The 48,467-nt window shown below is 70.8% G+C and carries 43 protein-coding genes and 1 pseudogene; 30 read left to right on the top strand and 14 right to left on the bottom strand.

Annotated elements, in window-relative coordinates:
- From CcI49_RS43990 to CcI49_RS38745, 5 genes and pseudogenes are all read left to right on the top strand, one after another.
- A pseudogene (locus CcI49_RS43990) lies at positions 1 to 198 on the top strand (HNH endonuclease signature motif containing protein); the annotation flags it as partial.
- Between the two features lie 35 nt (positions 199 to 233).
- The gene (locus CcI49_RS38760) at positions 234 to 1,667 is read left to right on the top strand and encodes a recombinase family protein (protein ID WP_076834682.1); all 1,434 of its coding nucleotides are present in this window, start codon (positions 234 to 236) and stop codon (positions 1,665 to 1,667) included.
- A 179-nt stretch (positions 1,668 to 1,846) separates the two neighbouring features.
- A complete protein-coding gene (locus CcI49_RS38755; protein ID WP_076834680.1) occupies positions 1,847 to 2,149 on the top strand; it encodes an energy transducer TonB in 303 nt (100 codons plus the stop codon).
- Complete coding sequence (locus tag CcI49_RS38750) at positions 2,149 to 2,508, top strand: recombinase family protein (protein ID WP_076834678.1); 360 nt, start codon at positions 2,149 to 2,151, stop codon at positions 2,506 to 2,508. Before CcI49_RS38755 ends, CcI49_RS38750 begins: the two co-directional genes overlap by 1 nt.
- A gap of 26 nt (positions 2,509 to 2,534) precedes the next feature.
- On the top strand, positions 2,535 to 2,837 hold the full coding sequence (locus tag CcI49_RS38745; protein WP_076834676.1) for a hypothetical protein: 303 nt from the start codon (positions 2,535 to 2,537) through the stop codon (positions 2,835 to 2,837).
- A gap of 678 nt (positions 2,838 to 3,515) precedes the next feature.
- On the opposite strand, the gene CcI49_RS38740 is transcribed toward CcI49_RS38745, so the two are convergent.
- The gene (locus CcI49_RS38740) at positions 3,516 to 4,928 is read right to left on the bottom strand and encodes a hypothetical protein (protein ID WP_131831300.1); all 1,413 of its coding nucleotides are present in this window, start codon (positions 4,926 to 4,928) and stop codon (positions 3,516 to 3,518) included.
- Positions 4,929 to 5,616: 688 nt separating this feature from the next.
- Here CcI49_RS38740 and CcI49_RS38730 point away from each other — a divergent pair.
- The 9 genes from CcI49_RS38730 to CcI49_RS38695 all read left to right on the top strand — a co-directional run bounded on the left by CcI49_RS38730 (position 5,617) and on the right by CcI49_RS38695 (position 14,065).
- Positions 5,617 to 6,087 (top strand): hypothetical protein, encoded by a 471-nt coding sequence (locus tag CcI49_RS38730; protein ID WP_076834671.1) that lies wholly within the window; start codon positions 5,617 to 5,619, stop codon positions 6,085 to 6,087.
- 136 nt (positions 6,088 to 6,223) lie between these two features.
- Positions 6,224 to 6,367 (top strand): albusnodin family lasso peptide, encoded by a 144-nt coding sequence (locus CcI49_RS44340; RefSeq protein ID WP_116437623.1) that lies wholly within the window; start codon positions 6,224 to 6,226, stop codon positions 6,365 to 6,367.
- Between the two features lie 69 nt (positions 6,368 to 6,436).
- Positions 6,437 to 8,266, top strand: a complete 1,830-nt coding sequence (locus CcI49_RS38725) for an albusnodin/ikarugamycin family macrolactam cyclase (RefSeq protein WP_347280177.1) — start codon at positions 6,437 to 6,439, stop codon at positions 8,264 to 8,266.
- Positions 8,266 to 9,027: a lasso peptide biosynthesis B2 protein gene (locus CcI49_RS38720; protein WP_076834669.1), complete on the top strand. Its 762-nt coding sequence runs from the start codon at positions 8,266 to 8,268 to the stop codon at positions 9,025 to 9,027. The genes CcI49_RS38725 and CcI49_RS38720 overlap by 1 nt, the downstream gene beginning before the upstream one ends.
- On the top strand, positions 9,020 to 9,601 hold the full coding sequence (locus tag CcI49_RS38715) for a GNAT family protein (RefSeq protein WP_076834667.1): 582 nt from the start codon (positions 9,020 to 9,022) through the stop codon (positions 9,599 to 9,601). The genes CcI49_RS38720 and CcI49_RS38715 overlap by 8 nt, the downstream gene beginning before the upstream one ends.
- Positions 9,602 to 10,298: 697 nt before the next feature.
- On the top strand, positions 10,299 to 11,738 hold the full coding sequence (locus tag CcI49_RS38710; protein WP_076834666.1) for a replication initiator: 1,440 nt from the start codon (positions 10,299 to 10,301) through the stop codon (positions 11,736 to 11,738).
- A gap of 268 nt (positions 11,739 to 12,006) precedes the next feature.
- On the top strand, positions 12,007 to 12,288 hold the full coding sequence (locus CcI49_RS38705; RefSeq protein WP_241840543.1) for a hypothetical protein: 282 nt from the start codon (positions 12,007 to 12,009) through the stop codon (positions 12,286 to 12,288).
- A gap of 128 nt (positions 12,289 to 12,416) precedes the next feature.
- Positions 12,417 to 13,613 carry an SfnB family sulfur acquisition oxidoreductase gene (locus CcI49_RS38700; RefSeq protein ID WP_054569907.1) on the top strand — a complete coding sequence of 399 codons (1,197 nt, stop codon included), beginning with the start codon at positions 12,417 to 12,419 and terminating at the stop codon, positions 13,611 to 13,613.
- 68 nt (positions 13,614 to 13,681) lie between these two features.
- Positions 13,682 to 14,065: a hypothetical protein gene (locus CcI49_RS38695; protein ID WP_241840541.1), complete on the top strand. Its 384-nt coding sequence runs from the start codon at positions 13,682 to 13,684 to the stop codon at positions 14,063 to 14,065.
- Between the two features lie 52 nt (positions 14,066 to 14,117).
- On the opposite strand, the gene CcI49_RS38690 is transcribed toward CcI49_RS38695, so the two are convergent.
- Together CcI49_RS38690 and CcI49_RS38685 are read right to left on the bottom strand one after the other, a co-directional pair.
- Positions 14,118 to 15,017 (bottom strand): hypothetical protein, encoded by a 900-nt coding sequence (locus tag CcI49_RS38690; protein WP_054569908.1) that lies wholly within the window; start codon positions 15,015 to 15,017, stop codon positions 14,118 to 14,120.
- 159 nt (positions 15,018 to 15,176) lie between these two features.
- A complete protein-coding gene (locus CcI49_RS38685) occupies positions 15,177 to 15,941 on the bottom strand; it encodes a nitroreductase family protein (protein ID WP_241840539.1) in 765 nt (254 codons plus the stop codon).
- A gap of 366 nt (positions 15,942 to 16,307) precedes the next feature.
- Here CcI49_RS38685 and CcI49_RS38680 point away from each other — a divergent pair, with 366 nt between their 5' ends.
- Positions 16,308 to 16,643: a hypothetical protein gene (locus CcI49_RS38680; protein ID WP_054569909.1), complete on the top strand. Its 336-nt coding sequence runs from the start codon at positions 16,308 to 16,310 to the stop codon at positions 16,641 to 16,643.
- A gap of 106 nt (positions 16,644 to 16,749) precedes the next feature.
- Here CcI49_RS38680 and CcI49_RS38675 read toward each other — a convergent pair whose 3' ends face one another.
- Entirely contained in the window at positions 16,750 to 17,388 is a 639-nt protein-coding gene (locus tag CcI49_RS38675) for a TetR/AcrR family transcriptional regulator (RefSeq protein ID WP_054569910.1), read from the bottom strand.
- Between the two features lie 87 nt (positions 17,389 to 17,475).
- On the opposite strand from CcI49_RS38675, the gene CcI49_RS38670 reads away from it, so the two are divergent.
- From CcI49_RS38670 to CcI49_RS38640, 7 genes are all read left to right on the top strand, one after another.
- The gene (locus CcI49_RS38670) at positions 17,476 to 18,381 is read left to right on the top strand and encodes a TIGR03564 family F420-dependent LLM class oxidoreductase (RefSeq protein WP_076834664.1); all 906 of its coding nucleotides are present in this window, start codon (positions 17,476 to 17,478) and stop codon (positions 18,379 to 18,381) included.
- 357 nt (positions 18,382 to 18,738) lie between these two features.
- Positions 18,739 to 20,073, top strand: a complete 1,335-nt coding sequence (locus CcI49_RS38665; RefSeq protein WP_054569912.1) for a cytochrome P450 — start codon at positions 18,739 to 18,741, stop codon at positions 20,071 to 20,073.
- Positions 20,070 to 20,975, top strand: a complete 906-nt coding sequence (locus CcI49_RS38660; RefSeq protein ID WP_076834663.1) for an SDR family NAD(P)-dependent oxidoreductase — start codon at positions 20,070 to 20,072, stop codon at positions 20,973 to 20,975. The genes CcI49_RS38665 and CcI49_RS38660 overlap by 4 nt, the downstream gene beginning before the upstream one ends.
- A gap of 143 nt (positions 20,976 to 21,118) precedes the next feature.
- A complete protein-coding gene (locus tag CcI49_RS38655) occupies positions 21,119 to 22,285 on the top strand; it encodes an SRPBCC family protein (RefSeq protein ID WP_076834661.1) in 1,167 nt (388 codons plus the stop codon).
- Positions 22,282 to 23,415: a hypothetical protein gene (locus CcI49_RS38650; RefSeq protein ID WP_076834659.1), complete on the top strand. Its 1,134-nt coding sequence runs from the start codon at positions 22,282 to 22,284 to the stop codon at positions 23,413 to 23,415. Before CcI49_RS38655 ends, CcI49_RS38650 begins: the two co-directional genes overlap by 4 nt.
- A gap of 47 nt (positions 23,416 to 23,462) precedes the next feature.
- Positions 23,463 to 25,025: an AMP-binding protein gene (locus tag CcI49_RS38645; protein WP_054569916.1), complete on the top strand. Its 1,563-nt coding sequence runs from the start codon at positions 23,463 to 23,465 to the stop codon at positions 25,023 to 25,025.
- Between the two features lie 4 nt (positions 25,026 to 25,029).
- The gene (locus CcI49_RS38640) at positions 25,030 to 26,181 is read left to right on the top strand and encodes an acyl-CoA dehydrogenase family protein (RefSeq protein ID WP_076834657.1); all 1,152 of its coding nucleotides are present in this window, start codon (positions 25,030 to 25,032) and stop codon (positions 26,179 to 26,181) included.
- Positions 26,182 to 26,291: 110 nt separating this feature from the next.
- On the opposite strand, the gene CcI49_RS38635 is transcribed toward CcI49_RS38640, so the two are convergent.
- Genes CcI49_RS38635 through CcI49_RS38620 form a run of 4 tightly spaced genes read right to left on the bottom strand, consistent with a single transcriptional unit; the run spans position 26,292 to position 31,166 of the window.
- Entirely contained in the window at positions 26,292 to 27,017 is a 726-nt protein-coding gene (locus CcI49_RS38635) for an ABC transporter ATP-binding protein (RefSeq protein ID WP_076834654.1), read from the bottom strand.
- Entirely contained in the window at positions 27,014 to 27,838 is an 825-nt protein-coding gene (locus CcI49_RS38630; protein ID WP_076834652.1) for an ATP-binding cassette domain-containing protein, read from the bottom strand. Before CcI49_RS38630 ends, CcI49_RS38635 begins: the two co-directional genes overlap by 4 nt.
- Positions 27,822 to 29,912, bottom strand: a complete 2,091-nt coding sequence (locus CcI49_RS38625) for an ABC transporter permease (RefSeq protein ID WP_076834649.1) — start codon at positions 29,910 to 29,912, stop codon at positions 27,822 to 27,824. The genes CcI49_RS38630 and CcI49_RS38625 overlap by 17 nt, the downstream gene beginning before the upstream one ends.
- Positions 29,913 to 29,948: 36 nt before the next feature.
- Positions 29,949 to 31,166 carry an ABC transporter substrate-binding protein gene (locus tag CcI49_RS38620; RefSeq protein WP_083749982.1) on the bottom strand — a complete coding sequence of 406 codons (1,218 nt, stop codon included), beginning with the start codon at positions 31,164 to 31,166 and terminating at the stop codon, positions 29,949 to 29,951.
- A gap of 657 nt (positions 31,167 to 31,823) precedes the next feature.
- Here CcI49_RS38620 and CcI49_RS38615 point away from each other — a divergent pair.
- The 8 genes from CcI49_RS38615 to CcI49_RS38580 all read left to right on the top strand — a co-directional run bounded on the left by CcI49_RS38615 (position 31,824) and on the right by CcI49_RS38580 (position 39,847).
- On the top strand, positions 31,824 to 32,375 hold the full coding sequence (locus CcI49_RS38615) for a TetR/AcrR family transcriptional regulator (RefSeq protein WP_198955756.1): 552 nt from the start codon (positions 31,824 to 31,826) through the stop codon (positions 32,373 to 32,375).
- Positions 32,376 to 32,610: 235 nt separating this feature from the next.
- The gene (locus tag CcI49_RS38610) at positions 32,611 to 34,041 is read left to right on the top strand and encodes an aldehyde dehydrogenase (protein ID WP_076834690.1); all 1,431 of its coding nucleotides are present in this window, start codon (positions 32,611 to 32,613) and stop codon (positions 34,039 to 34,041) included.
- 141 nt (positions 34,042 to 34,182) lie between these two features.
- Positions 34,183 to 35,379, top strand: coding sequence for a thiolase family protein (locus CcI49_RS38605; protein WP_054569924.1), 1,197 nt, complete (start codon positions 34,183 to 34,185; stop codon positions 35,377 to 35,379).
- Complete coding sequence (locus tag CcI49_RS38600) at positions 35,376 to 35,843, top strand: OB-fold domain-containing protein (RefSeq protein ID WP_076834645.1); 468 nt, start codon at positions 35,376 to 35,378, stop codon at positions 35,841 to 35,843. The genes CcI49_RS38605 and CcI49_RS38600 overlap by 4 nt, the downstream gene beginning before the upstream one ends.
- A 438-nt stretch (positions 35,844 to 36,281) precedes the next feature.
- Positions 36,282 to 37,319, top strand: coding sequence for a PDR/VanB family oxidoreductase (locus CcI49_RS38595; protein ID WP_076834688.1), 1,038 nt, complete (start codon positions 36,282 to 36,284; stop codon positions 37,317 to 37,319).
- A gap of 73 nt (positions 37,320 to 37,392) precedes the next feature.
- The gene (locus CcI49_RS38590; protein ID WP_054569927.1) at positions 37,393 to 38,208 is read left to right on the top strand and encodes an enoyl-CoA hydratase-related protein; all 816 of its coding nucleotides are present in this window, start codon (positions 37,393 to 37,395) and stop codon (positions 38,206 to 38,208) included.
- Between the two features lie 45 nt (positions 38,209 to 38,253).
- Positions 38,254 to 39,330: a CaiB/BaiF CoA-transferase family protein gene (locus CcI49_RS38585; protein WP_076834643.1), complete on the top strand. Its 1,077-nt coding sequence runs from the start codon at positions 38,254 to 38,256 to the stop codon at positions 39,328 to 39,330.
- Between the two features lie 58 nt (positions 39,331 to 39,388).
- On the top strand, positions 39,389 to 39,847 hold the full coding sequence (locus CcI49_RS38580; RefSeq protein ID WP_241840537.1) for a hypothetical protein: 459 nt from the start codon (positions 39,389 to 39,391) through the stop codon (positions 39,845 to 39,847).
- Between the two features lie 63 nt (positions 39,848 to 39,910).
- Here CcI49_RS38580 and CcI49_RS38575 read toward each other — a convergent pair whose 3' ends face one another.
- From CcI49_RS38575 to CcI49_RS38550, 6 genes are all read right to left on the bottom strand, one after another.
- Entirely contained in the window at positions 39,911 to 40,549 is a 639-nt protein-coding gene (locus CcI49_RS38575; protein WP_054569930.1) for a TetR family transcriptional regulator, read from the bottom strand.
- A gap of 231 nt (positions 40,550 to 40,780) precedes the next feature.
- A complete protein-coding gene (locus CcI49_RS38570) occupies positions 40,781 to 43,387 on the bottom strand; it encodes a CoA transferase (protein WP_198955755.1) in 2,607 nt (868 codons plus the stop codon).
- Complete coding sequence (locus CcI49_RS38565) at positions 43,372 to 44,199, bottom strand: crotonase/enoyl-CoA hydratase family protein (protein ID WP_083473747.1); 828 nt, start codon at positions 44,197 to 44,199, stop codon at positions 43,372 to 43,374. Before CcI49_RS38565 ends, CcI49_RS38570 begins: the two co-directional genes overlap by 16 nt.
- 74 nt (positions 44,200 to 44,273) lie before the next feature.
- The gene (locus CcI49_RS38560; protein WP_054569931.1) at positions 44,274 to 45,458 is read right to left on the bottom strand and encodes a hypothetical protein; all 1,185 of its coding nucleotides are present in this window, start codon (positions 45,456 to 45,458) and stop codon (positions 44,274 to 44,276) included.
- Positions 45,455 to 46,192 carry a zinc ribbon domain-containing protein gene (locus tag CcI49_RS38555; RefSeq protein ID WP_054569932.1) on the bottom strand — a complete coding sequence of 246 codons (738 nt, stop codon included), beginning with the start codon at positions 46,190 to 46,192 and terminating at the stop codon, positions 45,455 to 45,457. The genes CcI49_RS38560 and CcI49_RS38555 overlap by 4 nt, the downstream gene beginning before the upstream one ends.
- A gap of 83 nt (positions 46,193 to 46,275) precedes the next feature.
- Positions 46,276 to 47,730, bottom strand: a complete 1,455-nt coding sequence (locus CcI49_RS38550) for an aldehyde dehydrogenase (RefSeq protein WP_076834684.1) — start codon at positions 47,728 to 47,730, stop codon at positions 46,276 to 46,278.
- Between the last annotated feature and the right edge of the window lie 737 nt (positions 47,731 to 48,467).

Genomic DNA, 48,467 nt, shown 5'->3' with positions numbered 1-48,467 from the left:
CTGCTCACCGACCCGCACGGCAACCCGCTCCGCCTCGGCCGGCGACACCGGTTCCCCACCCGCCGTCTCCAGGCCGCCGTACACGCCCGTGACCACGGCACCTGTCAGTACCCGGGCTGCGACCACACCCGATGGCTGAACATCCACCACCTCACCGGCTGGGCCGAAGGCGGCCGCACCGACCTCGACAACCTCACACGTCTAATAAGGGGTTATAGCGGTAAGATCGTCTTATGGCGGACGATCGGAACGACCCTGCTCCTGTCGGTGGCTGGCGGCCGGTGGGATACGCGCGGATCTCGCTGGACAAGGAAGGCGCCGGCCTGGGAGTCGAACGGCAGACGGCGGACATCAACGACCTCGCGGAACGGCTCGGCCTGCCAGCACCGGTGGTCATTCCGGACAACGACGTGTCGGCGTACTCGGGTCGGCGGCGGCCAGGGTATGAGCGGCTGGTCGCGGGGATCCGGGCGGGTCACTGGAACGTGCTGCTGATCTGGCATGTGGACAGGCTGACCCGAAGCATGAAGGAACTGGAAGAGATCGTCGATCTCGCGAACGCCACGGGGCTGCGGATCGAGACGGTCCGTGGCGGGCGGGTGGACCTGTCGACCGGGGAAGGCCGGTTGCAGGCACGGATTCTCGGGACGTTGGCGCGGTACGAGAGTGAACACCGCTCCGACCGGGTGCGGCGCCGGATGTTGCAGAACGCTGAGGCAGGCCGTCCCCACGGGTCGGGAGGCGCACGGCCGTTCGGCTACGAACCGGACAAGGTCACCGTACGTCCGGTGGAAGCGGCGTTCGTCGTGGACATCCTCGACCGGCTGATCACGGGTGAGTCGCTGCGGTCGCTGGTGCGGTATCTGATCGACTCCGGGGTGGCGACGTCGACGGGCGTGCCGTGGCGGACCACGACGCTGCGGACGCTGCTGCTCGGGGGCCGGATCGCGGGCCTGCGTGTCCACCGGGGGGAGATCCTGGGTCCGGCGGTGTGGCCGGCGCTGGTTGACCGGGACAAGTGGGAGATGGGTCGGGCGATCCTGACCGATCCGGCGCGGAAGACGTCTCCGGGGAACAAGCCGACTCGGCTGATGTCCGGGCTTGCCTCGTGCGGGGTCAAGGGCTGCGGGGCACCGGTCCGTTCCGGTGGGGTGCGTGACGGTGTCCTGATGTACCGCTGCACAGAAGTAGATCATCTGCGGCGGCGGATGACGTTGGTCGACGATGTGGTGACCCGCTACGTGGTCGGCTGGCTGGTCCGTGACGGGGTCACCTTCGACGCTCCCCCCACCACGGTGACACCGTCGGGGGATGTGCGGGGTAAGGCGGACGCGGTCCGGTTCCGGATCGGGCAGGTTGAGGACGCGCTCATCGGGGATCCGACGGAAGACCTCGTCAACGTCTCCCGTGACGGTCTGAGCCGTAACCTGGCGCGGCTGCGGGCACAGCTCGAAGACCTCGAACGGCAGGAAGCTCTGTTCACGGTTCCGGCGGAACTGACCGGCGTCACGGCGGAGAACTTCCCAGGTCTGCCGTTTGAACGACGCCGTAACGTGATCCGCTACCTGTGTCAGACGACGATTCTCCCGACGACGAAAGGCGGCCACGCCGGGGAAGAGTCAATCGATATTCGACCGAATCCGAAGAACTTCCCGGAAGCGGCCTGACCGGAAACGGTGAATGTTTCCCGTGAAACGTTCACCGAATGCCGGAAACGGCTGCGGATGAAACCGCAATCCGATACGATGTTCTTGTAGTTCTTCCTAAATAGCGGCCCGGGACGGTGTTACCAGCACCATTCCCGGGCCTTGATCCCAAATCCTGCGTGAACAGGGGAGTGGAACCCATGGCCATGATGCCATACGGGACGGTCGGCGATAGCCGGTCCCATCTACAGGTCGTGTTGCAGGCGCACCCGTCGGAGGATGCTGAGATTCAGCTGCCGAAGCACACCCAGTACGCCGCGTTGCGGCCGGTGCTGCTGCTACCGGGTGGGGTGCGGGTGATGGTGGACCCCAACGCGCCGTTGGACGTAGCAGGCAAGTGGTGGGACACGGTGACCCTGGCGGGCACGATGGCGAGCCTGTGGTACCAGTCGCAGGTCTCAGGGTTCCCGGGTGGTCGCCACCGTCGGGACGGGGGCCAGTGATGGCCGGCACGGTGCGGGCGCTGAGCTTCACCCGACACATCGGCCCTGGGGACAGCGCGGAACAACGGGACGTGTTCACCTCGGCGTGCGAGGCGCGGGGCTGGGCTGCTGGTGGTGCGGTGCGTGAGTTCGGGTCGGGGCTGCGGGCCTGGTGGGCGGCGCTGCGCCTGGTCCGGGCGGGCCGCTATGACGTGGTCGTGGTCGACAGCATCGACCGCCTTGCCGAGACGGAAACAGGCCAGCTGGCCGCGCTGGCGATGGTGCGACGCGCCGGTGTCCGGCTGCTCGTGGCCCGGGACGGCACGGACACGGCTGATCCGATCGGCGCGGAGCTGGTTGCCTCGCTCCTGACCGGCTGATCTACTCCGAAGGGGATAATCGGCACATGGGAACGCTCGATACGACGGACTTCCTTGATGGCGCTGTGCGGCTTAAGGAAGGCCGGATTTATGTCCGCACCGACGCTCATAGGCTTGTCGAATTCGATGGGTTCGTGGCAGCGATAGATACCCCGACGATCGCGGCGACTCGTTCGGCGGCGGGTACGCTGACGATCCGCGCTCAGGCCTCAGGTGTGGTTTCGCTGTCGGTTTGGTACAGCGTGGATGTCCACGAACCTGCGTTGCAGGAAGCGGCGGCAGCGTGGTGCGCGGCGCACGGCGTGACGATCTCCAGCGGTGGCGACTGACAGCATGCCACGGCGCAACGGCCGGTAGCCCGCATCGGGGTTACCGGCCGTTCCCTTGTGCGGCTCACGCCGTGCGACGTCCACGGACCCCACCGCTCCCGCTCCAGTACCAAGCCGCTGTCTTTGTTCTTCACAGACCCCTGCCTGAGCTGATCTCCTCCGTCGGACCGGCGGGCTCTGCCCTATCCCGGGTTCTCCCGCCTGTGCAAGGGCGCCGACGCTCCGTGACCGGGCTGGTGGTGGCGCGCCCTTGCGCGGGTGGGAGGTTCTGGGATAGCCCCTTGGGCGACGGTTTGGCGGAGGCGATCAGCGGTGCCGTGCTGCACCTCCCCCTCCTCCAGAGCGTCCGGCCGGGGTCTGGGGCAGCGCCCCAGAAAACACGGGGCGTAGCCCCAGGATGTGAGCCGCCCGAAGGGCGTCCATATCTATCGCTAACCGCAGATGCCGACCTCACAGGCGTACAGCGGATGGTCTGACGCTCCGACGGGCCGACGCACCGACACACCCGGCAGGCCGACGCACCGGTGGGGAGCCGACCGAAGGGAGGCGGGGCCCCACCGCGTGCGGCGAGCCCGGCCGGGCGTGGCGAGTGCGGCGCGCACGGCGCGCGCGGCAGAGCATCCGCGCGCCCCGTAGGGGCGCCTTGAAACCGTATAGAACATTAGCGAGGATCTTGAACTACTCGGGAATCCGGGTTGTCGGGGTCACCTGGCAGTAGTTCTCGACCTCGGCTGCAATGTCGAGTGCCTGCGGCGATCGTCCGTACCGCTGGTCGGTCAGCGCGCCTTGAATGCGCTGCATGAGGGTGCGGATCCCGTGGTTGCGGCGCTGGGCTGGGATGGCTAGGACGGGCCGGAGGGCGTCTTGGGCACCGTCGACGTCACCCCGGCGGGTGCGAGCCAGAGCGAGGTTGATGTGGGCCCCGGCTCGGCTGCCGTAGCTGGCGTTACCTGCGGCGGCGAAGGCCTCCACGGCGTCCATGGCTGCCTGCTCGGCGCGTGGGTCCTCAGGGAGTCGGGTAAGGGCATCGGATGCGATGAACAGTTGGACGGCTACCGGGGTGGAGAGTTCACCCCCGATCTCGTCCAGGTCGTCGGGACGGGTCCGCTCGCGGAGGTCTACGGCTCGCCTGATGGCGGCGTGGGCCTGTGCGCTGTCGCCGAGTGCCGCGTGGGCACGGGCTGCCTGTACGGCGGTCTCTATCGCTGCTGTGCCGTGAACGAGGTGGACGTCTGCTTCGGCTGCTTCGATGTAGCGCAGTGCCTCGTGTGGTGCCCCTGTCCAGTAGGCGGCGCGGGCCTGTTCGGTGCGTACCCAGATGCGCAGGCCGGGATGATCTGCCCGGTCGGCGCACAGGTAGGCGACGCGGGCGTAGATGTCGGCGGTTGTGTGCTGGCTGAGGTCGACCCCTGCGCGGGCGAGGAGGCCGGAGGTGATTGCTGCGAGAAAGTAGAGGTCCCGGGCCTGGTCTGGCGGAGTTGGGCCGTCCAGGAGTCTGAAGGCGACGCGCTGTGCGTCGAGTAGCGGGCCCACAAGGTTCGTCGCCTCGGTCGGGAACGCGATGGCGAGGCTGCGTACCTGTTGGGTGAGGAAGTCGAGAACTTCCGGTCGAGCTGCGGCCCGTTCGGCGTTGACCAGGAAGTTAAACGCCTCTTCTGATTCGGTCATGATCCGCCTCTCCGGCCCGTCGGTATCGGGCGGGCGTGAAGCGGTGTACCCGCCGATGTCTCCAGAGTAAGGCGGCGGAGAGGACGCGGCCCGGTCACTGGGAGAGTCGGCCTGCTGCGGAGTCGTCTGGGCCTGCTCGGCGGGGAGCCGGTGGCGGAATCCCAGGTCGGCGTCTCCAGTGCCGAAGATGTGCCGGTAGCTGGCGCGGTAGTCGGCGCCGGGGTAGGTCTGTCCGCGTTCGTGCTTGCCGATGACTTCGGCGGTCGCCAGTGGCGGGGTGAAGCTTCGTTCACGGGCGCTGTCGGCGTCGATGTTGCGGATGCGTTCGGCGAGCGTGGGGAGGGTGAGCCCGTACTGAAGCCGGTACCGGCGGAGCACAGAGGGGTTCCATCCGGGGTGCTCGGTCGCGCGATGTGGCGTCACGGGTGCCTCCCAGAACAAGGGGTTGCACGAAGCGTAGCGGTCCATGTTCGGTGGCGGACCGGGCGGCAGGGAAGTCACCGTGGATTCGGCTGGTCGACTGATCATTTGACCTGTGATTCGACTGGTCACGTCAACCGGACAACGGCTCTGATCACCGGACGGGCCGTTGGCGACAGCCGGTTACTTGACCTGGCATCTGTCCTTGGGCACGTGCGGAATCCGCGTTGAACTTCTCGTAGCGGCCCTGGTCGGGCTTGGGGCCCTCCCCCCCGGCCGGTGCCGTTGGGGGCCTGGGGTGCCGTGGCCTGGGAGTGCGCAGCATTCCTGGTCCGGATAGGTACCGGGAGTTCGCGGTCCGACGGATGCGGTCGGTGGAGGTGGGAGCGATGAAGGACGAGGACAGGTACGACGTCGACGATGACGACTGGGGGTGGGATGACGAGAACGGGTATTCCTACGGGGCTCGCGCGAATGGTGAACCTCCGGGACGTAATGACTCCGTCGGGAGCCTTCGCGCTGGTAGTGCCGGGCGCTCAGGTGGTCGCCCCGTTCGCGGATCTGCGGTCGATGGCGAACTATGCCCACCGGCACGGGATCACAATTCTGAGATACCGTGCGCTTCCGTTCCTGGACTTGGGGATGATCGCGAGCCTTTGAGGGATCGGGCTCTTCGTCCGGGGCCCGAGCAATGGTGATTGGGGCGGTCACGGCCACGGGGTGGGAATTTCACACGGGCCAGCTCCCGGAGTTCGTTCCCTGGCACCGCGACGGTTTGATCATCGGCATGCTGCCAGAGCCGTTGCAGGCGGACAGCGAGGCACAGCAGATGCTGCTGTCCGACCAGTTGGCGGTGGACGAGGAAATCATGGTGGGGGCAAGTATAGGGATTGCCCAGCTTGCTCCGGTGGGGCTCGTGCTGATGCACCGCAGGTTCACGTCGCTGATGGAATCCCGGGTGGCGTGGGCGGTCGGTATCCGGCTGCGGCGACAGAGGATCATGGCAGGTGAGCTGCCCCAGATCGTGATGGCGGGATCGAGGCCGAACCCGGATGTGACACCGGACGGAGTGACGTTCAGTTTGCATCGGGTGCGCCTGCGCGACCACGAAGTGGTGTTGCCGATCGACGTGTGGGAGATCCATTTTCCCGCTCTGATTTGAAGGTCGACATTGCGTCATAGTCAAGGATGACGCTCCGGTGAGCCTTCACCCAGATCCCCCGATGCGGAATCGGCCGCTGTCGGGTACCCAGGCGCGGTGTTGGCCGCGCAAACACCAGGGAAGGTAGGGCGGAAAAATGGTGACGGTTGACTTCCAGCCGCACGACGGCCCKGCGGAAAAGGCTCCGGTGCTATTGGTGAGCCTCGGTGAGGCGTCGATGGTGACACTCGGCCAGGGCAAGGGCAGCGCGGAGGACAAGCGGAAGGCGTACAACAGCTAGTCCGCGTCCTGCTGGTGCCTGGTTCTGCATGGGGCCAGGCACCAGCACGTTCAGGAAAGGGCGAAAGGGATGGGAGACATGCGCTGGTTCGGGGGCTTCAGTAGCGCCGCAACGCCACCGCGGATCCCTGTCAACAGTGCGGAGGTGTGGCCGACCATTTCCGGATGCTGGACGGTCGGACGATGGGACGGGCACGAGGTCCGCACGACGTACAGCGACCACCGCATGGTTGCGGTGATCGGCCCCTGCGCCATCACTCGGAATTCTTTGACACGACTCGGAACGCACGGGGTTCCGGACGACGTGGCCTGGCGATGGGCGGGTAGTTACACCACTGTGGAAGTCACCGACGGCCGTACCCGCATCTGGACCGACCTGGGCGGAGCATGGCCCATCTACACAACCTCGCTGGACGGCGGGGTGTACTGGTCTTCCAGCTCACGCGCTTTGGCTGCGCTGACCGGTGCCGGGCCGGATCTGGATCGGTTGGCGATGTGGCTTTTGGCTCCGTCGGTACCTGTCCTGCTTGCGGGGCGGTCCGCATTCAAGGGCGTAGGGCTTGTACCCGCCGGGCATCGCCTGACCCTGATCCGGTCGGGGGCGGTGCGGGCGGAACGGATGTGGTCGCCTCGGCCATGCGCAGATTCACCCGGCAGGCGACTGCGGGCGGAACTGGCAGCGGCGGTGGCGGTACGGGCAGTCAACGCGACAGCGCTGACAGCGGATATGTCAGGCGGGTTCGACTCGACATCTCTTGCTTTGCTGGCCCATGCGTCGTCCGGCACTGCGCGGCCGGTGACCGGTGTGACGGTGCATCCAGTCGGCCGTGCCACGGGTGGGGACGTGGACTATGCGCGGCTCGCGGCCAGGCATTCCGGAATCGTTCATCGCCTCATGCCGCTGGGCGCGGAGCACGCGCCGTATTCCGCGTTGGATGTTGTCCCGGTAACAGACGAACCGGCGCCGTCCACGATCGCGCATGCCCGCTTCTCCGGTCAGCTCACCTGGATGCGGAGCACCTTCGGCACTGATTGTCATTTGACTGGCGATGGTGGGGATAGCCTGCTGTGTTCTCCACCAATCATTCTGGCAGATTTGTTCGCGATGGGGCATAGCCGGCGGGCAGTGGTCGAAACGATCCGATGGGCGCGGTTGCGTAGGCTTCCCGTGTGGCCGCTGCTGCGGTCGGCTCACCGTGTCTCGCGAGAACGTCGCGCGGGCGCGCTGGCGGCGCTGGCCACGGAGTTGGGTGGAGGTTCCTCGCGAAGTACCGCCGATGGCGATATCGGCTGGTGCGGGATCGAACCTCTTCCCTCATGGGCGACCTTGCAAGCACGGGAACGGGCACGGGCTGTCGCCTCGGCGGTGGCTGAATGCACGGATGATCCCACCCCCGGTTCGTTTGCCACGGTCATGACCGGTGAAGGAATGGCGGAGGTGGGGCGCTCCGCGCGCGCCGATATTCAGCTTGCCGAAGCGGCCGGGGTACCGCTGCACAACCCATTCACGGATTCTCGCGTGGTGGATGCCTATCTGTCGGTTTCCTTGGGTGACCGTCCCGGCCCCGCCGATTACAAGCCCGTGTTGCGGGCTGCGATGGCGGACCTGTTCCCTGCCAAGCTGGCAGAGCGCACTACCAAGGGCGATTTAAATCCCGACCACTACCAGGGGATGCGCACGAACCTGGCGTCACTCCATGCCCTGACTGACGGCCGGTTGGCCGCTCTGGGTCTCGTCGAGCCCGGGGAGTTCCGACAGACGTTGACGATGATGGCGGCGGGGCTCCCTGTCCCGTTCGCCACCGTGGAGCCGGCTTTGGCGGCGGAGGTATGGCTACGGGCCTTGGGTGGCACATCCGATGTGGTGTGGATTCCAAGGACTACGGAGAGCGATAGATAATGTCCTGTGAGTACATCATTGTCCCCGAACACGTTCGTGCGCTCGATGTCGGCCCGGCCACGGTGATTGTCAACTACCGCAACGGCCGTGCTGATGTACTGACCGGGCCGGCCGCGCGCTGGTGGGAGGCGGCAACGACCAGCGGGTACGGCGACCCGTCGGGGCTGTTGGACACCCAGTCCGCGCGGGCCCTGCGTGAACAGCTCCTTACGGCGGAACTGATCATGCAGACCCCTCGGCATCGAGCGGGCCAACCGACGGCGGTCGGGCCGTCGTGGGTGCCAAGCTGGGGAACACAGGAGATGCAGGCCGGGCGCACGACGGCCGGATCCGCATCCTGCCGGATGACCCTGCGTGCGGGTGTGGCCCTGCTCGTGGTGCTCGGCGTGCTCGCGGCCGGACAAGGTCGCAGCCGGATGGCGCGGCTACTTCGGCTGCTGACGTGGGCCACGCGACGCACCAGGGTCAATGCCTCAGCTGATCACCTCATGGAGGCGGTCTACGCGGTCCGGCGGGCAGGAACGGTCATGCCGGGTCGTGTTGCCTGCCTGGAAGAATCATCAGCGGCGTTCCTCCTGCTGGCCATGGGCCGGAAGCGGGTGACGTGGTGCCACGGCGCAGCAGCCGACCCTGTTCGGCTCCATGCCTGGGTAGAGACTGACGACGGGCAGCGGGTTGCCGAACCGTCGTCAACCGCACGGTTCGGTGTCCTGCGCGCCATACCCGAACGCGACGACGGAAGCGAGATCAGGCGTGCATGAACCGATCGTGTGGATCCGGGGCGAACGCGCTGGGCTCGGCCCGTTCTCCAGCAACCTCGTCGATCTTTACTGGCAGTGGGAGCAGGATCCTGGCGTCCTGGTCGGCTACGGTCGCCAGACACCGGACTCGTTGGAAAACCGGCGAGAGGGGTTCCAGCATCAGGCGCGCGGCACGGACGATCAACTGAGGTTCACCGTCTACGACGTGACCACGGATCCGCCGACCCCCGCTGGCACCACTGCCGTTCTCATCGACCATCACGTGCGAACCGGGGAGTTTGTAATCCAGCTCGGCCCGGCCAGCCGTGGCAACGGTATCGGTACCGAAGCGACGCGGCTCACGCTCGACTATGCCTTTCACGTGACGAACCTGCGATGCGTCCACCTAGCGGTACTCTCTCCGAACCTCGCTGCGATCCGGGCCTACGAGAAAGCTGGTTTCCGCAGGATCGGGGAGCGTCGAAACTCCGGATATTGGCTGGGTGAGCTTGCCAACGAGACGCTGATGGACGCGATACCCGCCGACTTCCCGGGGCCGTCCGCGGTACGACAGGCCGTCGAGCCGGACCGGTAGAGCAACGATTCTCGCGGAACTATCCCTACCGTTCCACCCCCGCCAGACGACCCCGCGGCCTTCCCGCCCCTTCCCCTCGGGTGGAGGTGCCCCGGGGTCGTCGCCATGTCCTCTGGCACCCGATGGGCCGGGGTGGTATCGTCAATGACGGCATTCGAGGGTTCTGAACCCTGCGCCACGATGATCTTTTTCTTGTACGGCAGTACGCCACATTTTTGGGCTGTCCACATGTGAGCCGCCTCGGAGCGGCACGGACCGGGCTCGGGCTGCTGCACCGTGGGTCACCGTCGGTGGTCTGCGTCCAGTCGTGTTGATGTTCCGTCTGGGGTGCGCATGTGTCGTGTTCTGCTGCTGTCCTGGGTTGCTGCTGCCTGTGGGGTGAGCGGGTAGCCGGGGGCGGCTGAGCCTGCGCGGGGTTTCCGCGCGTTCACCTGTTCCCCGTGCCGGTGCCGGTCTGGTGCCGGTTGCGCTGCCCGTTCTTGTGCCATTCGCGCTGCCGACTATTAGCGCGTTTGTGTGTGTGGCGATGTGCAGGCGCTTCGGGTTGGGATGGGTGTACGACGGAAGGCCCGTCGGGTTCGGTTTCCGTTCCGGTTCCCTGTTCTCATTCCTGCTTTCTTCCCGCGCGTTTCTGCTGGCTGGCCTGTGGTGTGTCCGGGCCTGGGGCGGTGGGGGCGTGTGCGGGTGAAGGGGCGCGGTGTTTTCCGTGGATGTGGGCGTGAGCCTGCCCGAAAATCGGCCGGTCGCGGGTGGCTGTGCCCGGCCGATCCGCCTGTCCGGCCATGTCGATCACGTGGATGGTGTGACCGGTGAGGTCCGGCGGGCGTTTTCCAGCTCGGATCAGCCGGGCGGGGTGTTGCATGTGCGGTGCGGTAACCGGCGTGAGTCGGCGTGTCCGGCGTGTTCGGCGGTCTACAAGCGGGACGCGCGGCGCCTGGTCCTGGCCGGGCTGGCCGGCGGCAAGGGTGTGCCGGACACGGTGGTCGGGCATCCGGCGTGGTTTGTGACGTTGACAGCTCCGAGCTTCGGTGCGGTGCATTCCCGTCGCCAGAAGGGCGGGAAGTCGGGGCCAGTGCGGGCCTGTCACCCCCGGCGGGGCCTGTGCCCACACGGGAGACCGGCGGGTTGTCATGAGCGGCATCATGAGGCGGATTCCCGGCTCGGGTCCCCGCTCTGCCCAGACTGCTACCAGTACGKCCGGTCGGTGGTGTGGAACGCGCTGGTTCCGAAGCTGTGGAAGGTCACGCGGGACGCGACGGAATCCGCGGTGGCCTCGGTGGCCGGTCTGACCGTGGCGGGGCTACGCCGCTCGGCGCGGATGTCGTTCGTGAAGGTCGCGGAGATGCAGGCGCGGGGTGTGGTGCACCTGCATGTCGTGATTCGGGTGGACGGTCCCGACGGACCGGGCTCAGCTCCTCCGGGCTGGGCGGCCGGTGCGCTGGTCGCGGACGCGCTGCGCGGTGTCGTGGGCGCGGTGGCGGTGCCTGCCCCCGATCCGGACGCGGACACGTTCGGCGCGGTTGCGGCTGACGGCTGGGCGGTGCGCTGGGGGGTGCAGGTCGATATCCGTCGGATCGCCGTGGACGGGCCGGCGGATGTGGGCCGGGTCGGGAACTATCTGGCGAAGTACATCACGAAGTCCGCTGCGGCGGGTGGTGCGTTGGATCATCCGGTGCGGTCGCTGGCTGTGCTGGAAAGGCTGACCCTGCCTGCGCATCTGCGCCGGCTGGTGCAGACGTGCTGGCGGCTGGGCCGTGATGTGGCTTTCGCGGCGGCGTTGGACGCGGCGTTGGGCCGGGAGTCGGGGGATGTGCCCCGGCTGGTGCGCTGGTCTCACAGTTTCGGGTTTGGTGGTCACTGGCTGTCGAAGTCGCGGCGGCACTCGACGACGTTTACCGCGTTGCGGGCGGTGCGGCGGGTGTGGTCGCGCACGATCGGGGCCGCGATGGCGGGCCGGATCCCGGTGGACGCCTTCGGCCGGGTCGAGGGTGATGAGAACACGATCGTTCTTGGGGCGTGGACGTATGCGGGTCGGGGGCTGCATCTGGGGTCCGGACGGAGCGGTGATCCTCCGTCCGATCAGCGAACGGCGTCGGCGGTTGGTGGCTCGGTGGGCGCGGGGCGGGCTGATCGATGAGCGTTCATGCCGATACGCCGGTGGAGGTTCTTGACAGCAACGGTGGCCGTCCCCGGTCACGGGCGTGCCCGGGGCGTGGGTGGGCGGGTGGGTCCGGCTCCGCTGGGTCGGCCTCGGCCGGCCCGGTCGACCCTCCCGCTGACGATCATGTGGCTCGGCTTCTCGCCCGTGCTCCTCGGTTGACGGATGCGCAGGTCGCGGATCTTCGTCGTCTTCTGGGGCCTCCGCCGTCGTGATCTCCTGGCGGTGGTGGTGCCTTAATCGACGTATGAGGAACCTCACCCTCGTCTGCGGCACCCACCACCGCCACCTCCACGAGGAAGGCATCGTGCTCCGCAGAACCAGCAACGGAACGATCATCGCGCTGCTCCCCGACGGCCGGACCCTCCTCCCAGCACCACCGGTGACCCCCGGGGAACGGCCCACCGCCGCGCTCGCCGACACAACCGGGCACGTCGCACCGGCCGCCGTCACCACCCGTGACGGCGGCCGGCTCAACCTCGGCGAATCCCTGTTCGTACTCCTCCAGGACCACGTAGTCGTCGCGTGATCGCTCTGATCAGCAGTCGCCTATCCGATCAGGGGGCGTGCCCGGCATAGCAGGCGTGTTCTGATCGATGCCTCCTGCTGCCAAGGCATCCTGCCGGCCGAGGCGGCCCACCCCCACGGAGGCCACCCATGACCGAACGCGGCCGGCGCCCCGCGCACGTCATCCGCGACTCAGCCGAGGCCGAGGAGGTCGCCGGCAAGCTCGCGGCCGAGTTCGCGGCCCGGGCCGGTGAACGTGACCGTGACCGCGAGCTCCCGGCGGCCGAGGTGGAGCGGCTTTCCGCCACCGGCCTGCTTGCGATCTCGGTGCCGGCACGCTTCGGCGGCGCGGACGTCCCGGTCACGACGCTCGCCGAGGTCTTCCGGGTACTGGCCACCGCCGACGCGAGCCTCGCGCAGATCCCGCACAGCCACTTCGTCTTCCTCGACGCGCTACGCCGGCAGGGGACGGAGCAGCAGCAGGAGCGCTTCTTCACCGCGGCACTCGCCGGGGCACGTTTCGCCAACGCGCAGTCCGAGAAGGGCGGCCGCACGGTGGCCGACGACGCCACCTCCCTGCGCCGGGACGGGACGCGCCACCTCCTCGACGGCGACAAGTTCTACTGCACCGGGGCACTGTTCGCGCACTATCTCGTGGTGCGGGCGGTGCTGGAGGACGGCAGCAAGGCGCTCGCCTACATCAGCCGCGACACCCCGGGTGTCACCGTCGAGGACGACTGGGACGGCATCGGGCAGCGGACCACCGCGAGCGGCACCGTCCATCTGCGCGGCGTCCCGGTCGATACGGCCGAGATCGTGCCCTTCACCTCGATCTTCGACCGCCCCACCACCTACGGTGCTCGCGCGCAGGTCCTCCACGCGGCCCTCGACGCCGGCATCGCCCGTGGTGCGCTCGACGCGGCCGTCGCCGCGGTGGGCAAGGCCCGGCCGTGGTTCGAGTCCGGCGCGGCGAGCGCCGCCGCCGAGCCGCTGGTGATCCAGCAGGCCGGCGAGCTGGAGATCACGGTGCGCGCGGCCGAGGCACTGCTGCGCGAGGCAGCGGGCACGATCGACGCCGCCGACGCCGAACCGACCGACGACAGCACCGCCAGGGCGTCGATCGCCACCGCCGTCGCCAAGGTCGCCGCCGCCAGGGCCGCGGTCGAGGTGGCCGGCGCCCTGTTCGAGCTCGGCGGGACCCGATCGGCGTCCGCCGCCCTGGGCCTGGACCGCCACTGGCGGGACGCCCGCACGCATACCCTGCACGATCCGACGCGCTGGAAGGTCCAGCACATCGGCCGCTGGCTGCTGTCCGGCACCCGGCCGCCGCGACACGGTCAGCTCTGACGCGCAGGGGCGCTCGCGTAGGTCGCGGTCCGGGAGACGTGGCGGGTGGGAATGCGTAGTCTCGCGGCGTGCCATCACATCCGATCTTCGAGAACCCGCCTGCACTGCCGCGGGACGCGGTGGTCGAGGCGTTGGAGCGGGCGCTTGCGGATCGGGCGCATGAACCCGCGGCGGCGAACGCTCTGGTCGGGATCGCCCTGAACGGCGCCGACAGGGAGTTCGTCGAGCACTGGTGTGTGCAGGTCGGGACCCGGGCGGTGGCCGGCAGCCCGCTGCTCGGGCTCGCCGGGCTGTGCCTCGGGCACACCGCTCGGCGGTTCGGGCATCTCGGCGACGAGGCAGTCGCGCTGGTGCACTCCTTGGCGGCACGCGCCGAGCTGGATCCGTCGGACGTGGACGGTCGGGCCCTGGATGGACTCGACGACGTCCGGAGTTTTCTCCGCCCGTCCTGACCTGCCCCACAGCAACGCCCCCGGCCGACGCCGGCGCGGGTGATCTTTCTCGCTAGCCCTTTCGCAGGGTGACGGTGGCGAGGGCGAGGAGCTGGTCGCCGTGGCCGGCGTCGGTGACCCGCACCGTCACCACCGCGTGGTCGCCCGCGTCCCGCAGGACGGTGCCGGCGGTGCGGGCCGGGCCGGTCCGCACCTGGGACAGGTAGTGGATCTGCAGGTCCGTCGCCACCAGGCCGGGGCACAGGGCCTCGGCCGAGGCCTCTACCATGACGGCCAGGGCTCCGCCGAGGATCGTGCCGATGCTGTTGGTCACGAACGGCGTGCGTTCCAGGTCGAACTGGCCGGTGCGGGCGTCGACGAGCTCCAGCCCCATCCGTTCGTACAGGGAGCCTTCGACCGGGCCGCCCGCGGCGGGGCGGTGGACCTGCCCGATCCAGTTTCCCGGGTCGTAGTCGTCCATGCCGGGCGCCGCTGCCCGGGGGAGGCGCGCGAAGGTGAGCAGGCCGCTGCCGGCCCGGGTCAGCCCGGTGGGGACGACCGACGGCCCGGCCTGGTCGATGAGGCGGGCGAGCTTGTCGGCGTCATCCAGCCCGTGCCCGTCGTAGACGGCCGCGGATGCGATGATGATCTTCTTGCCGACCCGGACAAGCTGGTTGTCCAGCACGATCGGGCCCTCGGTGATCGGCTCCGCGCCGTGCAGCGAGATGTCCTGGGTTGCCGTCCAGTCGGGCCGGCCGGCGATGATGGCGGGATGTGATGCGCCGACGTCGAAGACGGTCAGGACCATTCCCGCCGAGATGGTGCCCCGGGGGGATCTGACGGCGTCGCTGACCGGCATGACCATCAGGCAGCGCTGGTCGGAGACGAGGTACTGGGTAATGGCTGCGTCTTCGATGAAGGAGCGCGACGGCCGTGCCGTGCTCGGCGTATCCGCCTCGGGCGTCGGCGTCATGGTGCGCTCCCCCACTTCCCGCGCGGCTCACCCGTCGCGAGGGGCCGATGGCCCCGACGCGAAACCCGCCGCCCCCAACCTGTTGCTTGCCGACAGCATTTTCCGGCCCGCGGATCGGCCGGCGCAACGAATTGACGGCAGAGGCTGCCATCGACCCGCCTACAGGGTCGTCCCGCGGCTGGCGGGGCCGGGAAACGCCGGGCCGTCGAAGGTGTCGAGGCGGGCGAACTCCTCGACGGGGCGGCGGGTCAGCCGGGTGGCCCGGCGCTGGGGGTAGCCGAGGGCGATGACACCGGCGATGGCATGGTCCGCGGGAATTGCGAGCAGTTTCGCCGCCGCCGGTTCCCGGCGCACCAGGAAGGTCGTCAGGACCCCACCGAGCCCCTCGGCCCGCGCAGCGAGCAACACGTTCTGGGCGAACGGGTAGACCGACCCGCCACCGACGATGCTCTGCCGATCCAGGTCGACGTCCGCCACCGCGAGGGCGGTCAGCCTTGCGCACAGGACGAGCAGCACGGGCGCCCGGTCGAGATTGTCGATGAACGTCATCGGCCGGGGTGTCGCCGCGGCCTCGGCGAGGTCGACACCCGGGCCGTGCCAGCGGCCGTCCGGCCCGGGCGCGAACGGGCGCAGCCCGGCCTTGACCTGCGCCCGGTACTCGCGCCAGCCGAGCACCGAAAGCTCGCGAACACCGCGGCGGATCTCCGGGTCACGCAGGACGATCACCGTCCACGGCTGCGCGTTGGCACCGCTGGGGGCGAACCGGGCGTCGTCGAGCACGCGGGCGAGCACCTCGTCCGGTACCGGCTCCTCGGTGAACGTTCGTTCCGCGCCCGACGTGCGCATCGCCTCGCGCAGGCCCATGCCACCCGGGTCACCGCCACCCGGTTCCAGGCCGTTCGGCCCCGTACCACTCGACTGCATGCCACCCGCCTCCGTCCGCCCGGCCGCGACGCCGCCATCCCCTACCCGCCACGACGGTAGCCCTGGCGGGCGAGCTGGCGGATGAGCATGCCGACCGGCAGGTCGTTTGAAGCCCACCGGGACACCGGCGGACGCCGGCCGGCGGGACGCCTTCGCGACGGAACCGATCCGAAGGCGTCCGAGCAGGTCACAGGCCTGCCCCTAAGGGGAGCAATGGGCAGGCACGTGGACCCGTCCGGATGGCAGGATCACCCCACGGAACATCGCCGGCGGATGCCCGACGGCCGTTGCCCGCCCCACACGCCCCACGCGCTTCACGCGCTTCACCCGTCCCGCACGCAGTGCGTCAGAGAGGATGTCCCCGTCGTGCCTGAGCAGGCTCCCCGTCGCAGCATCGAGTCCTGGGCACGCGACCTGCCCGTCAGTTTCGTCGAATGCCGCACCATGGGTCACCGCTGGCAACCGCACAGCGCCACCTGGGACCGCGAGGCGCGTGCCTACCATGTGGTCCACACCTGCGACCGCTGCAACACCCATCGCAAAGCCTGGTGGACCCGCAACGGCGAGATCACCGCCGCCGGCTACGACTATCCGGATGGGTACCTCACCCGGGACGTCGGTTACATCGGCGCCGACGGCCGCGGCGTACTGCGCACCGAATACCTCGCCCGGATGTTCGACAAGAGCAACAAGCCGCAGTAGCGAACAGCGGAGGATTCCGGTCGCGGGAACGACGAGAACCCTCCGCTGTTCGGACGGGCCGGGCCCCCGGCACCTTGAGGCGAACGGGGGATTCCGGCTGGTCCGCTCAGTGTTCCGCCGATGTCAGCGCTACCGCCGGTGCCGGTGCCGGTCCGGCCTCGGTTTCGGGCCGGCGAACGCGTAGGCCGTCCATGAGAACGGTTGTGAGCGCGTCGTCGGGCCGGGCACCGGGTCGGCATACCGCCACGCTGATCACCTGGACGACCTCCGCCGACGCGATGTCGTCCCGAAGCGTCCCTTCGGCCTGCGCCGCCTCGACGATTCCCACCAGCATCTCGTTGACATCGGCGAGCAGGCGGGCGATCTCGGGTTCGTCGCTCGCACTCTCGTTCAGGGTTTTGATCAGGGTGAGTGGCGCGTGGGTGCAGTGGTCGACGACCTCTCGCAGCGCCGCCCAGGCGGCACCCGCACGGGCCCCGTTCCGCTCGTTCAGCTCGTTCAGCTCGGGGCTCCGCGGCCTGCCGACGCCCTGCCGCTGACCGACGGCATGTAGCTCACGGAGCGTGTCGACGGTGATGGTGTCAAGCAGCGCCTGCCGGTCCGGGAAGTGCCGGTAGAGGGTGCCGACGCCGAGACCCGCGACCCGCGCGATCTCGTCCATCGACGCGAACGACCCGCGCTCGGCGATCACCGCCAGCGCCGCGGAAACGATCAGCTCCCGGTTGCGCCGCGCATCCGACCGCACCTTGATCGCCTCCCCATGCGGAACCGCAGGTTCAGGTTACACTCACAGCCAGAAGCTGAGGTTCCTGTTCAGGTTAGGGGCGAACGCATGCGTCTCGGTGTCCACATAGCCGACGGTCCAGGTCTGGAAGCGCTGGTCGGAGAGGTCCGCCAGGCCGCCGACGCCGGGCTGGCCAGTGCCCACTTCGGCCAGCTCGCATCCTGGGATGCGGTTACCGCGGCGGCGCTGTGCGCCGGGCGGGTACCCGGCATCGAGATCGGTACGGCGATCGTCCCGACCTACCCGCGGCACCCGCTTGTCCTGGCCGGGCAGGCGCTCACCGCGCAGGCGGCCAGCGGCAACCGGTTCGTGCTGGGTATCGGCCCAGGGCACCGACCGATCGTCGAGGGGCAGTTCGGCCTTTCGTTCGACCGACCGGCCCGGCATGTCCGCGAGTACCTCACCGCGCTGCGCCCACTGCTGCACGGCGAGGACGTCGAATTCCACGGCGAGACACTCACCGTCGTCGGCCGGGTGGACGTACCGGGCACGTCGGCGCCACCCGTCCTGCTCGCGGCGCTGGCACCGAAGCTGCTGCGTCTCGCCGGCGAGCTCGCGGACGGCACCATCACCGTCTGGACCGGTGCGCGCCACCTGGAGGAGACGATCACCCCCGCGGTCACCGCGGCCGCCACGGCTGCCGGCCGCCCCGCGCCCCGCGTCGTCGCGGGTGTTCTCGCCGCTGTGACCGACGACCGGCCAGGTGCGTTGCAGACGCTTTCGGAGCAGCTTGGCTTCGTGGCCGAGCTGCCGAGCTATCGGGCGTTGCTGGATCGGCAGGGCCTGACTGGCGTGCACGAAACCGCCGCGGTGGGGGACGAGCTCGAGGTCGAACGCGAGATTCGGCGTTTCGCCGCTGCCGGTGCCACCGATCTGGTGGTCGGCCTGTTCGGCGACGAACCGACCCGGAAACGCACTCTCGCCCTGCTCTCCGATCTCGCCACACAGGTCTGAGCCCGCTTCCGAGGGTGTTGTCCGCATTCGGACCGATAGCCGCGCGGGGAGGCCGCGGGCCGGGGCCGGGGCACCAGGCCTGGCGGGCCCCGGCCGGGTCCGCCGGACCCTGATCTCGCCCGGCGGATCCGATCACATCCGGCACCGGTCATCCCGGCCGGTGCCGGACGGGCCAGGATCGATCGAAGATCGTTTCGACCGCCGTCGGGCCGGGGCCCGTCAGGGTTGACCGCCTGTCAGCCGGCCGCTAACCTACAGCCAATAGGTTTACGTTTCCCCGGTACGGAGTGATGGAATCCCCTCCCCCGCGGAACGCCTCGACGACTTTCCGCGCCCGGCTCGTCCCCGCCCGCGGAAATGCCGCCTGGCCGGAAGGAGAAGCGCAGCGTCGTGGTCACTGAACTGGCGGACGTCCCGCCCGACCTGGTAGTGGATTTCGACGTCTATGATCCGATGTTAACAATGCCGGTCGACCGCATGCAGGAAAAGGTCGCCGAGCTGGCGAGGCGCGGGCCGGTCGTCTATTCGACCGCCTACGGCGGCCACTGGGTGGTCACCTCCTATGATGCCGTGCACCGGGTGCTGCGGGAGCACGAGACCTTCTCCAGCTACCCCAACAACCTGGTGGACGCCGGGCAGGGGAAGTTCATCCCGCTGGAGCTGGATCCGCCGGAGCACACCCTCTACCGGCACGCCCTGCAACCGCTTTTCAGCCCGAGCCGGATAAAGGTGCTGGAGCAGGGCATCCGCAGGACGGTGAACGAGCTGATCGACGACTTCGCCGCCCGGGGGCGCTGCGAGTACGTCGCCGAGTTCGCCCACCAGTTGCCGACCCGGGTCTTTCTGGAGCTCCTCGGCTGGCCGCTGTCGGACGCCTCGATGTTCGCCGAGGCCACGGAGATCCTGCTCAACGGCCGCCCGGGCGACACCCCGGAGCAGGCTGTCGGCTCGCGCACCGAGGCGGCGATGTCGCTGTTCGGCTACTTCCAGCGGATGGTGGACGAACGCCGGGGCGCGCCGGCGGACAGCGACGACGTCACCGCCCAGGTGATGCAGGCGATGGTGACCGCCGACGGTGCCCAGCGGCCACTCGACGACGACGAGCTGCGCCGGGTCTTCCTGCTCCTTCTCATCGGCGGGCTGCACACCGTGCGCGGCTCTTTGTGCTGGGCGCTCATGCACCTGTCGGCCCATCCGCAGGAACGCAAACTGCTCGTCGACGATCCCGGGCTCATCCCGAACGCGGTGGAGGAGGTGCTGCGCTACGAGGCGGCGGTGTCGGCCGGCCGCCGGGTGCGCCACGACACCGAGCTGGGTGGGGTCGCGCTGCGCGAGGGCGACCAGCTGCTGGTGATGCTGTGCGGGGCGAACCGCGACGGCGAGCAGTTCGACGGCCCGGACGAGCTGCGGATCAACCGCACCCCGAACCGGCACCTTTCCTTCGGTTCGGGCCCACACCGGTGCATCGGCTCCCATCTGGGCCGGATCGAGCTGCGCATCGCGCTCGAGGAGATTCACCGCCGCATTCCGGACTACGCCCTCGACCCGGCCGATCCGCCCGTCATTCTCCCGAGCCAGGTGCGTGGTTTCCAGCGCATGGGTATCACCTTCGGCCCGGAGCGGGAAACCCCTGGAAAAACCCAGAACGCCCCTGGAAACGTCGACGTCGAAGTGACCGAGGTGCAGGTATGAAGCTCGCAGGAAAAGTCGCAGTCATCACCGGGGCCGGTTCCGGGCTCGGCCGGCAGAGCTCCCTGCTGTTCGCGCAGGAAGGCGCCTCGGTCGTCGTGGTCGACATCCTCGCCGACCGCGCCGAGGAGACGGTCAGGCTCGTCACCGAGCAGGGCGGCAAGGCGTTGGCGGTGACCGCCGACGTGTCGGTGGAGGCCGATGTGGCCCGTGCGGTCGCGACCGCCGTCGAGGAGTTCGGCGGCCTGGACATCATGTTCGCCAACGCCGGCGTCGTGTCCCGCGGTGGCGTTCCGTCGGTCGCCGGCGGGGAGCCGGTGGCCTTCGAGGACCTGACCGAGGCCGACTGGCAGCAGGTGCTGGGGGTCAACCTCAGCGGCGTCTTCTTCTCGTGCAAGCACTCGGTGCGCCCGATGCGGGAACGCGGCGGCGGCGCGATCGTGGTGACCTCCTCGGCGGCGTCCCTGGTGGCCTACCACAGCATCTCCCTGTACTCGGCCACCAAGGCCGGGGTCAACGGGCTGGTCCGCGGCCTCTCCCTCGATCTCGGGAAGTTCGGCATCCGGGTGAACGCGCTGGCGCCCACGCACGGCATGTCACCGAACTTCCTGATGCCGCCGGGCTCGCCGGTCGTCGGCCAGTCCTACGAGGAGGTGGCCGGCCCGTGGAACCCGGGTGTGTCACCGATCCCGCTCAAGCTGCGCCGCCCGCCGTCGCTGCTGGACAACGCGAAGGTCGCGCTGTTCCTGGCGAGTGACGACTCGGCCTACATGTCGGGAGTGGTGGTGCCCGCCACCGACGGCGGAACGCTGTCCCGGGTCGCGATGACGTTCGAGGAGGACGCACCGCCCGCGGACGCCGACGCGACCGCGACCGCGACCGCGACCGCGACCGCGACCGGCTGAGCCTGGCACACAGCGTCGGAATCTCCGGGTGGGCAGCCCGATCGCCCACCCGGAGCAGGCATCGGAACTTTTATCTACACTCGTTAGTTTTATGCGATGGCCACCGCGGTGGCTGCGCGACGGGGATCCCTCGAGGAGGAATCATGACCCAGTCGATCGTGTCGAGGGAGGCACGGATCAGGCGTGCGCTCGAGCATCTGCGCGGGCAGACCACGGACGAGTACAACTCCGTCACGCCGTTCGGCCCGACGGAGTTCACCGATCCGGCGGTCGCCGCGCGGGAACGGGACCGCGTGTTCGGCCGGGTCCCCTCGATCGTCGCGCACGGCTCGGAGCTGCCCAGGACCGGTGACTTCGTCACGCTGCAGCTGCCGCGCAACCGGGTCATCGTCGCCCGCCAGCGCGACGGCGGGGTGAAGGCGTTCGTCAACCTCTGCCGGCACCGGGGAGCGCTGCTCGAGGACCAGGAGAAGGGCCGCTGCCGCCTGTTCTCCTGCCAGTACCACCGCTGGTCCTACGACCTCGACGGGTCGCTGCGCACCATCACGCTCGACTCGACCTTCGGGGAGGTCGACCGCTCCGGACTGGGCCTGGTGGAGCTCCCCTGCGAGGAGCGCCACGGCTTCATCTGGGTGATCGACAACGCCGAGGCCACCGACATCGACGTGGCCGCCTGGCTCGGCCCGGAGATGGACGGCATCCTCGGCGGGTACGACCTCGGCGGGCACATCTGCTTCCAGGCCGAGGGCTTCGACGAGCCGGTCAACTGGAAGATCATGCAGGACGCCTTCCTGGACGGCTACCACGTGCAGTACGCCCACCCCAACACGGCGGGGCTGCACATCCACACGAACGTGATGGCGTTCGAGGACTTCGGCCGGCACTGCCGGTTCGTGGTGCCGCGCAAGAGCATCGACCGGTGGCTGGACGAGGATCCCGGCGACACGCCGCTGGGGCGCTATGTGACCGAGACCCACTTCCTGCTGCCGAACAGCACCCTGCTGCGTCAGCCGGACCACTTCGAGCTGCTCACCTTCCGGCCGCATCCGACCGACCCGGACCGTTCCCGGATGGAGATGCGCCTGATCGTCCGCGACGTGGCCCAGAGCGGGCTCGACGAGCAGAAGTGGCAGTCCCGCTGGGAGAAGAACTGGAAGATCCTGCTCGCGGTGCTGCACGCCGAGGACTTCCCGTTGCTGCGCGCCTCCCAGGCGGGGCTCGCCAGCGCGGACGCCGGTGGCATGGTGCTGGGCCGCAACGAGGTGGCGAACCAGGTCTTCCACCGCGAGATCGGCAGGCTGCTGTCTTGATCGAGCACGGCTGGCGGACGGGCCTTTCGGCGCGCGAGGCCGCCGAGCTGGCGTCGCTGCTCGCCGAGGCCGCCCGGGAGGACGAGGAGACCGGCTACCTGCAGGCGGGCATCGCCGAACCGCTCCCACCAGGCACGACACAGCTGCTGGTCTGGATGTCCGGCGAGGGCGGCCGTGGCCGCTGGATGTCGACGCCGGCCCCAGCCGCCTCGACGCCGACCACCTCGACGCCGACCACCTCAGCGCCGGCGACGGCCTCGGCTGCGGTGCCGGCCCCGTCCCTCGCACCGGCACCGGTTCTCGCGGCCTGTCTGCGGGTCGAACCGGCCGGCGCGGGGCCGGCTGTCGCCCGCTATGTGGTCCGTCCAGCGCTGCGCTCCCTGGGTGTCACGACCTTGCTCCTGGAGGAGCTCGGCCCGTTCGGCGGACCCGGCTGGGCCGGCGGGGTCTCCGCCCTGGACGCGGCGCGACTGCGGATCTGGGCGCAGGGTGACCATCCCGCCGCCGCCCGGGTGGCCCGCCGTTTCCGCCGGCTCGGTGTCGAGGTGAACGATCGGCGCTGGTGGCTGCTCGCGGATCTGCGTGCGGCCGTGGACGGCGACCGGCCGCTCCCCCGGCCCGCCGACGGCGCCGCGGCGCCGGCCCGCCCACCCGCGACCGACCGGGAGCGGGCCCACGCCGCCGACCTGTGGCGGGTTTCCGCGACGTCGTCACCGCCACCGGGCGGTGAGCTGCTCGTGGCCCCGACGGCCGGCGGCGTGGCCGGCGCGATCTGGTTCGATCCCGGCCCCGTCGAACGGACCGAGTACGGCACCGCCGGGCGGATCGAGGGCCTCGCGGTGGCCGGCTCGGCGGCGCGGCCCGGGACCGTGCGGGACCAGCTGCTGCGCGCGGCCATGGAACGGATGGCGGGGCACCACCGCATGGCGGCCGTGATCGTCGTGCCGGCGGCGGAGAGCCCGCTCGTGACGAGCGCCCGGCTGGCCGGCTTCGAGCACCGTCGCACCGATGTCGAGTACATGTTCGCGGACCGGCCGGCCGCGCCGGGCATCTCAACCACTGCCGCAGGCGAACGGGCGGGCCTCTGTTCCGCTCTGGCCGGCCCCGCGCTGCCGCGGTCGAAGACCTGAATCGCCGAATCCGCGCAAAAGGAATCCATGCAAAAAGGAGGAAAGAAGTGGCCACGTCGGTTGTTTCGGTTCTCGACTGGTGGGCACGCGCCAAGCCGGACCGGGTCGCGTTAGTCTTCGGTGACGACCAGGTCGACTACCGGCGGTATCGGGACTGGACCAGCCGGGTGGCGAGATCGCTCGTCGCCCGCGGCGTCGCACCCGGTGACCGGGTGGCGCTGCTGGCCAACAACTCGCTGGAGTGGGCGGTCACCGCGATCGGTGTCCTGCGGGCCGGCGGCGTCCTGGTTCCGATCAACCCGCGGCTGGTCGCGGGGGAGATCCGGTCCTTCTTCGAGGAGGCCGGGGTCCGGCTGGTCATCGCCGAGGGCGCGTTCACCGCGACGCTGAAGGAGGTCGCGGGCCAGCTCGACGGCGACCTCGACATCGTCGAGATCGCGGCCGTCGAAGCGCTGCGTACCGGCGAGACGGGCGGCGAGGCCGGCGGCGTGAAGGTCGGGGAGACGGGCGCCTTCCGGGTGGACCGCGACCAGCACGAGCCGATGACGGTGCTGTTCACCAGCGGCTCCACGGGGCGGTCCAAGGGCGTCATCTGCACCAACCGGACGATGCTCGACATCGCCTTCGAGGCCTCGCTGCGGGAGGACGCGCTCAACACCGGGGTGCGGACCCTGCTGGTGCTGCCGCTCTGCTTCACCCCCGGTGTCGTCTACGGCCTGTTCATGACCGGCATCCTGGGCGGCACCCTCGTCATCGAGCCGGGGTTCGACGCCGCGCGGGCGGTGCAGCGGCTGGCCGAGCATCACATCCAGGCCATGTTCGGTGTGCCGCTGCTGTGGGAGTCGATGGCGCGTACACCCGGCTTCGCCGAGGCGGACCTGTCGAGCCTCGGCTCGGCGGTGGTCGGCGGCGCGGCGGTGTCGGTGCCGCTGCTGCGGGCCTGGGGCGCCAAGGGTGTCGTGCTGCGCCAGATCTACGGCATGACCGAGGTCGGCGGGATCGCCACCGCGACCCTGCCCGAGGAGGCCGAGGAGCATGCCGCCACCTGCGGCGCCGGCTCCCCGTTCACCGACCTGCGGGTCGTGCGGCCCGACGGCACCGACTGCGAGCCCGGCGAACCCGGCGAGATCATCATGCGTGGGCCGGGGGTGACCCCCGGCTACTGGGCGGCGCCCGAACTGACCGCGCAGGCGATCCGGGACGGCTGGCTGCACGGCGGTGACCTCGGCGTCCGCGACGCCGACGGCCGCATCGGCTTCGCGGACCGGCTCAAGGATCTGATCATCTCGGGCGGCATCAACATCTCCCCGTTCGAGCTGGAGGCCGCCCTGATGACGATCCCCGGCATCTCCGAGGTCGCGGTCATCGCGGCGCCGGACGAACGGTTCGGCGAGACCCCGGCCGCGATCGTCTCCGTCGCCGCGGACTCCGACCTCGACGAGGCGGCGATCGTCGCGGCCTGCGCGACCCGCATGGCGGACTACAAGGTGCCCCGGTACGTCGTGATCCGCCGTGATCCCCTGCCCCGGCTGCCCAGCGGCAAGCTCGCCAAGCCCGCGATCCGGGACGAGTACCGCGACGTCACCGAACGTTTCCCGAAGGTGCGATGAACCTGTGAACACAGATCTTTTCGAGTCCGACCACGAGCTCTACCGGGAGACGGTGCGGGCGTTCGTCACCCGTGATGTGGTCCCCAACCTGGAACGGTGGGACGCCGAGCGACTCATCGACCGGGAGACCTGGAAGCGGGCCGGCGCCACCGGGCTGCTGGGCCTCGCGGTGCCCGAGAGCCACGGCGGGGCCGGGGAGCGCGACTACCGGTTCCGCGTGGTCCTGCAGGAGGAGATCGCCCGGGTCGGTGCCTCGTCGCTGCAGTCGTCGTTCTCCACCAACGACGACATCGTCCTGTCGTATCTGCTGGAGATGGCCACCGAGGGGCAGCAGGCCCGGTGGCTGCCCGGCTTCGCCACCGGCGAGACGGTCGGCGCGATCGCGATGACCGAACCGCAGACCGGCAGCGACCTGCGCGGCGTCGCCACCACGGCGGTCCGCGACGGCGACGACTGGGTGATCAACGGGTCGAAGACGTTCATCACCAACGGCATCCTCGCCGACCTGGTGATCGTCTTCGCCCGGACCGGCACCGACGGCGGCAGCCGCGGCTTCAGCCTGTTCGTCGTCGAGCGCGACACCCCAGGCTTCGAGCGCGGCCGCAAGCTCGACAAGGTCGGCCTGGCCGCGCAGGACACCGCCGAGCTGTTCTTCCGGGACGTCCGGGTGCCTGCCCGCAACCTGCTCGGCGTCGAGGGCGGCGGGCTGCCGGCGCTGATGCGCAACCTGCCGCGGGAACGGCTCGGCATCGCGATCGCGGGGCAGTGCTCCGCGGAGGCCGCGTTCGCCTGGACGTTGGACTACGTCCGCCAGCGCCAGGCGTTCGGCCGCCCGGTCGCCGAGTTCCAGACGGTCGGGTTCGCCCTCGCCGAGCTGCGGACCCGCATCGAGGTGACCCGCGCCTACATCGACCGCTGCGTGCGCGAGCTCAACCGGGGCACCCTGAGCGCGGTGGACGCGGCGAAGGCGAAGTGGTGGGCCACCGAGATGCAGTGGAAGGTCGTCGACACCGGGGTCCAGCTGCACGGCGGGTACGGCTACATGACCGAGTACCCGATCGCGCGGGCGTTCCTCGACGCCCGGGTCCAGCGCATCTACGGCGGCACCAACGAGATCATGAAGGAGATCATCAGCCGGGACCTCGTCCGGAGCTGACGCCTCACAGCACAGTGGCCCGGGCCGCGACGAACCTCGTCCGCGGCCCGGGCCACTGTCGTTGGATCTGTCTGTCGTTGGATCTGTTGCCTTTCTGGAGCGCCGCCGGCTCAGGCGGCCGTCGCGCCGGCGCTGACCGAGCCGAGGTAGGCGGCCTCCAGCTCAGCCCGGCGCTCGGCCAGCTCGGCCCGGGTACCCGACAGGGTGATCTCCCCACGGTGCAGGACGTACGCCCGGTCGGCGGCTTCGAGCGCCAGGAACAGGTGCTGTTCCACCAGGACGACCGCCAGTTCCTGCTCGGTGGCCAGCCGCCGCAGGATGCCGACGAGCCGCTGGCAGATCTTCGGCGCCAGGCCCAGGCTCATCTCGTCCACCAGCAGGACCTTCGGCCGCTGGTAGACGGCGCGGGCCAGCGCGAGCATCTGCTGCTCCCCACCGGAGAGCAGGCCGGAGCGCCGGTCGAGGAGCCGTTCGAGCTCGGGGAACAGCTCGAGCACCCGGCGCAGGTCACGTGCCCGCCGCGCGCCCGCGACCGCGAGGTTGTCGCGCACCGACAGGTTCGCGAACAGCGCGCGTTCCTCAGGGACATGGCCCACCCCGGCCCGGGTCACCGCGCGTGGATGGTGCCCCGGCAGGACCCTGCCGCCGACCGACACCTCCCCCGCGCGGGCCCGGACCAGCCCCGAGATCGTCAGCAGGGTGGTCGTCTTGCCCGCTCCGTTGCGCCCCAGCAGCGCGACGATCTCGCCCGGGAGGACCTCGAACGAGATCCCCCGGATCACCGGCGCCGAGCCGTACCCCGCGGACAGTCCGGTCACGGCGAGTGCAGCTGTCATGGCGACTTCTCCTGTGTCTCGCTCTGCCGCTCGTCCAGGTCCACGCCGCCCGCCTCGGCGCTGTCCGTCTCGGCGCGGTCGTGGTCCGCGCCGTCGTGGTCCGCGCCGTCGTGGTCCGCGCCGTCTTCCGTGGTGCCGAGGTAGGCGGCCCGGACCGCGGCTGACGCGCTGACCTCGGCCGGCCCGCCGGCGGCGATCACCCGGCCGAACTCGAGGACGTACACCCGGTCGCACACGGAGAACACGAGATCGACGTCGTGATCGATGAGCAGGACAGCCCGCCCCCCCGTCGCCATCGCCCGGATCGGATCGGCGAGCGCCGCCGACTCCCGGCTGTCCAGGCCGGCCGCGGGCTCGTCGAGCAGCAGCAGCCGGGGGCGGCTGGCCAGCGCACGCGCCAGCGCCAGCAGCCGCTGCTGCCCGTGGGACAGGTCCGGGGGGAGCGACCCGGCGTGGTCCGCGAGGCCGAACCGGTCGAGCAGCGCGGCGGCCTCGTGGCGCCCGCCGGGACGCCGGCCGTGCCCGATCAGCACGTTCTCGGTCAGGGACAGGTCGTCGAACAGCTCGAGGTGCTGGAACGTCCGCACCAGGCCGAGGGCCGCCCGCCGATGCGCGGGCAGCCCCTGGATCTGCTGGTCACCGAAGTGGATGGTGCCGGTGGCCGGCACGAACCCGGTGACGGCGTCGATGAACGTCGTCTTGCCGGCACCGTTCGGCCCGATCAGCCCGACCACCTCGCCCGCGGCCACGGACATCGTGACCTCGTCCAGCGCCCGGACCCCACCGAAGGCGACACCGACCCCCTCAGCCCGCAGCAACATGCGGATTCACCTCCTTCGTGGTGGTGGCGGTGGTCGACTCCACCCCAGCGATCGACTCCGCCCCAGCGATCGGCTCCGCCACGGCGATCGCTTCCGTCGTGACGGTCGGCTCCGTCGTCGTGGTCGGCTCCGGCGCCGTGGTCGTCCGCCTGGCCAGCTGCCGCAGCCGTGGGGTAAGCCGCTGCCGGGTCAGGCCGGCGAGCCCGTCCGGGCTGCGGATCGCGACGATGATCAGACCGATCGAGAGGATCAGGGTCTCGTAGTCACCCAGGCCCGCCCACTCGTGCAGGGCGACCGAGACCAGGCCGCCCGAGTAGAGGGTGCCGCCGACCAGTGCGCCCGACACGCTGGTGATCCCGCCGAGGTAGACCGCGACGAGCAGGCCCAGCGAGGTGAAGGTGCTGTAGGAGGCGTACGACAGCTGGCCCTGCTGGTAGGCGAGCAGGGTGCCGCCGACGCCGGCGAGCGCCGAGGAGATCGCCGCGCCGGTCAGCTTCACCCGGGCGGCGTTGATGCCCGCCGCCGCGGCGGCCCGTTCGCTGCCACGGACCGCGAGCATTCGCCGGCCCAGCTCGTGGCGCCGCAGCGCGGCGACCCCGAGGGCCGCGGCGACGGTGACCACCAGCACGAAGTAGCCGAACGTGACCCGAGGGAAGTCCTCGGCGCCGCCCCGGATGCCCAGCGAGAACCCGAAGATCTCCGGCTGGGGCACCGTGGAGCCGCTCAGGCCGCCGGTGACCTTGGGATTCTTGAAGATGAACTCCTCGATCGCGACCGCGGCGGCCAGCGTCACGACCGCCAGGTGCAGGCCACGGACCCGCAGCGCCGGCACCGCGACGAGCAGGCCGAGCGCGGTGGCCGCCAGCACGGCGATCAGCGGCCCCACCGGGAACGGCACGCCGCCGTCGGCGGTCACCTTGCTGAGGGTGAACCCGGCGACGCCCGCCAGCGACATCTGCGCCAGCGAGATCTGGCCGACGAAGCCGGTCAGCACCACCAGGGAAAGACACAGGACCGCCGCCACCCCACTGGTGATCATCCCGAGCCGCCACTGGCTCGACAGCAGGGGCAGCGCGATCGCGGCGGCGGCCACCGCAGCGGCGATCGGCACCGGCCGCAGCCGCCCGGCGGGTGCCGGCGGGAGCCGGTCCTGGGCGGTGCCGCGGCCGGGCAGCCGCCGGCCCGCCACCATCAGCATCAGCACGACCAGCAGGAACGGCAGGCCCTGCTTGAGGCCGTTCTGTGGCAGCCAGCTGAACTCACGGGTGAGGTAGAGCAGCCCGGACTGCAGGCCCCCGAGCGCCAGCCCGGCGACGGCGGCGACGGCCACCGAGCTGAGCCGGCCGACCAGCGCCGCGCCGAGCGCGGGCACGATCAGCAGCGTGAAGCTGCCCGCCTCCAGCGAGGTGGTCGGCGCGATCAGGATGCCGACCACGGTCACCACGGCCCCGGCGAGCAGCCAGCTGACGGCGGCCAGCCAGCGGGGCCGCAGCCCCAGCAGGATGGCAGCCTTCTCGTTCTCGGCGGCACCGCGGGTGGCCTTGCCGAACCGGGTGCGGGTCGACCACAGATGCAGCGCGGCGGCGAACAGCAGCGCGATGCCGGCGAGGTACAGGCGGTCCCGCGGCAGCGTCGCCCCGAGAACCGTGACCGGCTCGTTCGGCAGGATGGCCGCCACCGACCGCGGCGCGGACCCGAAGCGTTGCAGGATGAGCGCCTGCACCGCCAGCATCACGCCCACCGAGGCGACGACCCGTGCCAGTGGCGGCGCGGCGTGCAGCGGCGCGAAACACAGCAGGTAGATCAGAAGTGTKAACAGCAGCGCGTGCGCCAGCACCAGCAGCATGCACAGCGCCACGGACGGTTCGGTCCCGAGGTCGATGTGGCCGACGGGCAGCACGAGGATCCCGTGCCGGCGCAGGTCCGCGTACTGCAGGACACCGAACAGGGCGGTCGCCCCGAAACCGAAGTGGATGACGCCCGAGGCTCGGTGGACGAGCACGATCCCCGTCGCGAATGCGGCGTAGATCGCGCCCGACCCGAGTCCCAGGATCACGAACGACAGGAAGTCCACCGAGCACCTCTCAGGCCGGCCGGTCCAGGGGAACGCTCAGGAGGTCGTCCAGTCGCTGGYCGGCACCGGCTTCCCGCCCTCGATCCGGACGATGCGGACGCTGCCGTTGCACACCGTCGACACCCCGGTCAGCGCGGTCCCGTCGCAGGAGTAGCTGTCGTCGAGGAAGCCGTCCTGATCCTTCGAGGCCTTCAGCGCCTCGAGCACGGACGCGGCGGTGACGTCCTTGCCGGCCCGGCCGAGGACGCCGAACACGGTCATGGCCACGCCGAAGCCGTTCGTGTGCGAGGACGTGATCTCGTCCTCGGCGACGTCCGCGTAGTCCTTCATCGCGGTCACCAGGGTCGACACGTCCGGGTCGTCCGGGTCGGTCTGCGGGGAGAGCTGCTCGGTGGTGATCAGAGCGCCGTCGGCGGCGGCCCCGGCCGCCTCCAGGTTCGCCGGGTCGAGGCAGCTGCTCGGATAGATCATCTGCGTCCTGATGCCGAGCGACTGGGCGGACTGCATGATCAGCGAGCAGGAGGGCGAGACGAACATGACCACGACGGCGTCCGGCGAGCCGTCGTTGGCGGCGGTGACGGAGGCGGTGAAGTCCGTGGCGGTCGGGGACTCCTTGACGATCTGGACGTCGCTCACCTTCCTGGCGGTCAGCACCTTCTGGAGGCTCTCCGCGGCCGCGACGCCCGGCGGCGTGTCGTTGGCCAGGATGGTGACCTTGTCGGCCTTGATCTCATCGGTCACATAGCCGGCCACGCCGGCGAACTGGCCCGGGCTGCCGCCCAGGAAGGCGAAGACACCGTCGCCGGTCAGATCCGTGCCCTGGATCGGCAGGATCGGCACGTAGGGGATGCCGGCAGCGCGGATGATCGCGGTCGCGGACGGCCCGGAGAAGTCGAGGCCGGAGATCACGAGCGGAACCTTCGCCTCGACCATCTGGTTCGCACAGCGCTGGGACGCCTCGGGTGATCCGTCGACGGTGCAGTTGACGAACTCGACCGGCCGGCCGTCGACGCCGCCCTGCTGGTTGTTGAGGTACTCCGCGGCCGCGGACGCGCCCGTGCGCAGGTCCGGGAAGGAGCCGGAGGCGGCCTGCTCCTGGTTGATGAAACCGATACGGATCGGTTCGCCGGTGGCCTTGTTCGCGGCGGCGGGGGCGCTGCCGCCCTCGTCCTCACCGCCGCCGCACGCCGCGGCACCGGAAAGCAGCATGGCCGCCAAGGCTAAGCCGCCGACAAGCCTCTTGGGTCGCGTCATCTATCTCTCCAATACAAGACCGGGGTTCGACGGCATGCGAAAGGAGCACCTGGCCGCCGCCTGGCGCCGGACAGGTACAGGAACACACGTCGAGGAATGTCTGTGGCGCCTTCCGCGGCGGGGTCCCGGGTCCGGCCAGAGGAAGGCGTACAGGTGGGTGGGTACCAGTGTCGGAACAACCTAAAGGCATTTGGTTAACCTGGCAAGACCCATCCCGGGGGCATCCGGACACCCCCGGATCGGCACGACTGCCAGCCCGTCAGGCCGGACCGAGCCGGCCCCAGCCCGCAGCCGCCAGCGCCCGGCGCCCGGCGCGCGAGCAGGCGAGCAGGCGAGCAGGCGAGCAGAGGGTCACCCAGGGCGACGACGGGCATGACCCCACCAGGAAACGCACCGGAGCCCGACCAGTGGGCAGCCGACCTCGGAGCCGGCTCCGGCACCGATTCTCACCGGCACCCGACGGCCAGCCTCCAACAATGCCCGGCTGTGACGGCGGGCACATTTCGGCCGCATTGCAAAGCTGACCGGGACCCGACACCGGGCCATCCAGGCATAATCATCCCCATGCCACGCCCGAGCCGCCCGCTCCTGAGCCGGAAAAGCATTGTCGCGACATCCCTCGAACTAATCGACAGGGACGGTCTCGCGACTTTCAGCATGCCGGGCCTCGCCAGCGCGATGTCCGTTCGGGCGGCATCTCTTTACCATCATTTCCGCGACAAGGCGGAGATTCTCTCCGAGGTCGCCCGGTACATGGTCTCGCAGACCGCGATCCCGGCCCGGCCGAGCCGGGACGAGTGGCAGGAGTGGTTCGTGGCACTGGCCGCGAACCTGCGGGACGTCCTGCTGGAGCACCCCCACGCGGCCCCGCTGATGCTGCAGTTCCCGCCCCGCGACATCCTGGTCGCCGTCACCGAGAACTCCGCCGCCGTACTGGTCGAGTACACCGACTTCCCGAGCTACGTGCACATCCTGATTCTCGACACGCTGGAGAAGGTCACCCTCGGCGCCGCGCTGTCGGAGGTCATGAAGGCCCCGGAGAAGCGGGATCTCATTTATCCGCACGTGGACCACGTCGAGCACCCGATCCTCACCCGCGGGCTCGCMTCGAATCCGTGGACGGTGGACGAGATATTCCGCGAGTCGGTACGGGCACTGCTCGCCGGAGTCGCGACCCGGTTCGAGCAGCCGCGGGTCGGCACTCCTTGACCGCCACCTGATCACCCCCGGATCGCCCACAGCCGACATCGCGCACTCGTCAACGGCCACGGCGATCAGGCGACCGGTTGACCGGCCATCCCGACCCCATTAACCTACAACCTGTAGGTATCTGGCGTCGGGATGAGGACGAGTGCCGTCCCGCCGCCAGACCGATTCCCTGAGCACGAGCCGATCCGCCGCACCGCGACGGGTGGCCGGCCGGTCGGTTCGCGGAGGTGCCGGATTGGACAGGTCGACTCTCTTCATCGACGGTCAGTGGCTGGCCGCGCCACGGACGGTGGACGTGCTGGAGGCGGCCACCGAGAAGACGCTCGGCCAGGTCGCGCTCGCCGGGCCCACCCAGATCGACCTCGCGGTGACGGCGGCGCGGCGCGCGCTGCACGGCCCGTGGGCCGCACTGACCGGCCCCGAGCGCAGCGACCTGCTGAAGCGCTTCGCCGCCGAGCTGCGCACCCGCGCCGCCGATACGGCCGTACTGGTCAGCCAGGAGAACGGGATGCCGATCCGGCTCTCCCGCGCCGCCAACGGCTACAGCCCCGCGATGATCGTCGACTACTACGCGGATCTGATCAGGGACGCGGCACCCGACGAGATCCGGGCCGGCGTTCCGCGCGGGAGGACGATCGTCCAGCACCGGCCGGTCGGCGTCGTCGCCGCGATCACCCCGTGGAACTACCCGCAGCCGCTCGCCGCGATGAAGATCGCCCCTGCGCTCGCCGCCGGCTGCACCGTCGTGCTCAAGCCGGCACCGGAGACCACGCTCGACGCGCTGGTGTTCGCCGAGGCCGCGCTCGCCGCCGGCCTGCCCCCGGGGGTACTCAACATCGTGGCGGGTGACCGGGACGCCGGTTCGTACCTCGTCGCCCATCCGGGCGTCGACAAGGTCGCCTTCACCGGTTCGACCGCCGCCGGCCGGGCCATCGGCGAGGCCTGCGGACGGCTGCTGCGTCCCGTCACCCTGGAGCTCGGCGGCAAGTCCGCCGCGATCGTCGCCGCCGACGCCGACCTGGACCTGTTCGCGGCCCGCCTGCCCGAGGTCTCACTGGCGAACAACGGACAGACCTGCCACGCCTGCACCCGCATCCTCGCCCCCCGTGCCCGGTACGACGAGGTCGTGGACGCCGTCACAGAAACGGTGCGCGGCCTGACGATCGGGGACCCGCTGGAGCGGTCGACCGCGATCGGGCCGCTGGTCAGCGCGGCGCAGCGGGAGCGGGTGCTCGGCTATGTCGAGGCGGGGCGGGCCTGCGGGGCACGGCTGACGGTCGGCGGTGGCCGGCCCGCGGACCAGCCCGTCGGCTGGTTCGTCGAGCCGACCGTGTTCGCCGATGTCGACAACACCAGTGTCATCGCCCGCGAGGAGATCTTCGGCCCGGTTCTCTGCGTCATCCCCTACCGGGACGAGGCCGAGGCGGTGGCCCTCGCCAACGACTCCGACTTCGGCCTGGCCGGCTCCGTCTGGACCACCGACACCGAACGCGGCCTGGCACTCGCCGACCGGATCGAGACCGGGACCATCGGCCTCAACCACTACGCGCTCGACCTGGGCGCACCGTTCGGCGGGACCAAGGCCAGCGGCCTGGGCTGGGAGCTCGGGCCCGAAGGCCTCGCCCCCTACCGGCGGCACCGCTCGGTGTATCTGGCACCGGAGTGAGCGGTATCGGAGGATGTGGCATCGCAGCACGCGGTTCCGCGGAACCGTGCCATGTGGTGCGGTTCCGCGGAGCCGCGCGGCACATGGCGCCGCAGGACACGGCGCGCAGCAGGCAGGACACAGCACGGGAAGGTAGCGCCGATGACCGCTGACCGCACCGCGGCGATCGCCGGGCTGGGCATGACCGAACTGGGCAAGGTCTACGGCCGATCGGCGCGCGGCCTCGCCGCCGAGGCCGTCCGGCTCGCGGTCACCGACGCCGGCCTGCGGCTCGGCGACGTCGACGGCCTGCTGGTCAGCAACGGCCTGGCCGGCAAGGTCGGCGTGGAGCTGGCCGGTGCCCTCGGCCTCGGGCAGCTCGGCCTGCTCGCCGACATCAACGCGTTCGGCGCCACCGCCGGGGTGATGGTCGCCCAGGCCGCGCAGGCCATCGCCGCCGGCTCCGCCACCACCGTCGCCTGCGTGTTCGCCGACGCGCCGCTGGCCCCGAAGCGCAGCGCCGGCGAGGCCTGGGGTGGCGCGGGCCGCAAGCCCCGCGCGCTGACCGGACTGGCCGGCTGGCAGCTGGCGTCCGGCGGGGTCAACCCGAACATCCTGTACGCGCTCGCCGCCCGGCGGCACATGCAGCGTTACGGCACCACGTCGGAACAGCTGGCCGCGATCGCGGTCGCCCAGCGGGCGTGGGCGGCCGGCAACCCGCTGGCGGCGATGCGGGAACCGCTCACCGTGGCGGACCATCAGGCGTCCCGCCCGATCGCCGAACCGCTGCACCTGCTCGACTGCTGTCTGGTCAGCAACGGCGGCATCGCGGTCGTGGTGACCTCCGCCGAGCGGGCACGGGCACTGCGCCACCCGCCGGTGCACGTCCACGGGTACGCACAGGCACACGAACCCCGCCGGATGCACGCCGGCTCGCCCTGGGGCCTGGTCACCCCGGCGGCACGCAGTGGGCCGGCGGCGATGCGGATGGCCGGCATCGGGATCGGTGACGTCGACATCTGCGAGCTGTACGACTGCTACACCTACACCGTGCTGGTGACGCTGGAGGACTACGGGTTCTGCGAGAAGGGCGACGGCGGCGCGTTCGTCGGCGACGGCCGGCTCGCCCCCGACGGCAAGCTCGCCTGCAACACCGGCGGCGGCCAGCTGTCCTCCTACTACATGTGGGGGATGACCCCGCTGTCCGAGGCGGTGGTCCAGGCCCGCGGCGCCGGTGGCGCCCGCCAGGCGCCCCGCAACGACATCGTGCTGGTCAGCGGCAACGGCGGCATCCTCGAACATCACTCGACGCTGGTGCTCAGCCCGCACCCGCGGACGTCCTCAGGAGGCCTGGGATGAGCGACGGCGCGTTCCCGCCGGTCGCACGGGACGACGCGAGCGCGGCGTTCTTCGACGCGGCCGCGCGCGGTGAGCTGCTGGTGCGCCGCTGCCTCGACAGTGGCGACGTGCTCGGCCCGGAGGCCCGGACCTGTACCGGCTGCGGCTCGGCCCGGCTGGAGCCGTTCGTCGTCTCCGGTCGGGGTGTGTTGGTCACCTGGGCGGTCGTCCACCAGGTTCCGGTGTCGGCGCTGCGTGGCGCCGTCCCGTACGTGACCGCCGTCGTCGAGCTCGCGGAAGGCCCGTGGCTGCTGGTTCGCCTGGTCGGCACCGACGGTCGCGACCTGCGGGCGGGCCAGCCGGTGAGCGCCAGGTTCGTCCGGCCCCAGCGACCCGACGACGGCTCCGGAGCCGAAGGCGGCGAGGCTCCCGGCGAGGTCCTGCCGGTCTTCGCACCCGACGCACGCCTCACAGCGCGCGGCTAGCCGACGGTCAGCGCGGCCCACATCGCCACCCCGGCGAAGTGAGAATTTCGGTTGTTCGGGAGCCTGTCGCAGAGTGGCGCCGATCAAGATCGCTAGTCGGTGGGAGGCGTGGGGGCGCCCTCCATGAACGTGGCCGGACCTCCGAGGGTCCGGTAGCCCGGCTTGGTGAGTCGCAAGCGTGAAGGATTCTGGTTGTTCTGACGACCGAAATCCTTCACGCTTGCGGTTTGCCAGGCGATCTTGCACCCCTTTTGCCTTTATAGAGGCGAACTGCCGGTGCCGCGGGGATACCGAGCCTGCCGCCGCGAGGCCCGGATCGACATATCCGTCCCGCTGGCGATCTAGGCACGCCCACGGTAACCTAATGCCATAAGGTTTACGAGGTCGGCCGCTGTTCGCCGACGTCAACGTCTCGTAACTCGACAAGGGGTGAGGAACGTGCGCGCCCAGGAGCAGATCGAGGACCTGGTCGTCCAGCAGCGGGAGGCGGTCGCCGAGGGCGTCGTGTGCCTGACCATGGCCCGGCTGGACGGCGGCGCGGTGCCCGGCTGGGAACCGGGCGCCCACATCGACCTGCTGCTCGGCCCCGGGCTCGGCCCCGGGCTCGGCGCCAGCACCAGCACCGGCACCGGCACCGAGCCCGGGTCGCCGGCCGGCGGGGAGGAGCCCTTCGTCCGGCAGTACTCGCTGTGCGGCGACCCGGGTGATTCGTCCACGCTGCGCATCGCGGTGCTGCGGGCTCCGGGCGGGCGCGGAGGGTCGGCCTACGTCCACGACCGGATCGGTCCCGGGGACGTGGTGCGGACCCGCGGCCCGCGCAACCACTTCACGCTGGTCGACAGCCCGGAGTACCTGTTCGTCGCGGGCGGCATCGGCATCACGCCGATCATGCCCATGATCGAGAAGGCCGAGGCGGCCGGCGCCGAGTGGGCGCTGCTCTACGGGGGGCGGGCCAGGTCGTCCATGGCGTTCGCCGCGCAGCTCGCCGACCGCTACGGCGAGGACCGGGTGATGCTCCGTCCCGAGGATGAGTTCGGGCTGCTCGACCTGGCCGGCTTCCTCGGCGCGCCGCGCGACGGGGTCGCGATCTACTGCTGCGGCCCGGAGCCACTGCTTGCCGCGCTCGAGCGGCTGGCCGGCTCGTGGCCGGCGGGCGCGCTGCACCTGGAACGGTTCTCGCCGAAGGAGATCGTCGATGCGCCGGCCGCCGGCGAGTTCGTCGTCGAGCTCGCACGCAGCGGCACGGCGGTCACGGTGCCGGCCGGCAGATCGATCGTGGACGCCCTCGCCGACGCGGGGGTGGCGGTGCCGACGTCCTGCCGGGAGGGCACCTGCGGGACCTGCGAGACCGCGGTGGTCTCCGGGGTGCCCGACCACCGGGACTCGCTGCTGACCGAGGACGAACGGGAAGGCGGCACGGTGCTCATGCCGTGTGTCTCCCGGGCGCTGTCCCCCGTCCTCGTACTCGACTTGTGATATGTGATATGTGGTCAGTGATGAACGGGGCGGGACGGATGAACACGGGCTGGACGAACAAGGCGCGTAGGCCGTGACGGGGCCGGTGCTGGAGACGACGGAGGCCCGGCCGGGCGTCCTGCTGGTGCGGCTGAACCGGCCCCGCGCGCTCAACGCGCTGAACACCGAGCTCGTCGAAGGCCTACGTGAGGTGCTGGGCCGGATCCAGGACGACTCCCGGGTCCGCGCGGTCGTCCTCACCGGCGCCGGGCGCGGGTTCTGCGCCGGCCTCGACCTGAAGGGCTACGGGGAGATCCCCGGTGCCCCCGAGGCCGGGGAGGGGACGACGCAGGCCGGGATGCGGCTGCAGCGGCGCATCGCCGATCTCGCCGACGGGTTCCGCCGGGTGCGGGCCCCGATCATCGCCGCGGTCAACGGCCCAGCCGCCGGCGCCGGCCTGTCGATCAGCCTGTTCTGCGACATCAGGGTCGCGGCGGCCTCGGCGACCTTCCACGCCTCCTACATCCAGCGCGGGCTCGGTGGCTGCGACATCGGGGTGAGCTGGACGCTGCCGCGGATCGTCGGCTTCTCCCGCGCCGCCGACCTCCTGCTCACCGGCGGCTCCCTCGACGCCACCGAGGCCGAGCGGATCGGCCTGGTCTCCGCGGTCGTCCCCGACGACGGCCTGCTCGACGCCGCGCTCGACAAGGCGTCGGCCATCACCGCGCACAGCCCCTTCGCCGTGCGGATGACGAAGGAGGTGCTGTGGTCGAACCTGGAGATCCCCAGCTTCCGGGCCGCGCTCGACCTGGAGAACCGCAACCAGATCCTCTGCTCGACGACCGCGGACCATCAGGAGGCGGTCGCCGCCTTCCTGGAGAAACGCCCCGCGGTGTACACGGACCGTTGACGTCCTCACCCGCGTGAGCGCGGGAGATTCCAAGGCGAGGAGATCCTGATGGGCCCACTGACCGGGCTGCGCGTCCTCGAGCTGGCGGGTATCGGCCCCGGCCCGCACGCGGCGATGATCCTCGCCGACCTGGGCGCGGACGTCGTCCGGGTCGACCGCCCCGGCAGCACGGAACGTGAGCCGCTGCTGCGTGGGCGGCGCTCCGTCATCGCCGACCTCAAGACCGACGCCGGGCGTGAGCTGGTGCTGCACCTCGTCGCGAAGGCCGACATCCTCATCGAGGGCTACCGGCCCGGTGTCGCCGAACGGCTCGGGGTCGGCCCGGCCGAATGCCACGCGGTGAACCCGCGGCTGATCTACGGCCGGATGACCGGCTGGGGCCAGGACGGCCCGTGGGCCCGGCAGGCCGGCCACGACATCAACTACATCAGCCTGACCGGCGTCCTGCACGCCGTCGGCCGGGCCGGTGAGCGGCCGGTGCCACCGCTGAACCTCGCCGGTGACTTCGGCGGCGGGTCGATGTTCCTGGTCACCGGTGTCCTCGCCGCGCTCTGGGAGCGGGAACGCTCCGGGCTGGGCCAGGTCATCGACGCCGCGATGGTGGACGGCGCCAGCGTCCTGGCGCAGATGATGTGGTCGATGCGCAGCCTGGGCGGGTGGACCGACGACCGGGGCACGAACCTGCTCGACGGCGCCGCGCCGTTCTACGACACCTACGAGTGCGCCGACGGCGCCCACGTGGCCGTCGGCTGCATCGAGCCGCAGTTCTACGCCCAGATGCTGGCGCTGCTCGGCCTGGACGCCGCGGCCCTGCCCGACCAGTACGACCAGGCCGGCTGGCCGGCGCTGCGTGCGACACTCGCGGACGCCTTCCGAGCCCACCCCCGCGACCACTGGGCGAAGGTGTTCGACGGCTCCGACGCCTGCGTCACCCCGATCCTCAGCTGGGGCGAGGCGATCGAGCACCCCCACCTCGCCGCCCGCGGAACGCTGCTCGACCTGCACGGCGCCCCGCAGCCCGCCCCGGCCCCCCGCTTCTCGCGCACGGTGCCGGACCGGCCCACCGCAGCCCCCGAACCCGGCGCCCACGCCTCCGAAGTGCCCGCCGACTGGGGCATCTGACCAACACCGAGACCCGCTCCCGTCACATGTGATCATTGACTGTCGTGATCGGGAGCGGGTGGGACTCGATGATCCTCAGGCTGGCCGGTCGGCGATCTGCCCCTCGGAGGAAGATGCGGGCCACATTCATCCTGACCCCAGGGAGCTACCAGTGGCCGCTGGCGTACTGATCGCGGAGAGCCTGCGCACCGGAGCCGTGCTGAGCGATCTTCCCTTCTCCGTGCGGAAGATCCAACGATCGGCGTCTGGGAACGCCACCGCCGATCAGCCATCCGTCTGGACGCTGATCTTCTTCGACATCGCTGATACCGAAGCCGAGGCCCTGGCCACTCAACTCAGCGAAGCTCTGGATGCACCCGGTTGGTACGTGGACCTGCATACCGCCCAGGAGACCTTCATCGTGTTTCCCATCCGGGTTTTTCGCTACCCACGGGGCGACTCTCAGGGGCGCGCCGAGGCCGAGGACTACGGCCGCGCCCACGGCATCCCCGACTCGCAGCTCGACTGGCCGACCTGACGTCGGGCCTCGGTGTCACGGCTGTGCGGCGTCACGGCTGTGCGGTGTCAGAGCCGTGCGATGTCAGGGCTGTGCGGGCACCAGGTCGGCCGGGTTGACCGCGCCGCGCAGCAGGCAGCGCAGGGACTCGGCGTAGATCTCCGCGGCCGAGCGGGAGTTGGCGTCCATCGCCGTCGCCAGCGCCGGCAGCTTCTCCGGCTCCACACCGGAGAAGATCCGCGCCCGGTCCGCGGGAGACTTCATCGCCTCGGTGAGTACTGCCCCCAGCACCATCTTGTCCAGACCGTCGATGATCAGCAGGCGCTGCTCGGCCGGCACCCCGACCTCCGCGAGCACCGTCGCGGCCTCCTCGTACACCTCGGTCAGGACGTCCCGGGGCAGGTACTGCAGCAGGACCAGAGCTGCGTTGCTGTGGCGCAGCACCGCCCGCCGGAAGCTCAGGCCCAGGCCGACGAACCACTCCATCCAGGCGTCCCCCAGGTGCTCGCTCGGCGGGCGTGCCTCCAGCACGATCTCCCGCGCGACCGCGGCCAGGATCTCGGCCTTGTCCGTGAAGTGGTGGTAGAGAGACGGAGTGCGGACCTGCAGCCGGGTCGCCAGCCGCGGCAGGCTGAACGTCTCCAGGCCCTCCTCGTCGATGAGGCGAAGCGCCGTCTCGATGACGAGCCGGCGGCTGAGGAGTGGTTGGGACGGCCTGGGCATCTGACCATTGTCCAACATGCCCGGCCGAACACGTCCGATCCCCAGGTCGCAGCCGCGCCGGGCAACGCCGGGCCCAGGTCGCCCACGACCACCGGCACGCCTGAAACCGTGGTCCCGAGGCGAGGTCGACCACCCGAGGAGTGAAGGATCTTGGTCGTCCTGACGACCGAAATCCTTCACTCTTGTCCGGTAGCAACACGCCGCCTTGTCCGGTAGCAACACGCCGCCAGGTCAGGTCAGGGCAGGCTCCGGCGGCGGCTGCAGGACGCCGGCCTCGGCGAGGCGGTCGATCTCGTCCTCGGTCAGCCCCAGCAGGGTCCGGCAGATCTCCCAGGTGTGCTCGCCCGGCACCGGCGCCGGACGCAGCGGCGGGTCCGCGATGGTGGAGAACCGTGCGATGCGGGCGTTCGCCGGCACCGGCCGGGACAGCAGCGGGTGCTCCAGCGTCCGGAACGACTGCCGTGCGACCAGCTGCGGATCGGTCAGCTCCTCGGGCAGCCGGACCATCGCGCCCGCCGGGACACCGGCTTCCTGCAGTGTGGCGGTGACCTGCGCGGGCGTACGCTGCGCGGTCCACCGGGAGATCAGCTCCTCGACCTCGGCCCATCTGGTCCATCGCCCTCCGGCGGTGGCGAGCTCGCCCACCGCCAGCTCCGGCCGGCCGAGCACCGTCGTCAGCCGGGCCCAGTGCTCGTCGCCTCGGACGTCGACCACGCACCACTCGTCGTCACCCGCGCAGGGCAGCACCGCCGCGACGATGTTCCCGGCGCCGCCGTCCACCGTTCCCGGGGCCGCCGTTCCCGGGGCCGCCGATCCCGGGGCGAGTGACGCGGCGGCGAGGGCCGGGCCCAGGGGCATCACGGCGACGTCCGCCTGCGCGGTCTCCAACGCCGCGCCCCGGCCCGAACGGGCCCGCCTGATCACCGTGGCGAGCGCGGCGACGGCAGTCACATGCCCGGCGATGTGGTCGGGGTAGACCGTCGAACCGTCGCAGTACGCCTGGCTGTCCGTCGCGGCGCGCGTCGGGTCCCGCCACAGGGCGGAGACCCCGCAGGAGGAACGGACCAGCGGGCCGTAGCCCATCCGCCCGCTCCACGGCCCGCGCGAGCCGAAGGCACTGCTGTCGGAGACGATGATCCTCGGGTTGATCTCGGCGAGCTGGGCGTGGGAGAGGCCCAGCGACTCCAGGGTGCCGGGCTTGAAGTTCGCCGCGACGATGTCCGCGTGCCGCACCAGCTCCCGGAACAGGGCGGCGCCCGGCTCGCTGCGCAGGTCGAGGCCGAGACCGCGCTTGTTCCGCTGGCCCCAGGCGAAGGACGCGTTCATCCCGCCGCCCCGGCGGGTCTGGCGCAGCCCGTCCGGGAAGGCGTTGTTCTCGATCTTGATGACGTCGGCGCCCTGGTCGGCGAACAGCCGGCCGAGCTCCGCGCCGAACACGATCACCCCCAGGTCGAGCACGCGCAGGCCGGCCAGCGGCCCGTCCGCCGGATCCCCGGGGATGCCCAGGTCGGGCTCCGGCCCCCRCTCCCCTGCTTGGCCCAGCGCCCCGCCGTCCAGCGCCGCTCCGCCCGGCGCCGCTCCGCCCGGCGCCGCTCCGCCCAGGAGCAGCTCGGTGTGTTCGCCGAGGTTCGGGGCCCGGTGACGCAGCCCGGCGCGGACGCCGTCGACCGAGACGTAGCCGGACGGAACCCTGGCCCGCAGCCCCTCGGCGATCTCGGCGTCGACGAGGGTGCCGGTCTCGGCGAAGTGGTCGGCCGCCAGCACCTCGCCGGGGGTGAGCACCGCGGCGATCGGGACCCCGCGCCGGGTCCCCTCCGCGACCAGCTCGTCGCGCCGCACGCCGGCGAACAGCGCCCCGATCAGCGGATGCAGCCGGTCGGCGGCGGCGAACCGGGCGGGGATGGTGTCGTAACTCGGGTCGGCGAACTCCGCCGGCTCCCCCAGCCAGGCGAACATCGCCCGCCACTGCCGCCGGGCGAGCAGGCAGATCCGCACATGCCCGTCGGCGCAGGGGAACACGGGGTAGAAGGCGCTGGCGTCAGGACGGTCCCGGGGGAAGCCCTCCGGCCGGCCGGCGGCGGCCGACCCCTGGGTACCGAAACCGGGATCGAACCCGTGCACGACCGCCTCGTGCGCGCTGACGTCGACGAGCTCACCGGCACCGGTCCGCAGCCGCCGGACGTAGGCGACCAGCGCCACCCAGGCCGCGTGCACACCGACCGTCTGGTCGACCAGGCCGGCGGGCGGCAGCACCGGGCGGGCCCCGGGCAGCCCGGAGCGGGCCAGCACACCGCCGAGTGCGGCGAGCACCGGCTCGGTCGCGGTGAAGTCCCGGTAGGGCCCGGAGCGGCCGAAGGCGGTGATCGAGACGATGACCAGCCGCGGATGCCGGGCCGACAACTCCTCGGGTGTCAGGCCCCGGGCCCGCGCGGTCGCCTCACCGGACGAGTCGAGCAGGATGTCGGCCATGCTGGCGAGCTCGTGCAGCCGCTCGCGGCCCGTCTCGTCATCCAGGTCGAGCACCAGCCCGAGCTTGCCGGCGTTGCGCAGCGCGAACGCGACCGGCTCCGCACGGCCCGGCGAGCCACCGGGCGGCTCGATCCGCAGCACCTCGGCGCCGAGGTCGGCGAGGTAGCGCCCACATGACTGCGCCGCTCCCTCGGTGAGGTCGAGGACGCGCACCCCCCACAGCGGCAGCGTCCGCGCGGCGACCTGATCCGCGACCTGATCGGTGACCTGATCGGTGACCGGCCGCGCTCCGGTCGAGGTCGCCCCGATCGAGGTCGCCGCAGGCCAGATCGACGCGGGCCAGATCGACGCCGTCAACGTCCCGTCCACTTCGGCTCCCGCTTCTCGGCGAACGCCCTTGCGCCTTCCTTCCCGTCCTCGCTGGCGAAGACGACTTTCACGGCCTGGTTGCTGATCCGCCAGACCTCACGCTCCCAGTCGGAGCCGGCGGAGCCGGTGGCGTGCATGACGCGCTTGCTCTCCTGCACCGCCAGCGGGGCGTTCGCCGCCACCGTCCGGGCAAGCTCGAGGGCGAGCTCCAGGGCCGTGCCGGCAGGCGCGACCCGGTTGACCAGACCCAGCTCGTAGGCCCGCGCAGCGGAGATCGGCTCGCCGGTCAGCACCGCCTCCAGCGCGATCCTCATCGGGATCTGGCGCTGCAGCCGGATCACCCCGCCCGCGGCGGCGAACAGCCCGCGCTTCACCTCGGGCAGCCCCAGCGCTGCGGTCTCGTCGATGACGGCGAGGTCGCAGGCCAGCATGATCTCCGTGCCGCCGCCGAGCGCGAAGCCGTTGACGGCGGCGATCGTCGGCTTGCCGACCCAGTGCTGGGCGATCCCGGCGAAGCCCCGTTCGGGGTGCTCGACGTCGTCGACCCGGTTGCCGGCGGCCAGTTCCCTGAGGTCGGCGCCCGCGCAGAAGGCACGGCCCGCGCCGGTGATCACGATCGCGCGGACCTCGGGGTCGGCCTGCGCCTGCTCGAGCGCGGCCCCCGCGTCCACCGACAGCCGCGCGTTCACCGCGTTGAGCGCCCGCGGGCGGTTCAGGGTGACGACACCGACGTGGCCGTCGTGACGTGTGAACAGCGCCGCGGGCTCCTCGCCGCCGGCGTCGGTCACCTGGGAGGACGGATTCGTGGTCATTGTGTTCAGTCCCCTTCGGTTCTCGGCCGCCCCGCCGGCTGGCGCGGCGGCCGAGAACGGTCTCGATGCGACGATCACCGGCCGGCGAGCGTTCGCTGCGACCCGAGCAGGGTCGCGCTCACCAGCGGTGCCATCGGCCCTCCCAGCAGCAGCGAGAGGTCCGCACCCGGCACCTGGTTGACCGACGTCCCGCGGATCTGCCGGACGGCCTCCAGGACCAGCCCGATCCCGTGGACGAACCCCTCGGCGATGTTGCCGCCGGCGGTGTTGATCGGCAACCGCCCGTGCGGGGCGGTCAGGTTCTCGACGGTCATGAACCGCCCGGCCTCCGGCCCGGGCGGGCACAGCCCCAGGTCGATCAGCGCGGCGACCGCCGGCCCGCTGAAGTTCTCGTACACCTGGACGACGTCGACCTCGCCGGCCTTCACCCCGGCCCCGTCCCACAGCCGCCGCACCAGCTCGGGGTGGAACCCGGCGCTGGTGTAGCTCGTCTCGTTCTCCGCGGACTCACTCCAGCCGCGGGTCGCGCCCTGCACCCCGGACAGGATGAACGCCGGCCGCTCGACGAGCTCACGGGCCCGCCGCGCCGACGTGACGACCACCGCGGCCGCCGCGTCGTTCTCCCGGGAGCAGTCGTAGAGCCGCAGCGGCTCGGAGATCCACCGCGCGTCGGCGTAGACCGCCGGGTCGAGTGGACGTCCGTAGGCGACCGCCGCCGGGTTGTTCTGCGCGTGCGTGTAGTCGGCCTGCACCAGGGCTTCCAGGGCCGAGCGTGGCACCCCGTCGACCTCCAGCAGACGCTGCGTCCGCAGCGCGCAGATCTGCGCCGGGGTGAGCAGGCCGTGGCTGTGCAACAGCGGCGGGAAGTGCCCGCGGCCGTAGCTGCCGCGCCCGTCGTCGACCTCGGTGATCCCGCGGTAGACGACGACGTGCTCGGCCTGGCCGCAGGCCACCGCCGCGGCGGCGGCGTTCACCGCGGCCGCGACCCCGCCGCCACCGCCGCCCCACACCATGGTCGACCAGCGGATCTCGTGCACCCCCAGCGCCGAGCCGACCGCGATGCCCTCGTTGGCATCGTTCGCGTATGACACGAACCCGTCGAGGGACCGGGGGTCGAGCCCTCCGTCCGCGCACGCCGCCAGCACGGCTTCCAAGGTCAGCCGCAGCGCCGAGGCGGGCGCCGTCCCCCGCTTGCGGTACGCGGTGGTGCCGATCCCCACCACGGCTGCGGCCCCGCACAGCGAACCGTTCGTCGTCACGAGATCCTCCAGCGCAGCAGCGGAACCCCGACCGGCGTGGCCGGCGGGTCGAAGTCGCCCTTCACCGGCAGGCCGATGCGGATGTCGGCGCCGTCGGCGTCGCGCAGCACGCCGAGCACCCGGCGCCCGCCCGCGGCCGGCAGTTCCACGAGCACCACGACGTACGGCAGGTGGCCGCGCACCTCGGGGGCGAACGGCTGCCAGGTCCTGGTCCAGGAGAAGATCCGGCCTTCCGGCGCCACGACCGGCCACTCCAGCTCGAACCCGTGACAGGCCGGGCAGATCGGCCGCGGCGCCCAGATCCACTCACCGCACCCACCGCAGCGCTGGATCCGCAGTTCGCCCTGACGCGCCGCCGCCCAGTGCGGTGCGTCCAGCCCGTCGAGCTCGACCGGCGCCAGCACCGGCGGCGTGTCCGGCACGTTGCGGACGTCCGAGACCCGCCAGCCCTGCGGCAGGCGGATCCAGCGCGACCGCAGCACGACCCGCTCGCCGGCGACACCGCTGTAACGGATATGTGCGGTCATCAGGCCGTCGTCGCCCGGCGCGATGCTCAGCACCTCCGAACCCGACATCCGGTCGGGCAGCGCGGCCGAGGCGACGAGCTGCCCGATCCGGTCGGGCCGGAAGTCGGCGAGCGTCGCCCGCTGGTCACCCGCGGCGACGACCTGGCCGTGCCGCTCCACCACCGGCGGCAGGTCCGCCGGGACGCCTGGGGCGATGTCAGCGCCCATACCTGGCTCCTTCGTCGTCATCTCCGCCCTGATCTCCGTCCCGACGCCCGCGCCGGTCCGTCCCGGCTCTGTGCCGGGACCGGTCAGGAGAACAGCGGCTCCATGCCCGGGGTGAGGTTGACCGTCTTGAGCTCGTAGTAGGACGTCACCGCCTCGGCACCGGTGTCGCGGCCGACGCCTGAGCACTTCACCCCGCCGAACGGTGCCTCGGTGTTGTAGGTGAAGGAGTTGACGCTGAACGTGCCGGTCCGCACCCGGCGGGCGACGTCCGCGGCGCGCTGCGGGTCGGCGGTGAACACCGCGCCGTGCAGGCCGTAGTCGGAGTCGTTGGCGATCGCGACCGCCTCGTCGACGGTGTCGTAGGCCAGCACCGTGACGACGGGGCCGAAGATCTCCTCACGGGCGATCCGCATCGCGTTGGTCGCGCCCGTGAACACGGTCGGCTGCACGTAGCAGCCCCTCTCCAGGCCTTCGGGCACCCCGCCGCCGGTCGCCACGGTGGCACCTTCGGACCGCCCGATCCCGATGTATCCGAGCACCCGCTCCTGATGCCGCCGCGACACCAGCGGGCCCATCGTGGTGGACGCGTCGAACGGGTCCCCGACCAGGAACGACTCCGCGGTCGCCACCAGCGCGCCGACGACCTCGTCGAACCGGGTGCGCGGCACCAGCACCCGGCTGAAGGCCGCGCACACCTGGCCGGTGTTGAAGAACGAGCCGACCGCGAGCCCCGCCATCGTCGTCGGGATGTCGGCGTCGTCGAGCACGATCGCCGCGGACTTGCCCCCGAGCTCCAGCTGGAGGCGCTTGAAGCTCGCGCCGCCCTCCCGGCCGATCTCCCGGCCGGCCGCCGTCGACCCGGTGAAGCTGACCTTGTCGACCTCCGGGTGGCTGACGAGCGCCCGCCCGGTGTCGGCACCACCGGTGATGTAGTTGAACACCCCGGGCGGCAGCTCCGCGCCGGTCAGTGCCTCAGCGATGTGAAAGCCGTCCAGCGGGGTCTCCGGCGCCGGCTTGTACACGACGCTGCAACCTGCCACCAGCGCCGGGATGATCTTCCCGATCGCCATGTTGAACGGGCCGTTCCATGGCGCGATCGCCGCGACCACACCCACCGGCTCGCGCACCACGGCCGCCGGGCCGTACATCGTCTGCCGGACCTCGCTCAGCGGATTCTTCCTAGCCACGTCGAGGAAGAACCGCCCGGCGCCGAGAGCGGCCGGGATCTGCATGCCCGCGATCGTCGTCGGCAGCCCCATCTCCGAGGTCACCAGCCGGCCGATCTCCCCGAGCCGCGGTTCCAGCGCGGCGAGGGCCGCTTCGAGGACGTCGGCCCGCTCCTCGGGCGACCGATCCCGCCAGCTGCCCCGGGTGAACGACTGCCGTGCCGCCAGCACCGCGGCGTCGACGTCCTGCGGGCCCGCGTCGGGAACCTCGCCGATCACCTCCTCGGTGGACGGCGACACCACCGAAACGCGGGCGGACGAGGCCGGCGTGCGCCACTCACCATCGATCAGAAGCTGGTCCCCAGTGGTCATCTGTGTCATCCCTTCGGCTCGGCGAACGTCACGGCCCACCGCACCGAGCGCCGGCCGGTCGAGTCGTGTCGAGGCCGCGGCAGGCCGTCCGGGACGTCGCACCTTCACCGCCCGTTCCGCTCGTTCGCCGGACAGACGGAGGTGGCACAGACCTGGAACCTCGCCGCAGTGATCATCCACAGATGAGCCTAATGCCTTTAGGTAACTGTGTCCATAGCTGTGCTCACGAACGGCAGTCAGCCGCGGATCAGACCGACCACGCGCCGTCGGAACCCGTGATCAGCGCCCGCGACCGGCGCATACCGCAGGCGATGGCGATGGGCACCCGGCCGTCGTCGTCGACCGCACGACGCGCCGGCATCCGTTGCCGTAGGGCGAGGATCTGATGATCACTGTTGCCAGGGATCGGGCAGCAAGATCCAGCGCGATACCAGATCCGATGATGCCGCTGATGCCGCCGCTTCCGAGCAAGACCTGACGATTGCGGCTGTTGTAGCAACCGAAATCCTCAGCACTTGCGGATCGTAGGTGGCACCACGTCCCGTATGCGCCTATTGGCGGAAACTGCCGGCGCTGGCAGGCGCCGCGGGAGCTGCGGTGGATCGCCGTGTACCGAGCGAGTGGGTGCTGTGGTGAACGCAGAAATGCCGATGGGGTTGCCCCCGGCCACAAGACCAGAAACAACCCCATCGGAAAGAAGTCCGGCGGCGTCCTACTCTCCCACGCGGTCCCCCACG

The sequence above is a fragment of the Frankia sp. CcI49 genome (genome assembly GCF_001983215.1).
GTDB lineage: Bacteria > Actinomycetota > Actinomycetes > Frankiales > Frankiaceae > Parafrankia > Parafrankia irregularis.
This window is presented reverse-complemented; position numbering and strand designations above follow the sequence as displayed.

Excerpts from the sequence above, each read along its gene's own strand:
- CcI49_RS38760 (WP_076834682.1), top strand. The coding sequence starts at position 234 with ATGGCGGACGATCGGAACGACCCTGCTCCTGTCGGTGGCTGGCGGCCG.
- CcI49_RS38755 (WP_076834680.1), top strand. The coding sequence starts at position 1,847 with ATGGCCATGATGCCATACGGGACGGTCGGCGATAGCCGGTCCCATCTA.
- CcI49_RS38750 (WP_076834678.1), top strand. The coding sequence starts at position 2,149 with ATGGCCGGCACGGTGCGGGCGCTGAGCTTCACCCGACACATCGGCCCT.
- CcI49_RS38745 (WP_076834676.1), top strand. The coding sequence starts at position 2,535 with ATGGGAACGCTCGATACGACGGACTTCCTTGATGGCGCTGTGCGGCTT.
- CcI49_RS38730 (WP_076834671.1), top strand. The coding sequence starts at position 5,617 with ATGGTGATTGGGGCGGTCACGGCCACGGGGTGGGAATTTCACACGGGC.
- CcI49_RS38725 (WP_347280177.1), top strand. The coding sequence starts at position 6,437 with ATGGGAGACATGCGCTGGTTCGGGGGCTTCAGTAGCGCCGCAACGCCA.
- CcI49_RS38720 (WP_076834669.1), top strand. The coding sequence starts at position 8,266 with ATGTCCTGTGAGTACATCATTGTCCCCGAACACGTTCGTGCGCTCGAT.
- CcI49_RS38705 (WP_241840543.1), top strand. The coding sequence starts at position 12,007 with ATGAGGAACCTCACCCTCGTCTGCGGCACCCACCACCGCCACCTCCAC.
- CcI49_RS38700 (WP_054569907.1), top strand. The coding sequence starts at position 12,417 with ATGACCGAACGCGGCCGGCGCCCCGCGCACGTCATCCGCGACTCAGCC.
- CcI49_RS38690 (WP_054569908.1), bottom strand. The coding sequence starts at position 15,017 with ATGACGCCGACGCCCGAGGCGGATACGCCGAGCACGGCACGGCCGTCG.
- CcI49_RS38685 (WP_241840539.1), bottom strand. The coding sequence starts at position 15,941 with ATGCAGTCGAGTGGTACGGGGCCGAACGGCCTGGAACCGGGTGGCGGT.
- CcI49_RS38670 (WP_076834664.1), top strand. The coding sequence starts at position 17,476 with ATGCGTCTCGGTGTCCACATAGCCGACGGTCCAGGTCTGGAAGCGCTG.
- CcI49_RS38665 (WP_054569912.1), top strand. The coding sequence starts at position 18,739 with ATGCCGCCTGGCCGGAAGGAGAAGCGCAGCGTCGTGGTCACTGAACTG.
- CcI49_RS38660 (WP_076834663.1), top strand. The coding sequence starts at position 20,070 with ATGAAGCTCGCAGGAAAAGTCGCAGTCATCACCGGGGCCGGTTCCGGG.
- CcI49_RS38655 (WP_076834661.1), top strand. The coding sequence starts at position 21,119 with ATGACCCAGTCGATCGTGTCGAGGGAGGCACGGATCAGGCGTGCGCTC.
- CcI49_RS38635 (WP_076834654.1), bottom strand. The coding sequence starts at position 27,017 with ATGACAGCTGCACTCGCCGTGACCGGACTGTCCGCGGGGTACGGCTCG.
- CcI49_RS38630 (WP_076834652.1), bottom strand. The coding sequence starts at position 27,838 with ATGTTGCTGCGGGCTGAGGGGGTCGGTGTCGCCTTCGGTGGGGTCCGG.
- CcI49_RS38605 (WP_054569924.1), top strand. The coding sequence starts at position 34,183 with ATGACCGCTGACCGCACCGCGGCGATCGCCGGGCTGGGCATGACCGAA.
- CcI49_RS38600 (WP_076834645.1), top strand. The coding sequence starts at position 35,376 with ATGAGCGACGGCGCGTTCCCGCCGGTCGCACGGGACGACGCGAGCGCG.
- CcI49_RS38575 (WP_054569930.1), bottom strand. The coding sequence starts at position 40,549 with ATGCCCAGGCCGTCCCAACCACTCCTCAGCCGCCGGCTCGTCATCGAG.
- CcI49_RS38565 (WP_083473747.1), bottom strand. The coding sequence starts at position 44,199 with ATGACCACGAATCCGTCCTCCCAGGTGACCGACGCCGGCGGCGAGGAG.
- CcI49_RS38555 (WP_054569932.1), bottom strand. The coding sequence starts at position 46,192 with ATGGGCGCTGACATCGCCCCAGGCGTCCCGGCGGACCTGCCGCCGGTG.
- CcI49_RS38550 (WP_076834684.1), bottom strand. The coding sequence starts at position 47,730 with ATGACCACTGGGGACCAGCTTCTGATCGATGGTGAGTGGCGCACGCCG.